At 34.1% G+C, this 57671-nt stretch carries 63 protein-coding genes and 1 pseudogene (1 of these 64 running past the window's edge); 20 read left to right on the top strand and 44 right to left on the bottom strand.

Going from position 1 to position 57671, the window contains the following annotated elements:
• The 16 genes from ES677_RS00005 to pckA all read right to left on the bottom strand — a co-directional run.
• A partial coding sequence (locus ES677_RS00005) for an ISAon1 family transposase N-terminal region protein (RefSeq protein WP_148380069.1) occupies positions 1–242 on the bottom strand: 242 nt, incomplete at its 3' end.
• A gap of 227 nt (positions 243–469) precedes the next feature.
• Positions 470–1636 (bottom strand): efflux RND transporter periplasmic adaptor subunit, encoded by a 1167-nt coding sequence (locus ES677_RS00015; RefSeq protein WP_148380070.1) that lies wholly within the window; start codon positions 1634–1636, stop codon positions 470–472.
• A gap of 2 nt (positions 1637–1638) precedes the next feature.
• Positions 1639–5973 carry a CusA/CzcA family heavy metal efflux RND transporter gene (locus tag ES677_RS00020; RefSeq protein WP_148380071.1) on the bottom strand — a complete coding sequence of 1445 codons (4335 nt, stop codon included), beginning with the start codon at positions 5971–5973 and terminating at the stop codon, positions 1639–1641.
• A gap of 323 nt (positions 5974–6296) precedes the next feature.
• Positions 6297–7748, bottom strand: coding sequence for a DUF3570 domain-containing protein (locus ES677_RS00025; protein WP_148380072.1), 1452 nt, complete (start codon positions 7746–7748; stop codon positions 6297–6299).
• Positions 7749–7757: 9 nt separating this feature from the next.
• Complete coding sequence (locus tag ES677_RS00030; RefSeq protein WP_148368804.1) at positions 7758–7970, bottom strand: DUF4266 domain-containing protein; 213 nt, start codon at positions 7968–7970, stop codon at positions 7758–7760.
• Positions 7963–8952 (bottom strand): FAD:protein FMN transferase, encoded by a 990-nt coding sequence (locus tag ES677_RS00035; protein ID WP_246124293.1) that lies wholly within the window; start codon positions 8950–8952, stop codon positions 7963–7965. Before ES677_RS00035 ends, ES677_RS00030 begins: the two co-directional genes overlap by 8 nt.
• Entirely contained in the window at positions 8942–9376 is a 435-nt protein-coding gene (locus tag ES677_RS00040) for a thioredoxin family protein (protein WP_148380073.1), read from the bottom strand. Before ES677_RS00040 ends, ES677_RS00035 begins: the two co-directional genes overlap by 11 nt.
• An 81-nt stretch (positions 9377–9457) precedes the next feature.
• The gene (locus ES677_RS00045; protein WP_148380074.1) at positions 9458–10831 is read right to left on the bottom strand and encodes a sensor histidine kinase; all 1374 of its coding nucleotides are present in this window, start codon (positions 10829–10831) and stop codon (positions 9458–9460) included.
• Positions 10828–11496: a response regulator transcription factor gene (locus ES677_RS00050; protein ID WP_148380075.1), complete on the bottom strand. Its 669-nt coding sequence runs from the start codon at positions 11494–11496 to the stop codon at positions 10828–10830. The genes ES677_RS00045 and ES677_RS00050 overlap by 4 nt, the downstream gene beginning before the upstream one ends.
• Before the next feature lie 603 nt (positions 11497–12099).
• The gene (locus ES677_RS00055; RefSeq protein WP_148380076.1) at positions 12100–12807 is read right to left on the bottom strand and encodes a VIT1/CCC1 transporter family protein; all 708 of its coding nucleotides are present in this window, start codon (positions 12805–12807) and stop codon (positions 12100–12102) included.
• A gap of 937 nt (positions 12808–13744) precedes the next feature.
• On the bottom strand, positions 13745–14992 hold the full coding sequence (gene fabF, locus ES677_RS00060) for a beta-ketoacyl-ACP synthase II (protein ID WP_148380077.1): 1248 nt from the start codon (positions 14990–14992) through the stop codon (positions 13745–13747).
• A gap of 24 nt (positions 14993–15016) precedes the next feature.
• Positions 15017–16258 carry an aminotransferase class I/II-fold pyridoxal phosphate-dependent enzyme gene (locus ES677_RS00065; protein WP_148380078.1) on the bottom strand — a complete coding sequence of 414 codons (1242 nt, stop codon included), beginning with the start codon at positions 16256–16258 and terminating at the stop codon, positions 15017–15019.
• A gap of 40 nt (positions 16259–16298) precedes the next feature.
• Entirely contained in the window at positions 16299–16559 is a 261-nt protein-coding gene (locus ES677_RS00070; protein WP_148380079.1) for a hypothetical protein, read from the bottom strand.
• Positions 16541–17137: a class I SAM-dependent methyltransferase gene (locus ES677_RS00075; protein WP_148380080.1), complete on the bottom strand. Its 597-nt coding sequence runs from the start codon at positions 17135–17137 to the stop codon at positions 16541–16543. Before ES677_RS00075 ends, ES677_RS00070 begins: the two co-directional genes overlap by 19 nt.
• Positions 17134–17508, bottom strand: a complete 375-nt coding sequence (locus tag ES677_RS00080; RefSeq protein ID WP_246124295.1) for a glycine cleavage system protein H — start codon at positions 17506–17508, stop codon at positions 17134–17136. Before ES677_RS00080 ends, ES677_RS00075 begins: the two co-directional genes overlap by 4 nt.
• A gap of 501 nt (positions 17509–18009) precedes the next feature.
• Positions 18010–19614, bottom strand: a complete 1605-nt coding sequence (pckA, locus tag ES677_RS00085; protein ID WP_148380081.1) for a phosphoenolpyruvate carboxykinase (ATP) — start codon at positions 19612–19614, stop codon at positions 18010–18012.
• A gap of 137 nt (positions 19615–19751) precedes the next feature.
• Here pckA and ES677_RS00090 point away from each other — a divergent pair, with 137 nt between their 5' ends.
• Both ES677_RS00090 and ES677_RS00095 read left to right on the top strand, forming a co-directional pair.
• Positions 19752–20432 (top strand): Crp/Fnr family transcriptional regulator, encoded by a 681-nt coding sequence (locus ES677_RS00090; RefSeq protein WP_148380082.1) that lies wholly within the window; start codon positions 19752–19754, stop codon positions 20430–20432.
• A gap of 665 nt (positions 20433–21097) precedes the next feature.
• The gene (locus ES677_RS00095; protein ID WP_148368792.1) at positions 21098–21526 is read left to right on the top strand and encodes an FKBP-type peptidyl-prolyl cis-trans isomerase; all 429 of its coding nucleotides are present in this window, start codon (positions 21098–21100) and stop codon (positions 21524–21526) included.
• Between the two features lie 69 nt (positions 21527–21595).
• On the opposite strand, the gene ES677_RS15225 is transcribed toward ES677_RS00095, so the two are convergent.
• Both ES677_RS15225 and ES677_RS00100 read right to left on the bottom strand, forming a co-directional pair.
• Complete coding sequence (locus ES677_RS15225; protein ID WP_170234422.1) at positions 21596–21748, bottom strand: hypothetical protein; 153 nt, start codon at positions 21746–21748, stop codon at positions 21596–21598.
• A gap of 20 nt (positions 21749–21768) precedes the next feature.
• Positions 21769–23133, bottom strand: a complete 1365-nt coding sequence (locus tag ES677_RS00100; protein WP_148380083.1) for an NAD-dependent succinate-semialdehyde dehydrogenase — start codon at positions 23131–23133, stop codon at positions 21769–21771.
• A gap of 200 nt (positions 23134–23333) precedes the next feature.
• On the opposite strand from ES677_RS00100, the gene ES677_RS00105 reads away from it, so the two are divergent.
• The 3 genes from ES677_RS00105 to ES677_RS00115 are packed head-to-tail and all read left to right on the top strand — an operon-like array spanning position 23334 to position 24222.
• On the top strand, positions 23334–23666 hold the full coding sequence (locus ES677_RS00105) for a YtxH domain-containing protein (RefSeq protein ID WP_148368790.1): 333 nt from the start codon (positions 23334–23336) through the stop codon (positions 23664–23666).
• 3 nt (positions 23667–23669) lie between these two features.
• Positions 23670–24017, top strand: a complete 348-nt coding sequence (locus ES677_RS00110; RefSeq protein ID WP_148368789.1) for a phage holin family protein — start codon at positions 23670–23672, stop codon at positions 24015–24017.
• 1 nt (position 24018) lies between these two features.
• Positions 24019–24222: a hypothetical protein gene (locus ES677_RS00115; RefSeq protein ID WP_148368788.1), complete on the top strand. Its 204-nt coding sequence runs from the start codon at positions 24019–24021 to the stop codon at positions 24220–24222.
• A gap of 76 nt (positions 24223–24298) precedes the next feature.
• Here ES677_RS00115 and ES677_RS00120 read toward each other — a convergent pair whose 3' ends face one another.
• Positions 24299–24715, bottom strand: coding sequence for an arsenate reductase family protein (locus ES677_RS00120; protein ID WP_148368787.1), 417 nt, complete (start codon positions 24713–24715; stop codon positions 24299–24301).
• Between the two features lie 193 nt (positions 24716–24908).
• Here ES677_RS00120 and trxB point away from each other — a divergent pair, with 193 nt between their 5' ends.
• The gene (gene trxB / locus ES677_RS00125; protein ID WP_148380084.1) at positions 24909–25889 is read left to right on the top strand and encodes a thioredoxin-disulfide reductase; all 981 of its coding nucleotides are present in this window, start codon (positions 24909–24911) and stop codon (positions 25887–25889) included.
• An 84-nt stretch (positions 25890–25973) separates the two neighbouring features.
• On the opposite strand, the gene ES677_RS00130 is transcribed toward trxB, so the two are convergent.
• The 4 genes from ES677_RS00130 to ES677_RS00145 all read right to left on the bottom strand — a co-directional run bounded on the left by ES677_RS00130 (position 25974) and on the right by ES677_RS00145 (position 29650).
• Positions 25974–26804 carry a GIN domain-containing protein gene (locus tag ES677_RS00130; protein WP_148368785.1) on the bottom strand — a complete coding sequence of 277 codons (831 nt, stop codon included), beginning with the start codon at positions 26802–26804 and terminating at the stop codon, positions 25974–25976.
• A 200-nt stretch (positions 26805–27004) separates the two neighbouring features.
• Complete coding sequence (locus tag ES677_RS00135) at positions 27005–28786, bottom strand: PspC domain-containing protein (RefSeq protein ID WP_148380085.1); 1782 nt, start codon at positions 28784–28786, stop codon at positions 27005–27007.
• Complete coding sequence (locus ES677_RS00140; RefSeq protein WP_148368783.1) at positions 28779–29123, bottom strand: PadR family transcriptional regulator; 345 nt, start codon at positions 29121–29123, stop codon at positions 28779–28781. Before ES677_RS00140 ends, ES677_RS00135 begins: the two co-directional genes overlap by 8 nt.
• A gap of 68 nt (positions 29124–29191) precedes the next feature.
• Positions 29192–29650, bottom strand: a complete 459-nt coding sequence (locus tag ES677_RS00145) for a DUF4870 domain-containing protein (protein ID WP_246124297.1) — start codon at positions 29648–29650, stop codon at positions 29192–29194.
• A gap of 132 nt (positions 29651–29782) precedes the next feature.
• Here ES677_RS00145 and ES677_RS00150 point away from each other — a divergent pair, with 132 nt between their 5' ends.
• From ES677_RS00150 to ES677_RS15470, 6 genes and pseudogenes are all read left to right on the top strand, one after another.
• Complete coding sequence (locus tag ES677_RS00150; RefSeq protein WP_148368782.1) at positions 29783–30238, top strand: DUF4442 domain-containing protein; 456 nt, start codon at positions 29783–29785, stop codon at positions 30236–30238.
• A 67-nt stretch (positions 30239–30305) separates the two neighbouring features.
• Positions 30306–31102: pseudogene (locus ES677_RS00155) on the top strand (TIGR00266 family protein).
• Between the two features lie 141 nt (positions 31103–31243).
• Positions 31244–31441: a hypothetical protein gene (locus tag ES677_RS15570; RefSeq protein WP_148380086.1), complete on the top strand. Its 198-nt coding sequence runs from the start codon at positions 31244–31246 to the stop codon at positions 31439–31441.
• Positions 31442–31581: 140 nt separating this feature from the next.
• Positions 31582–31839 (top strand): hypothetical protein, encoded by a 258-nt coding sequence (locus tag ES677_RS00165; protein WP_148380087.1) that lies wholly within the window; start codon positions 31582–31584, stop codon positions 31837–31839.
• 448 nt (positions 31840–32287) lie between these two features.
• Positions 32288–32779, top strand: a complete 492-nt coding sequence (locus tag ES677_RS15465) for a hypothetical protein (protein ID WP_211357849.1) — start codon at positions 32288–32290, stop codon at positions 32777–32779.
• 38 nt (positions 32780–32817) lie between these two features.
• Complete coding sequence (locus ES677_RS15470) at positions 32818–33294, top strand: hypothetical protein (RefSeq protein ID WP_211357850.1); 477 nt, start codon at positions 32818–32820, stop codon at positions 33292–33294.
• Positions 33295–33345: 51 nt separating this feature from the next.
• Here ES677_RS15470 and ES677_RS00175 read toward each other — a convergent pair whose 3' ends face one another.
• Complete coding sequence (locus ES677_RS00175; RefSeq protein ID WP_148368779.1) at positions 33346–34284, bottom strand: LysR family transcriptional regulator; 939 nt, start codon at positions 34282–34284, stop codon at positions 33346–33348.
• 117 nt (positions 34285–34401) lie between these two features.
• Between ES677_RS00175 and ES677_RS00180 the strand changes: the two genes are divergently transcribed.
• On the top strand, positions 34402–34881 hold the full coding sequence (locus ES677_RS00180) for a Dps family protein (RefSeq protein WP_148368778.1): 480 nt from the start codon (positions 34402–34404) through the stop codon (positions 34879–34881).
• Between the two features lie 55 nt (positions 34882–34936).
• Here ES677_RS00180 and ES677_RS00185 read toward each other — a convergent pair whose 3' ends face one another.
• The 8 genes from ES677_RS00185 to ES677_RS00220 form a co-directional block, all read right to left on the bottom strand.
• On the bottom strand, positions 34937–35356 hold the full coding sequence (locus tag ES677_RS00185) for a DUF2141 domain-containing protein (protein ID WP_148380088.1): 420 nt from the start codon (positions 35354–35356) through the stop codon (positions 34937–34939).
• Between the two features lie 103 nt (positions 35357–35459).
• The gene (locus ES677_RS00190; RefSeq protein WP_148380089.1) at positions 35460–36794 is read right to left on the bottom strand and encodes an OmpA family protein; all 1335 of its coding nucleotides are present in this window, start codon (positions 36792–36794) and stop codon (positions 35460–35462) included.
• 118 nt (positions 36795–36912) lie between these two features.
• Positions 36913–38244, bottom strand: coding sequence for a DUF58 domain-containing protein (locus tag ES677_RS00195; RefSeq protein ID WP_148380090.1), 1332 nt, complete (start codon positions 38242–38244; stop codon positions 36913–36915).
• 32 nt (positions 38245–38276) lie between these two features.
• Positions 38277–39260, bottom strand: a complete 984-nt coding sequence (locus tag ES677_RS00200; protein ID WP_148368774.1) for an AAA family ATPase — start codon at positions 39258–39260, stop codon at positions 38277–38279.
• Complete coding sequence (locus tag ES677_RS00205; RefSeq protein ID WP_148380091.1) at positions 39242–40474, bottom strand: DUF4350 domain-containing protein; 1233 nt, start codon at positions 40472–40474, stop codon at positions 39242–39244. The genes ES677_RS00200 and ES677_RS00205 overlap by 19 nt, the downstream gene beginning before the upstream one ends.
• Positions 40467–41207: a DUF4129 domain-containing protein gene (locus ES677_RS00210; RefSeq protein WP_246124299.1), complete on the bottom strand. Its 741-nt coding sequence runs from the start codon at positions 41205–41207 to the stop codon at positions 40467–40469. Before ES677_RS00210 ends, ES677_RS00205 begins: the two co-directional genes overlap by 8 nt.
• Before the next feature lie 3 nt (positions 41208–41210).
• Positions 41211–42092 (bottom strand): hypothetical protein, encoded by an 882-nt coding sequence (locus ES677_RS00215; RefSeq protein WP_148368772.1) that lies wholly within the window; start codon positions 42090–42092, stop codon positions 41211–41213.
• Between the two features lie 2 nt (positions 42093–42094).
• A complete protein-coding gene (locus ES677_RS00220; protein WP_148380092.1) occupies positions 42095–43084 on the bottom strand; it encodes a stage II sporulation protein M in 990 nt (329 codons plus the stop codon).
• Between the two features lie 34 nt (positions 43085–43118).
• On the opposite strand from ES677_RS00220, the gene ES677_RS00225 reads away from it, so the two are divergent.
• Positions 43119–43835, top strand: coding sequence for an RDD family protein (locus ES677_RS00225; protein ID WP_148368770.1), 717 nt, complete (start codon positions 43119–43121; stop codon positions 43833–43835).
• A complete protein-coding gene (locus tag ES677_RS00230; RefSeq protein ID WP_148368769.1) occupies positions 43835–44440 on the top strand; it encodes a trimeric intracellular cation channel family protein in 606 nt (201 codons plus the stop codon). Before ES677_RS00225 ends, ES677_RS00230 begins: the two co-directional genes overlap by 1 nt.
• Positions 44441–44604: 164 nt before the next feature.
• Here ES677_RS00230 and ES677_RS00235 read toward each other — a convergent pair whose 3' ends face one another.
• Together ES677_RS00235 and ES677_RS00240 are read right to left on the bottom strand one after the other, a co-directional pair.
• On the bottom strand, positions 44605–46767 hold the full coding sequence (locus ES677_RS00235; protein ID WP_148380093.1) for a M3 family metallopeptidase: 2163 nt from the start codon (positions 46765–46767) through the stop codon (positions 44605–44607).
• Between the two features lie 56 nt (positions 46768–46823).
• Complete coding sequence (locus ES677_RS00240) at positions 46824–47534, bottom strand: peptidylprolyl isomerase (RefSeq protein WP_148380094.1); 711 nt, start codon at positions 47532–47534, stop codon at positions 46824–46826.
• 46 nt (positions 47535–47580) lie between these two features.
• On the opposite strand from ES677_RS00240, the gene ES677_RS00245 reads away from it, so the two are divergent.
• Positions 47581–48222, top strand: a complete 642-nt coding sequence (locus tag ES677_RS00245) for an NUDIX hydrolase (RefSeq protein ID WP_148368766.1) — start codon at positions 47581–47583, stop codon at positions 48220–48222.
• A 46-nt stretch (positions 48223–48268) separates the two neighbouring features.
• Entirely contained in the window at positions 48269–49075 is an 807-nt protein-coding gene (locus tag ES677_RS00250; protein ID WP_148368765.1) for a lysophospholipid acyltransferase family protein, read from the top strand.
• A 121-nt stretch (positions 49076–49196) separates the two neighbouring features.
• Here ES677_RS00250 and ES677_RS00255 read toward each other — a convergent pair whose 3' ends face one another.
• Both ES677_RS00255 and ES677_RS00260 read right to left on the bottom strand, forming a co-directional pair.
• Positions 49197–49829, bottom strand: a complete 633-nt coding sequence (locus ES677_RS00255) for a hypothetical protein (protein ID WP_148380095.1) — start codon at positions 49827–49829, stop codon at positions 49197–49199.
• A 3-nt stretch (positions 49830–49832) separates the two neighbouring features.
• A complete protein-coding gene (locus ES677_RS00260; protein WP_148368763.1) occupies positions 49833–50327 on the bottom strand; it encodes an RNA polymerase sigma factor in 495 nt (164 codons plus the stop codon).
• 131 nt (positions 50328–50458) lie between these two features.
• On the opposite strand from ES677_RS00260, the gene ES677_RS00265 reads away from it, so the two are divergent.
• Positions 50459–51733 carry an NAD(P)/FAD-dependent oxidoreductase gene (locus ES677_RS00265; RefSeq protein ID WP_148380096.1) on the top strand — a complete coding sequence of 425 codons (1275 nt, stop codon included), beginning with the start codon at positions 50459–50461 and terminating at the stop codon, positions 51731–51733.
• A 5-nt stretch (positions 51734–51738) separates the two neighbouring features.
• Here ES677_RS00265 and ES677_RS00270 read toward each other — a convergent pair whose 3' ends face one another.
• The 8 genes from ES677_RS00270 to ES677_RS00300 all read right to left on the bottom strand — a co-directional run bounded on the left by ES677_RS00270 (position 51739) and on the right by ES677_RS00300 (position 55971).
• Positions 51739–52407, bottom strand: a complete 669-nt coding sequence (locus ES677_RS00270) for a lysoplasmalogenase (protein WP_148380097.1) — start codon at positions 52405–52407, stop codon at positions 51739–51741.
• A gap of 38 nt (positions 52408–52445) precedes the next feature.
• Positions 52446–52763, bottom strand: a complete 318-nt coding sequence (locus ES677_RS15825; RefSeq protein ID WP_317130597.1) for a MarC family protein — start codon at positions 52761–52763, stop codon at positions 52446–52448.
• The gene (locus ES677_RS15830) at positions 52757–52867 is read right to left on the bottom strand and encodes a MarC family protein (protein WP_317130594.1); all 111 of its coding nucleotides are present in this window, start codon (positions 52865–52867) and stop codon (positions 52757–52759) included. The genes ES677_RS15825 and ES677_RS15830 overlap by 7 nt, the downstream gene beginning before the upstream one ends.
• Before the next feature lie 367 nt (positions 52868–53234).
• On the bottom strand, positions 53235–53711 hold the full coding sequence (locus ES677_RS00280; protein WP_148368760.1) for a hypothetical protein: 477 nt from the start codon (positions 53709–53711) through the stop codon (positions 53235–53237).
• 106 nt (positions 53712–53817) lie between these two features.
• Positions 53818–54195, bottom strand: a complete 378-nt coding sequence (locus ES677_RS00285) for a hypothetical protein (RefSeq protein ID WP_148368759.1) — start codon at positions 54193–54195, stop codon at positions 53818–53820.
• A 186-nt stretch (positions 54196–54381) separates the two neighbouring features.
• Positions 54382–54888, bottom strand: a complete 507-nt coding sequence (locus tag ES677_RS00290) for a DUF3124 domain-containing protein (protein WP_148368758.1) — start codon at positions 54886–54888, stop codon at positions 54382–54384.
• Between the two features lie 202 nt (positions 54889–55090).
• Positions 55091–55522 carry a hypothetical protein gene (locus ES677_RS00295; protein WP_148368757.1) on the bottom strand — a complete coding sequence of 144 codons (432 nt, stop codon included), beginning with the start codon at positions 55520–55522 and terminating at the stop codon, positions 55091–55093.
• A gap of 11 nt (positions 55523–55533) precedes the next feature.
• Complete coding sequence (locus ES677_RS00300) at positions 55534–55971, bottom strand: hypothetical protein (protein ID WP_148368756.1); 438 nt, start codon at positions 55969–55971, stop codon at positions 55534–55536.
• A gap of 119 nt (positions 55972–56090) precedes the next feature.
• Here ES677_RS00300 and ES677_RS15230 point away from each other — a divergent pair, with 119 nt between their 5' ends.
• Both ES677_RS15230 and ES677_RS00305 read left to right on the top strand, forming a co-directional pair.
• The gene (locus tag ES677_RS15230) at positions 56091–56255 is read left to right on the top strand and encodes a hypothetical protein (protein WP_170234421.1); all 165 of its coding nucleotides are present in this window, start codon (positions 56091–56093) and stop codon (positions 56253–56255) included.
• Between the two features lie 96 nt (positions 56256–56351).
• Positions 56352–57671 carry the 5' portion of a 2TM domain-containing protein gene (locus tag ES677_RS00305; RefSeq protein WP_148380279.1) on the top strand. It continues 18 nt past the right edge of the window, so 1320 of the gene's 1338 nt are visible here — the first part of the coding sequence; the start codon lies at positions 56352–56354; its stop codon lies beyond the right edge, outside the window.

Consider the following 57671-nt stretch of genomic DNA (forward strand, 5'->3'; position numbering starts at 1 on the left):
AGAGTCCATCGTCTACGCTTTATATGGAGCAGTACCGATTTGCCTCTTAAAGGGAAATCTTCAACGGTTATCTCAGGCAAGAAGCCTTTGGATTGCGCTAATTCTGATTGGTACTCCTTGGGCAGCACGTTCTTTTCTTCTAGGTAAAAATGAACCTTACCTTCTGATGATTTATGGTCTACAATTTCAAAATAATCCATAACGCCTTCCGGTAACAAATACTGTGCTAATTTTATATCCAAGATTTAATCTGTTTTTGTCAAAGATAAAGTTTCTCCCCAAGTTTTACGTTTGATCCGGAATTCTGGGATCATTCCTAAATGTTGTGTTTAAACAAAAATAGTAGTCAATCTAAAAAGGAAAAATTCTATATTTTTGACACCTCTAAATTGTGTTCTGAAGGCTTTAATTTTTGCGTTAAAAGATGGATCATTCTTAAATGTAGTGTTTAAGCAAAATATAAGTTTATTTATTCTGTTATTAAGTTAAATGCTCCGTTTGTTAAAAACTCCGTATTTGGTTTAAAATCGGAAGCATTAAGTATTTGGGTGAACCCGTTATTTGTTGCCCCTATTTTGACCAACACTCTTTTATAATTTGTGTTTCCTTTTTTTACAAGAACAAAAAAGTCGTTATCAATATTGGCTACTGCTTCAGAAGGTAAAGCAGCATATTCTGCTGATGTGGTCAGAATTTCGGCTTCAATATACATTCCAGGGGCAAATAGCTTTACTTCTTCTTTATTGACTAAATCGCCATGCACGTCTACCGTTCTATTTTTAGCATTTATAGACTTGTTAACTAGATGCACAATACCCTTATATGTACTGACTAGATCGTTTTGCAATCTCACATTAATTTGCTGACCTTTTTTAACCAAAGGCAGGTCTTTTTCAAAAATCTTCAAATTTATGTGAAGGTCGTCTGTATTGGTAACCGTTACCGCAATATCCGATGGGTTTAGATACATTCCTTTACTTGCGTTTACAGTTGTTGCATAGCCCGATAATGGCGATCTTACGGTAATTAACGCCCTAATATTATCGCCTGTAAGGGTGTTAGCATTAATATTCATAAGGCTCAACATCTTTTTAAGAGATTGGTATTGTGCCAAAGTGACCGTGTATTCTGATTCCGCTTTTAAAAAATTCTTTTTTGAAGTCACATTATCGGCCAATAACTCTTTTTGGCGCTCATAATCAGATTTCAAATAGCTTAAACGTCCTTTAGCTTCCAAGAAGTCTTGCTGTGCCTGGACATATTCTGGATTTTCAATGGTAAACAGTACTTGGCCTTTTTTAACGATTTGTCCGGGAAGTAGTTTAATATCATTAACGTAGCCTGCAAAATGTGCGCTAACGTCTGCTTGATTCTGTGGAGGCACGGCAAACACACCGTTGGCCCTAACGACGGTATTAAAGGTTTGCATCGCTATTTTACCCAGTTCCATTTCGCCAGATTTAAATTGAGTTTCGGTAATGGTAATGACTTCTTTATTTTTATTCTCTATCGCTATATCGGCCGTGCCTTTTTCTTGTTTTTCTTCTGAATTGCAGGAAGTCAGCGTTAGTGTTAGCAGCAAAAGGAGACCTATTGAACTTATAAGATAGGTGAAAATGTGGATTATGTTTTTCATTGTTAATTGGTTAAATAGTTTAATTCTAGAACGGTCGCGTTATAGTCATTAAGATTCTGTAAATAAGTAATTTGAATGTTTTTAGCGCTTTCTAAAAGCTGTACATACTGCAAAAAATCTATCTCGCCGTTTTGAAAAGATTTCGATGCACTTTTAGTTAATTCTATAGCAAGTTTGCCTCCTGTTATGTCGTAATAATCTACCGCTTCTTGAAATTTATTTAAATCGGATAACAGGCCCTGATATTTCGATTCTAGCTGTATTTTGTAATTTTCAGATTCATCCGCCATTATCATAGTCTCTATTTTCGCTGCGTTTATTTTCGCCTTATTCGCCCCGAACCATAGCGGAATCGACACACCCGCTTGAAACCCATTATATCGCTTTGCATTCTCACCATTATTGGTACCCTGAAAGACTGAGATATGTAAATCGGGAAGCAATCGTTGCCTTTCCAAAGAGAGAGAATACTTACTTAGTTTTTCAGCGGAATCGTAATAAAGTATTCCAGGATGGTTTTTTAAATTTGTTTGTTGTAATTCTAGTTTAGGTAATTTTTTCTGTTCTACGGTAACCAATGAATCTGTTTGCAGCCATTGATGGAGCAGCGTAAATGCTTTAGTTACACCTTCTTTTTTTTGTGCTAAGGAAACGGATATTTCTTTTTGTTTTGCCTCTGCCGTAAGTTTTTCTAATAAATTAGTTTCGCCCACATCATATCGTTTATTGGCGGCTCTAGAAAACTGGCCGTAAAGACTGTCTAAAAAAGTGTATTGCTCGACAACGCTGTTATAGTAAACCACATTGTAATAGGCTTTATATACTTCTTTGGTCAAGGCCCTTTTATTTAAATGGTGCTGTTGCATGGATAAATCAACTCTTTGTCTTTCTACTTTACGTTGCGCACTATAAATTGTTGGAAATTGTAAGGACTGGCTAATCCCGATAACGTTTAATGGAAGCCCGTTTTCCGCAATATTATTGTCGTCAGTACTATAATATACTTGGGTTTTATCTATGTTTAAAGCACTTCCTACTAAATGTTCTGATTGCTCTATTCTTTTAGCCGAAGCCTTAAAGGCATTATTGTTCTCAATAGCAATCTGCACGGCTTGTTCCGCATTTATTGGGTTTTCTTGGGCACTTCCTAAAATTGGTAATAACAGTATCGTAATAATACTTAATGCCATTAGGTTTACTTTGGTCTTCACTTTAGGATGGTCTCCTTTTCTATCGAACATAGCATATAAAATAGGCAATACTAATAGAGTAAGTACCGTAGCGCTAATTAATCCGCCCACAACAACGGTGGCTAAAGGTCTTTGTACTTCTGCGCCAGCAGAATTTGAAATAGCCATTGGTAAAAATCCTAAAGCGGCCGCCGATGCGGTTAACAGCACAGGTCGTAATCTGTTTTTTGTACCCCTTATAATTCGCTCATTAATGTTGCTTATACCTTTGGATTTGAGTTCTTTAAATTCTTCAATAAGAACAATACCGTTTAATACGGCAATTCCAAAAAGAGCAATAAAGCCAACACCCGCCGAAATACTAAAAGGTAAATCGCGCATATAGAGTAAAAGCACACCACCGATTGCAGATAGAGGAATGGCACTATAAATCATTAAGGCTTCCTTTATGGAATCGAAAGCAAAGTAAAGTAGTATAAAAATAAGAATTAATGCAATAGGAACTGCTATTTTTAATCTTGCCGTTGCTGTACGCAGATTTTCAAATTGGCCGCCATAGCTTATAGAATATCCACTTGGTAGCTTAACATCCCTTTCAATAATGGTTTGCACATCTTTTACTACCGATTCCAAATCTCGGTTACGAACGTTTACACCAACCACTATTCGTCGTTTTGTATCGTCGCGCGAAATTTTTGCGGGGCCTTTCGTATAACTTATTTTAGCGAATTCGCTTAGTGGCAACTTAGATCCATTAGGAAGAGACACCGATGCTGTTTCTAAATTTTCAATATCCCTTCTATGGGCTGCATCGTAACGAATAACTAAATCAAATTGTTTTTCTCCTTCGAAAACTGTTCCGGCCGTCATTCCTGCAAAACCCATAGTGACGACCTTGTTTAAGTCTGAAATGTTTAACCCGTATTTGGCAATTTTTCTTCGGTCATATTTTACAGACATTTGGGGCAACCCAGCTGTTTTTTCAACTGAAATATCGGCAGCACCTTCTACGTTTTGGATTGCTGTTTCTATTTCTAAGGCTTTAGTGTAGAGTATGTCTAAATTTTCGCCAAAAACTTTAATAGCTAAATCGGCACGTACACCCGTAATTAACTCGTTGAAGCGCATTTCGATAGGCTGCGTAAATTCGAAATCTACGCCTGCAATTTCCGATAAGGCTTCTTTAAATTTATCGGCTAATTCGTCTTTCGTTTCGGCAGATTCCCATTCGCTTTTTGGCTTCAATTTGATGATAACATCACTTTCTTCCATAGACATTGGATCGGTAGGTACTTCAGCAGCACCAATCCTACTAACCACTTGTTCAACCTCTGGAAATTTTTTCAATATTTTCTCCATACGAGTTGTGGCTTCAATAGTTTTGCTCAACGATGTTCCGGTCTTTAAAACGGGTTGAATAACAAAGTCTCCCTCGTCTAAAGTTGGTACGAATTCGCCTCCCATTCGCGTAAATAGAAATCCGGTAAACACCAAAAGGGCTATTGCCATACCCAAAACCAATCTCTTTTTACGTAATGCCCATGAAATGGTAGGCTCGTATTTTCGTTCTAGAAAACCCATTAATCTGGCAGAAATGGTTCTTTTCTCGGTATTGGTTGGTTTAATAAATAGAGAGGCCATTACGGGTATGTAAGTAAAACAGAGTACCATAGCACCAATAAGGGCAAAACAGAAAACTAAAGCCATTGGGCGGAACATTTTACCTTCTACGTTTACCAAAGAAAGAATAGGGATAAAAACGATAATAATGATTAATTGTCCGAATACGGCAGAGTTCATCATTTTAGTCGCCCCTTGATAGGTGATTTTATCAATTAAATCTTGTCTTTCATTTTTTGGAAGTGCCAATAAAGTACTTCGTTGACTTGTGATTTTGAAGGCTATAAATTCCACAATAATCACCGCTCCGTCGATAATTATACCAAAATCGATAGCTCCAAGACTCATCAAATTAGCGTCTACACCAAAGATGTACATTAGGGAAAGAGCAAATAGCAAACATAAGGGAATAACGGAGGCCACTACCAATCCAGACCGTAGATTACCCAAAAGTAGTACTACTACAAAGATGACAATTAAACAGCCTAAAATTAGGTTTTCGACTATGGTAAAAGTGGTTTTGGCGATAAGCTCACTTCGCTCTAAAAAAGGATTGATAGAAACTCCGGGAGGCAATGAGGATTGTATTTCGGCGACGCGTTGCTTTACAGCTTCAATAACCGCATTAGAGTTGGCATCTTTAAGCATCATAACCTGCCCCAATACTTTTTCTCCTTCGCCATTTCCTGTTATCGCACCAAACCGGTTGGCGTGTCCAAAGCCTACTGAAGCAATATCTCTAACATAGACTGGAACGATTCCTTTAGTGGTTACTACAATATCTTCAATGTCTTGAATAGAACTGATAAGACCTTCACCTCTTATAAAATAGCTTTCATTTGCTTTTTCTATATAGCCACCTCCAGCAACGCTATTATTTTTTTCCAAAGCGCTAAATACTTCAAATATGGAAACGTCGATAGCGCGAAGTTGTTCTGGATTAATTGCAACTTCATAGGTTTTTAAGTGGCCTCCCCAAGTATTAACTTCTACCACTCCCGGAATACCAGAAAGTTGGCGTTTTACCACCCAATCTTGAATGGTACGCACATCAGATAGCGAATATTGTGTTTTGTGTTCTGCATCAACATCGATTATATATTGATAAATTTCACCCAAACCGGTGGAGACAGGGCCCATAAAGGGCTTACCAAAACCTGCTGGGATTTTTTCCTCTGCACTTTTAATTTTCTCGGCGATAAGTTGGCGCGGTAGGTAGGTACCCATATCATCATCGAAAACTACGGTAACTACGGAGAGTCCGAACTTTGATATCGAACGAATTTCTTTAACGCCCGGTAAATTCGCCATCTCTAATTCTACTGGATATGTTAAAAATTTCTCAACATCTTCAGTGGCTAAATTTCTAGAAGTAGTAATGACCTGTACCTGGTTATTTGTGACATCTGGAACTGCACCAATAGGGATATTTAAGAGAGAATATAAGCCAAATCCAATGATACCTGCGGTAAATAAAAGTACAATAAGTTTGTGATGGATACTATACTGGATAATACGTTCTAACATTTTTCTGTTGGTTTATGGAATAGAATATAACAAAAATATTTAAAGTATCTAAGAGGCTTCTAAACGGTTTCTTAAGATTCGCTTAAAATAGATTGTTCTTTGAGTAGCCGAAATAAAATTTAAATTTCTATAAAATTATGTCGAAAAAGTAAGGTGTCCATTTAAAAAAAATGTAAAATCTTATTTTGCAATTCGGTATTCTAAACCTTTTGAGCAATTACTAAAGATAGTTTTAAGATAGGTATTAATAGCGTAAAGCCACTTTAAGTTAAAAAACATAATATCTTTAAACAAGTCTGTTGGTCCTTAAAATGAGCCCTGAGTTATTTTAATATAAATTTCATTCCAAAAGAGATAATATTGGCTTTTAAACCCGTATTTCGTTTATAATTGGCATATTTTAAGTCTATATTTTTTAATCCAAATCTTGAAATATGCAGTTTTGTAAAAATATCGGTATAGCTTATTCCAAAGCCATATTGAATAGCGCTGAATTTCGATAAATCATAATCTGAAGTATAATACGTACTCGTCGATACATTCTGCTCAAAGGGTGCAAAATAATCTGCTTGTGTCTGATTGTAATACCGTAAAGAAGGGTAAAGTGTAAATTTATCATATAATTTAATGGGTACTTCCAAATTTGCAGTATGAGCAGTTATGCCCCAATCATCAAAATAATAGCGGTAATAAGTTCGTAAGGCAATGTTTTCATTGATAAAATAGTTAAAACGTACTCCCATAGGAATTTTAAATCTGCTATCGGGAAGTCTTTCAATATCATCTGCTAATTGAAACACGTCCTTATTATTTGGTGAGGAGTAATTGGGTATGCTTGCAGAGTTACCAATATAGTAATTAGGTACATCGCCAAAATAGACGCGCTGTAAAGGATTGGCTAACCAACCTTGTTGTTTAACCATGTCTATAAATAGGGATAGTTGCGCATTTTTGCTTACTATTTGTGAAAAACTGAAGGATGCAGAATAGGAGTTTCGAGATTTATCTTTAATCAAACCAAAGCCGTCTATGGGGTGCCAGTTGCTACTAGCAATTCCATTTTGGTCTAAAATAGTAACGCCCTTAAAAAAGCCATCGTTCAAATTACCGTTGGTATCAGTAAAGGCTTTTAATTCGGTAGGATAAATAGGTCGCCAAGCATCTAAATACACTTTTGCACTTACGCCCACCGATGTGTTTTTTTCATTAAACAGTTGGGTTACACCACCACCAAAGCCTATGGATGAATAATCGTATTCGGTGGCAAAAGATGCATCCACGTTCCAAATGGTGTTTCTGTTATCAGAGCTATGCGAATAATCTATACTTACACTTCCCCAAGTATCTTGGCTTGAAGCACCTGAAGATGCAACCCAAGGGCTTCCAATGACATCTTTGGGTACGATTGCCATTTTATCATCATCATCATCATCATCATCATCATCATTAGCTGAAGCACCAGTAACATCAAACGGATTTCCATTACTGGAGGATGCAGAAGTATACGTAGAAATTCCGGCATCTATGGTTAAAACATCGTCGGCATTCAAAGGAATACTCACAACAATAGTGGGGGTGAAGTCGGTTAAATATTCCTTACCGATACCGCCCGTTACAGAAGCATTATTACCATCTTGAACATAATAACTGGTTAAAAAATCTATTTCGGTGGTTTCTAAGACCCGTTTTTTATAGACTTTTGTCGAATCTTGTTGCGCCGTTATTTTTCCGAAGATTAAGAGAACAGTAATGAGGATTATTTTTTTCAATTTCATTTTTATTATTTAATTACACCCACATCCACCACCAGATTTTCCGCCATTGGCGCCAGACGCACCTTCTCTATAAACGTGAAAGTTGGTTTCAAACCTGTCTATTTTTCTTTGTGATAAAATCATATCTGGATCATTGATATTTATTTTTTCGTATTCTTTAACTACAACACAAGACGTTAAAGTGGTTACAATACCGATTAACATTATTGTTTTTTTAATCATTTTTAACGGGGTTTAATTCTATGTTTTTCGAGGTGATAATTTGGCTGTTATTATCAACGATGATACATTCTACACCATTTAATTGGTTAATAAAATCCAATCCGGTATCGACACCCATTACAAAAATGGAAGTTGCTAAAGCATCCGCAAGTTCTGCGGTTTTAGCGAAAAGTGTTACACTTAAAATTCCTGTCGCTGGAAATCCGGTTCGAGGATCAATAATATGTGTGTATAATGTATTATTTAGTCTTACATATTTTTCGTAGTTACCAGAAGTTACTACCGCGCTATTTAAAACAGGCAGCCAAGAAAAAACTTTTTCTTTATTTAAGGGGTTTATAATGGCGACCATCCAATCTTTTCCATTAGGTTGTTTTCCCCACGTATTTAAGTCGCCGGAAGCATTAATAATACCCGATTTCACTCCTATACTTTGTAATAATATTTTAGCTTTATCTGCTGCATAGCCTTTACCAATAGCTCCGAAACCAATTTTCATACCTTCGAGTTTTAAAAATACTGAATGTGTAACGTCATCTAGGATTATATTTTGATAGCCTACTTTTTCTACAGACTTTTTTATGTCCTCTTCAGAAGGCAATTCTTTCATGCGACCATCAAAAAACCAAATTTTATCCATAGAAGCATAACTAATGTCAAAGGCGCCATTAGTTAGTAATGAGATTTTTAATGCTCTTTTTATAAGTTCAAATAATTCACCGTCAACAACCACAGGTTTTATTCCTGCATTTCTATTAATTTTGGATGTTTGGGAGTTTTTATCCCAAGAAGAAATTAGTTTTTCAATTCTAGAAATTTCGTTTACTGCTATATCGATATATTCATAACATTGTATTGAATCTTTAGCTACAACAGTGAGGTCAAAACGACTTCCCATAAGCGTAACCGGTTTAACAACGACTTCTTGACCAATAGCTAGGGACGTTATTACAAGGACGATTATAAAGAGACTATTTTTCAAAAGTTTGCAGTTTTTTAAAATACAATTCTGGAGTTGTTATTTCGTAACCTAAATCTCCTAGAATTGTACCTTTCGAGTTGAGAACAACCACGTATGGAAAGTATCCCTTTTGGTTATATTTTTCAGCTAAATTATTGTTTTGAATTTGTTGATCTTTGGCTAATGCATTTTTACTTTTACGAGGAAAGTCCGCTTTAAGCATTACAAAATAATCTTTTGAAAGTTCTTGGAATTTACTAGTGCTCCATATCTCTTTATCTAATTTAATACAAGGAGCACACCAATCGGAACCCGAAAACACCAAAATTATGTTTTGATTGTTTTTTTCTGCTTTAGCCGAAGCACTTTCCCAATTAGTTTCCCAATTCTGGGCACAGACAATGGACGACAGCATCAAAGTGTAGATAATGATTATGTTTTTCATAGTAGTTTAATTTATAGCTATTAACTTTGTAAAAGTAATTTTAACCTTTAAGAGTTGTCTAAAGAAATTCTTAAGATTCGCTTAAAACGCAATTGAAAAAGTGGTTCCAACGTTGCGTTCACTTTCTACATAAATTTCTGCCTGTATAGCATCGGCAGCCTTTTTGGCTATAGAAAGTCCTAAACCGTTACCAGAAATACTTTTATGGGTTAGTGCATCAGATCTAAAAAAACGATGAAACAAATTATTTAAATCCTCTTTTTTGATACCTATGCCTTCATCTTGAATTTTACAAACAACTTTTGAGTTTAGCAGTTGGATGTCTATCTTTATTATAGTCGCGTTATTTGAATATTTTATAGCATTGCCAATGATGTTCTCCAAAATTAAATTAGAATAATATTGGGGCACAACAGCTTCTAAAGTAACGCCATTATTAAAGTGTATTGCAAGTTTTTTTTCTGCTATACGTTTTTTATGCCTTGAAAGAATATCGTCTATTATGGTAGATAAAGGTACTAGTGATTGGTCTGTTGTTTTTGCATTGGTATCTAACCTAGCCAGCACTAAAAGTTGTTCTATAGTCGCAGTAATTCTATCTATTTCGGTAAGGCTAAATTTAATTTTATCCTCATATTCTGAGAGGTCTCTTGGTTTTCTAATTAACACCTCTAAAGTGCCTTTTAAGGTAGCCAAAGGTGTGCGTAATTCATGAGACGCATCAGAGGTAAATTGTCGTTCTCGCTCAATGGCGTTTTCAATACGTTGTAATAATTGGTTAATACCCGAAGATAATTCGTAGAGTTCGTCTTTGTTTTGGGGTAAAACCACCCTTTCATTCAAATTATTTTTTGTAATTCTTTTTGTTGTTTCGGTTATAATTTTGACTGGTATAATACCCCGACCTGCTAGATATCTAGAAATAAAATAGAATCCCATTAAAAGAAATAAGTACGAAATAACCAAAACGTTTCTTAAGTTAAGTAATACCATTTTTGAGGATTCTAATGACATTGCAGCCATTATAAATCCCTTAACTTTTCCGTTTTCTTTAATGGGTAGCTGTACTTGTCTAATAGCTCTACTATTTAGTGTTTCATTGAAATGGCCACCATAACTTTGTTGTGGGTTAAATATGAGAACATCTTTTTTAAGATTTGGAGATTTGTCCATAAACAATCCGTCTTTATTGAGTATTTGAATAAAAACAGGGTTAACCTGCACTTCGCGATGTTCTCTTTCTTCCCACTCTTTTTTATTTTTTATTTGTACGCTATCTCCAACAATTTTAATTTCTCCGGTGTGTTTTTTAGCTTCATAAGATAGGTCGGTATCTAAGTTTTGATATACTGTTCCCTGAACGACAAAATAAACAACTATAAATGCCAGAGCCATAATTATGGCAGTGGCTAACATATAATGTAATGCAATTCTATTTCTAAAAGTTAAACTCATATTTCTTTGGCGACATAGCCTATTCCGCGAACGGTTTGTATATAGTTTTCATTTTCTCCTAATTTTAATTTTTTACGAAGCGCATTAATATATACATCAATAACCCCTGTGTTATATTCAAAGTGAATGTCCCAAACGCTTTCTATGATTCGGGTTCTTCGGCAAACGATACCCTTGTTACGTATTAGGTATTCTAACAGTGCAAATTCTTTTTGCGTGAGGCTAATTTCTTCTTCCGATTTAAAAACTTGATGTGTTGCGGTATTTAGTATTATGTCTCCAAGCTTAAAAACGGAATGTTCTCCAGATTTTGGGCGTAATTGCACTTTAATGCGTTCTAACAGTTCTTCAAAATTAAAAGGTTTTTTAATATAATCGTTTGCGCCAGATTGAAGTCCGAATACGGTTTCATCAACGGTGTCTTTTGCGGTTAAAAAAATGATAGGGGTGTCTTTAAACTCTTTTCTAAACTGACGACATATTTCGATACCGCTCATACCGGGTAACATCCAATCCAAAAGCAATAAATCGTAATCGCCAGAAAGTGCTAATTGAAGACCTTTTTTACCATCTTCGGCAATATCCACCGCATAGGACTCTTCCTCCAGACCTTGTTTAAGGAAGTTAAATATACCGGGTTCATCTTCTACTATTAAGATCCTCATTGTGCAAATATTACAATTTTTAATTAAGTTAAGATTTGTGTTTTCTTAAGATTGGCTTAAAATTAGTCCAACCTTGCCTCAGTGTGTTTTCGCCATAAAGTGATTCATTCTTTATGTTTCATTTTTCAATTATACCCTGAGAAATCAGTCTTTCGTTCTAGGAAAGTGTAATTCTTTAAAATAATGATTAACTATAGATTTTGTCAAAGGAAAAACGTCTACCAAATAGCCAATAAAAAGGCGTTTCATGCCGTTAATAAGTACAACGATTGGGATGATTCTAAGCTTAATAAAATAAGTTAAAGCTATTATATTAGCCCAGTATTCTATAAGTTTAAATGTCTATACTTATTTCCATCCACTCACTATTCTAGAAATGACTTCTTTTGAATTTGTTAATTCTGCGGTCCATACAACAACGTCTTAGAGTACAATAAATGCAATTAAATTATAGCAGAAATGAAACCGCTATTGTGTAATGAGTCATTCGATATATTTACAATACTTTTTTTCCATACTAGTCACTTTTAGCGTGTTTGTTTTATACGAGCCTATTGAGTTCGCTAATAAAGCACCTTCTTTAACACTCTATATGGTGGTCTTCTAGGTTAAACTAACGCCAAATGCATAGCCGGCCAATGCTGTTAATCCCATTGCCACAGTTCCCCAGAAAGTGATTCTAATAACTGCTTTTAAAATATTAGAGCCTCCTGTTTTAGCAGCTAAGCTCCCTAAAATAATTAAGAATAAAAGGGCAGAACTGTAGAGGTAATATTCCATAGTATCCAATGGTAAAAACAGGGTTACCAATAGTGGTAGCAGCCCTCCAACGGTAAAGGCTGCCCCAGAAGCAAACGCGGCTTGAATTGGCTTGGCTTGACTCATTTCGTTAATTCCTAACTCATCTCTAATGTGCGCCGCTAAAGCATCTTTTTCTGTTAATTCTTTAGCAACTGTTAATGCTGTTTCTTTTTTTAGGCCTCTCTTTTCATAGATTTCCGCCAACCGTAGTAATTCAATTTCGGGCATTTCTTCTAGTTCCTTCTTTTCTCTCTCGATGTCTGCTTGTTCTATATCTGTTTGAGAACTCACAGAAACATATTCTCCTGCTGCCATTGATAAAGCTCCCGCAACCAATCCTGCTACCGTAGCCAATATTACAGGCGCTCTAAAATCGCTTGCGGCGGCAACACCAATAGCCAAACTAGCTGTTGATAGAATGCCGTCATTTGCTCCAAGTACCGCCGCTCTTAACCAATTACTTCTGTGTATATAGTGATTGTCTAAATAATTATTTTCAAATTCTGACATTTTTTAATTCCTTGTTTCTTATCGCTAATATACGATAGATGTTAGTGTTAAAATGTGACTAATGTCACATATAGTAGCTCGGACTATTAATTTTCTGTGGTCAAGGCCAAATTCTTAACAAAAAACTTACAGCATCAATTCTCTTATAGTATCGCATATGTTAAAACCCTAAATTATCGAATACTAGTTAAAAAATTGGCTTTAGCTATACAACTTACTTAAAAGTCTTTAAAGGCTTAAGAAAATTTTGATAATGCTAATTTTTAACTAAATTTATCTGTTGAAAAAAGATGGATGTGGAGCAAAATATTATAATAAGGTTCTTGACAGGTTATCACTAAAAGCTTTAACTTTAGCCTTGAAAAATTCTGCCTATACACGTGCGCTGAATCAATCCTTAATATGTAGATAAACCACCTTTTGTTGTTAATATGTAAACAAAATTTGTTGTACTAGACCGCTCTATAGGCTCTTGTTAAGTCTGTAATTAAGTATTTAACAAGATACAACGAAATGGAAATTTCAGGAGTCTGAGTTTTATGAAACAATAACGTGATCTAAAAAAGAAGGTGTTTTAGATAAAAAAAGTAAATTAATATTTAAATAGATACTATTATGGCAAAAAGTAAAGACTCAAGGAAAAACGTAAAAAAAGAATCTGCTAAAACTCCAAAAGAAAAAAAGGCAGAAAAAAAAGAAAAAAAATCTAAGAGAGATTAAAGGATCCGCAACTAAAATCGTGCGCTCTAATTGCAGCAGGATTGAAAATTAGAACCGGTAGCGTATTAACATACAATTGAGAAGCAACACATTACAACACAGAAAAGAGGTGTAAATATGGCGAGAACTAATTGTATCCGTAGTTGTGTTCTTGGTCTAAAAGAAAGAAATTTAAAAAGGAGGAGGGCTATGAAATCTAAAGCCTTCCTCCATTTAATTATCCCTTATATTTTTTGAATAATACAGCGGCACAATGGCCTCCAAACCCAAAAGTATTACTTAGTGCGTAATCAACAGTTTTAGATGTTTTTTTACCGAGTGTTATATCCAAATCTGAAGAAATTGCTTTATCAATTACTGTCGTGTTAATTGTTGGTGGAATCCAATTTGTGTGTACCGATAGACAGGTCGCTATCGCTTCAATCGCTCCAGTACCACCCAAAAGATGTCCGGTCATAGATTTTGTACCACTAATACTAATGTTTTTTAAATTGTCATTAAATAGTCTTTTAATGGCTTTGGATTCTGATACATCTCCAGGGCCCGTAGAGGTCGCATGTGCATTAATATAATTAACTTGGTTTGGCATAATGATACCTTCCCTTAAGGCTTCTTTCATGGCGAGATAAGCCCCTTTTCCTTCAGGGTGAGTATTAGTAATATGGTAGGCATCGGCCGTTTCACCACCACCACTAATTTCGGCATATATTTTAGCATTCCGTTTTAGTGCACTTTCCAAGCTCTCCACCACTAAGGCACCAGCACCTTCACCAAGCACAAAACCGTCTCGGGAATTATCAAAGGGTTTGGATGCCGTTTTATAATTCTCATTGTTAGTCGATAGGGCTTTCATAGCGTTGAATCCACCCACTGATGACTGATTAATTGGCGCTTCAGAACCACCAGAAATAATGATATCTGCTTTTCCCCATTTAATATAATTAAACGCTTGAATTAAACCTGTTGTAGAAGAGGAGCAGGCAGTAACAGGGCAGGTGTTTACCCCTCGTAAGCCGTGTTTAATAGATAAATAACCGGCCACATTATTAGCAATTATCTTGGTAATAAAAAAGGGATTGAACCTTGGGTTATTTTGATTCTTACTAAATTCGATGATGTCCTTTTCCATAGTTTCAAAACCGCCTATACCGCTTGAAAATATAACCCCGATTCTGTCTGTATCTAAGGTGTCAAAATTTAAATTTGCGTCTTTAATCGCTTCATCGCCAGCGATAAGACCATATTGAGTAAATCTGTCCAGTTTCCGACTTTCCTTTCTGTCAAAATAATTTAAGGCATCATAATTTTTTATCTCGCAGGCAAAGTCTGTTTTAAATTGTGTAGTATCAAAGCGCGAAATTTTATCAGCTCCCGATACGCCGTCAAGCAAATTATTCCAATAGTCTTTTGTGTTATTTCCTATAGGAGTTATAGCACCTAACCCTGTTATTACTACTCTTCTCATCTTCCTTCTATTTTAATAATTTATTTAAACTGTTGTCTCAACTTCTTCTTTATAATGGCCATCTATAAGTTTTAGTTGTATTTCACTAAAAACGGTAATTGTTCTATCCACATCTTCCAAGGTGTGATCTGCCGTTGGAATTAATCTTAAAATAATCATTCCTTTAGGTACCACAGGATACACAACCATAGAACAAAAAATATGATGATTTTCTCGCAAATCACGGACCAATGCTGTTGCTTCGTCGATGGTTCCATTTAAATAGACCGGAGTAACAGGTGAGTTTGTATCGCCTATATCGAACCCTGCATTAATTAATCCATTTTGTAAGGCGTCTGTGATTTGCCATAATTTCTCTCTTAATTCTGGTTGTGTTTGCATTAACTCAAGTCGCTTTAAAGCTCCAAAAACCATTGGCATAGGTAGTGATTTAGCGAATATTTGAGACCGCATATTGTATTTGAAAAACATAATAGCTTCTTTGGTACTTGCAATGAATGCGCCTATCCCAGCAAATGCTTTTGCAAAGGTGCCAAAGTAAAAATCAATGCCATCTTGAATTCCTTGCTCTTCTCCTGTACCGGCACCTGTTTTACCCATACAGCCTATACCGTGCGCATCATCTACCAATAACGAAAAACTATAATTTTCTTTTAAAGCAACAATTTCTTTAAGCTTGCCTTGGTCGCCTCGCATTCCAAACACTCCTTCAGTAATTAATAAGATTGCACCTTTTGTTTTTTTGGTTATTTTTTGGGCACGTTGTAATTGTTTTTCACAATCTTCGATATCATTATGTTTAAAAACGAAACGCTGTCCCATATGTAATCGTGCCCCATCGAGAATACACGCGTGCGACTCGGCATCGTATACAATAATATCATTTCTGTCCACCAAGCAATCAATTATGGAGACCATACCTTGATAACCATAGTTTAATAGAAACGCATCTTCTTTACCAACATAATCGGCAATTTCGGATTCAAATTTTTCGTGAAGTTTGGTATTACCGCTCATCATTCGGGCGCCCATAGGATAGGCCAAGCCATAACGTCCTGTTCCTTCGTTATCAGCTTCTCTAACTTCAGGATGGTTTGCCAATCCGAGGTAGTTATTTATACTCCAGACTAATTTTTCTTTTCCATTAAAAGTCATTTTATTGCTAATTTCTCCTTCAAGTCTTGGGTAAGCGTAATATCCATGAGCATAGTGTGCGTGCTCACCTAATGGGCCTAGGCGTGTTTGTAGTTTATCGAGTATATTCATAGATTATCTTTAAAAATTAATTATAATGGTGTTAACTTTTTTAAATTTCAAGTCGTTTGGTAATCAGTGTTTTTAGTTCTTTTATTGCAATAATTTCATCTTCGTTTTTAGAATTAGATATCTTATTTAGAAAACTTAAAAAATATAAAAGATAAATTTCATCGGTCAAAATAGTAGGTATAGTAACATTGGTAAAACCAATAATTTTGAGTTTTTCAACACCTCGTAATACGAGTGATTCTTTTTGTGTTTTAATAACGTCTAAATTTTTATTCATAGCCATTAAAATTTCTTTTCCCAAAAATTTAGTTTTCCATTATAGCCTGTAAATTCTAAATCAAAACCCAGTGGAATTTCTTCCCAAGTACTCCAATACGTAACTAAGCGAGTGCCTATTGGTGTTTTTTTTAATTGATTTTGTACATAGTCTGAATATTTGATATATAATTTTTTGCTCGTAGCGATTTTACTATCTATTAAATGAGAATTATCTATGTTTTCATAAAATGGATTATAAAAATAGAAGGCATCGTAATCAGAAAAGGAAATCTGTGTAATATTAGAGTGAATGAATGCTGTAGTATTAATCTTATTTTTTTCTGCTATTCTTCGGGATAACTTTACAAGTCCCTCTCGTTGCTCAACGCCATAAAAAAGACCTTTTGTTGAAGCAGCTCCTATTAAACAAAACTTTCCTGCCCCAGAACCAATATCTAGAACTTTGCAGTTTGGTTTATCGACTAAATATTCGGCAGCCAATTTGGCGACTTCAACAGAGGTCCAATGGCGGTCGGAGAGCTTTTTAACTCGCAAAGGATACAGTGTGTTAAAAAGAGGGTCATCGACGTCAATATGTGATTTTAGATTTTTAAAAATCATTGAGTTAATTGAGTATAATCCTGAAACGTCAATAAGGAAACAGTATCTGTTTTAGTCGTTAAAATTGCAAACCAGTATTTGTAGGGTCCTGTATTTACATAGGATGTATGCTTATGAATGTCTCTGTTTTTCTCTGTAATTTTGCAATCAAATGGCGCAATTAAATTTAAAGTGTCATTGGTTCCATAAACGATGCCCCAAACGGATCCTTTTTTTAGTTGGCTTCCTTTATTAGTGCTTAGTTCAATCAAATCAATTTCACCAATTTCTTTTTGTCCAAAATCGGTTATTCCAACATAAAAATCATACAGACCTATTTGTTGCAACCATAAATGCTGTTTTGTGTAATAGATGTTTTTTGGAATCTGCATAATATGGTTTGTTTTTATTTGAATAGTTGTTTAAGAACCAGTTAATAGTGCATAAGTAACCGTTTATTAAAAATCTAATAAATCTGTAGTGGTTTCTATTTTTAATTTAATTATCCAGCTTTCACTGTAAGGTGCTTACTTAACTAATTCCAGACTAGGTTTTAATTTTATCTATCATTCTTGAACATCGGCGTATTTACAGTCTTAACGGTCGTCACGATATTGTTTGCAATTCCCTTTTTTACCGGTGATTTTAATGGTGACCTAAATAAGGTCTCTTAATTCGCTTTACGGAAAATTAAAATAGGACTGTTTTTTGTATATAAAATCTCTATAGTTAAAATATGTACAACCACAACCACAACGACTATTGGTACGTCTAAAAAAGTAGTCTAAAAAATCGAGCACCATTATTGTGCTTACCTACCTGTGGTTTTTTTTGTGATTAAAACCACAAATAGGGGAGCTCATTACAGCACTGATATTAATTGCTATTAAGCACTATGCTTTTTCAAGTTTTGGATTGGTTTTAGGGCCGCCAGAGCGGATTTCATCATTTGCAAAAGAGTGATAGATTTTAAAGTTTTCATTAAATTGTGCCGCAAGTTTGTCAGCAGTTTCATTATACTTTTGTGCGTTGTCCCATGTGTTTTTTGGATTTAATATATGGGAAGGAACACCTTCACATTCTGAAGGCATTTGCAAGCCAAAAACAGCGTGTTTTAAATAGTCTACTTTGTCTAATTTCCCATCGAGAGCAGCAGTAATCATCGCTCTAGTATAGCGTAATTTAATACGTTCTCCAACACCATAGGCACCACCAGACCATCCTGTATTTATAAGCCAAACATTTATAGTGTCTCCTTTTAATTTTTGTCCTAATAATTCGGCATATTTTGTAGGGTGTAGCGGTAAAAAAGGTTCCCCAAAGCAGGCAGAAAAAGTGGTTTGAGGCTCTGTAATTCCTGCTTCAGTTCCCGCCACTTTTGCCGTATACCCAGAAATGAAATGATACATAGCTTGTCCAACAGTTAATTTTGAAATAGGAGGCAATACCCCAAAGGCATCGCAGGTTAAAAAGAATATATTTTTTGGCGCACCACCTATTGATGGGGTTATGGCGTTATCTATGAAATGAGTAGGATAAGCAGCTCTAGTGTTTTCTGTGAGGTCTACATTGTCATAATCAACGATATCAGAACCTTCAAAGAAACGCACATTTTCCAATAGTGTGCCAAAACGTACTGCTGAAAATATTTGGGGTTCTTTTTCGTAGCTTAAATTAACACATTTTGCATAACAGCCTCCTTCAAAATTAAACACGTTTTCCGAATCCCAACCATGTTCGTCATCACCTATAAGTGCTCTTGACGGATCGGCAGACAACGTCGTTTTTCCTGTTCCAGATAATCCAAAAAAGACAGCTGTATTTCCGTCTTCACCAATGTTAGCGGAACAATGCATTGATAATACATTTTTGTCGTGGGGTAAAATGTAATTTAGAATGGTAAAAATTCCTTTTTTAATTTCGCCCGTGTAGGCGCTACCTCCAATAAGGATTACCTTTTTCTTGAAATTAATAATTGTAAAATTCTGTTGTCTGGTGTTATCTATTTCTGGGTCTGCCTTAAACTCAGGAGCGGCCAGTATAAGCCATTCGTGTTCAAAAGTTTCTAGTTCTTTTTCTGAAGGTCTTAAAAAAAGGTTATTTGCAAACAAACTTTGCCAAGGCGTTTCTGTAATAACACGAACATTTAATTGATACTCTTTTTTACTACCGGCCTGTACGTCTTTAATATAAATTTCTCTTTGAGATAGAAATGTGGTAACGCGCTTATATAACCTATCAAAATCCTCAGATGAAAACGGATGATTTACATCCCCCCACCAAACGGAGTTTTCAGTAATGTTATCTTTTACAATATATTTATCCTTTGGCGATCGTCCTGTAAATTCGCCAGTGTTGCAAGCTAAAGCACCTGTGCTTGTTAATACACCTTGCTTCTTTTGGAGTGTCTGTGCTACTAGTTTAGAAACTGGTAAATTCCAGAAATAGTCCTTAGTAGGATAAATTCCTAGTGCATTTAATTGTTCAATTTTTTTCATAGAAATGATAGTTGAATTGTTGCTGCAAATCTACAATGCCAAAAGACAATAGCAATTGATTGGAATATTGATAAAACTTGATTTAAATCAAATTTTAGATTAAAAATTAAATAAAGTGTAGCTTTGTAATCGCAATTATGATAAAGAAATTCACATTCAATAGCCAAAATATATTAAACGAATTGCCGTCGTGTGATAGGGAATTTCTTGAAAATATTATGGTTGATAAAAAGTATCGTAAAAACCAACCTATATTTACGGAAAGCACCTTGCCTTCTGGTATATTTTATATGCAAAGTGGCAAAGTGAAAAAGTATAAAATGGATAATGATGGGAGAGAACAAATAATATATATCTATAATGCAGGAGAGTTTTTTGGTTATTCATCGGTTTTAAGTGAAAGCAGCTATGGAGACACAACAGTCGCGATAGAAAACTCTGTAATCTCATTTATAACCATAAAGGATTTTAATGAGATACTTAAAGCTTCTTCATCCTTTTCGCGGTTGCTTTTAAAAAGTTTAAGCCACGAATTTAGTGTTTTGGCAAATCTTATGGCAGTATTGTCTCAACGTACGGTAAGGGAGCGGGTAGCGCTTAATTTATTAATTTTACATGATAAGTATAAAGTTGATGATAAGGCAAATACTTATATTATGCTTTCTCGCTCTGATTTGGCAAATATGGCAGGTACAGTAGTTGAAACTTTGGCGCGGGTACTTCATGATTTTAAACACGATAAACTTATTTCTACAGATGGTCGCAAAATTGAATTACTTAAGATTGAACGTCTCATTCAAGTAGCGAATTTTTATTAATAAAAATGATTTAATTTCTGAACTCTTTAATATTATCCAGTGAAAAAGGGAGTATTTAATTCTATGTAAACCAAAATCCACCTATTCTAGGCTTATTCCTTTTTTGTGAGTCGTAGGGATACGTTGTGTAACGCTATTGCAGTAAATGGTATGAGCGGGCTAATAGGGTTATCGTATAATTGAAACTGAATTATTTTAGTCAGTTATACTGGCAAAAGCCGTTTCCCATTGTATATCGTATGCGTCAGTTACATCTCAGGTTAATTATAGAAGTAGAAATTAAGGAATGCGTAATCAATCTTTATCATAAAAGAGCACCGTGGCTTATTTTTACAAGCATATTAAAGACACTATTTTTAATAGTTAAATAAAAATGTAGTACACGTTTTAGTGCGTCCCATTTTAAAGTATAACTTAGTTTAAAGGGATGATAAATGGTTTCTGATTAAAGTAGAGAGCATAAATAGGGGTGAAACTAGAACCCAATCTGTATCGATAAAGGAGGTTTTAACTGATTATTAGCGAATTCCATTCCATATTTTAACTTAATATTTTAAATAAAGTTAAGTTTTTCTTAATTTACAACGAAAAGTCGCATATTATACTGATGTTCAATATATAAATAATAGATTTGTACTCTATTTATTAAATTTTAAAAACATTTTATGAGTCAAGTAAAAGAAAAAGATACGGTAAAAATACATTACACAGGGAAATTAAATGACGGTCAAGTTTTCGACAGTTCTTTAGAACGCGAACCTTTAGAGTTTACTTTAGGGGAAGGTATGTTAATTCCTGGTTTTGAAAATGCTGTTATCGATATGAAAGTGAACGATAAAAAAACAGTAGAAATTCCAGTAAATGAAGCTTACGGAGATGTTCAAGAAGAATTATTTCACAAAGTTGAAAAAGCACAATTACCACAAGATATGGAACCACAAGTTGGTTTAGGATTAGTATCTAAAAGTGAAGATGGTAAAGAGCACCAATTTAGAATTGCTGAGGTTAATGAAGATCACATCGTAGTAGATGGAAATCACCCATTAGCAGGTCAAGATTTAGTGTTCGATTTAGAATTAGTAGAGATTAAATAATTCTGAATTATATCGCATAAAAAAAGCCGTTTATTTCAAAATAAACGGCTTTTTTATGGGGTTACGTTTCTAAAACCATTTAAAAACGAATCCTGAAATTACTACGGCAACGATTAATAAAATTAGCACAATAAATATAAAAGCTACGGTCGCTTTCGTCTTATTATCTTTTTTTAGAATATAATTTCTTCTTTTATTATTTCCTTTTTTGATTAGGCTCATAGTTTAGGTTTTTAGTTTTTTTACTTATTAATGTAAACAGTTTTAGTATTTATAAATTCGCGAATTCCTTCTTGCGAAAGTTCCCTGCCATATCCAGAAGTTTTTGTACCTCCAAATGGTAATCGCGGATCCGATTTTACTAACTCGTTTATAAAAAACGCACCGTCGTTGATATCTATAACTTTTTTACTCGCGGTTTCAATATCTTCACTAAACAGCATTGTTCCCAATCCAAATTTAGAATTTCCTGCAAGTTCTAAAGCTTCATCCAAATTTCTAACTTTAAAAATGGGCGCTACTGGACCAAAAGTTTCTTCCTTAAAAACCGCCATTTCTTGATTAGCATTGGTTAACAAGGTTGCTTCAAAATACGATTTATTTCTGGTATTTCCAATTATCACTTCAGCTCCTTTACTAATGGCATCGTCTACTTGCCTTTGTAAATCGTCTGCTAAATCCTCTCGAGCTAGTGTAGCAATGGTGGTGGCTTCATTTATTGGGTTGTCATAGTGCAATGCTTCAATTTTAGATTTAAAGCGCTTAACGAAGTCGTTATGTATACCTTCGGTGACAATGAATCGCTTTGCGGCAATGCAACTTTGCCCCGTGTTTTGCATTCTCGCATTTACAATGGTATCCATATATTTGTCTAAGTCGGCGTCGTCTAGAATTATGCACGCATTATTGCCTCCTAATTCTAAAACACATTTTTTTAGGTATTTTCCGGCTGTTTGCGCAATACTTTTTCCTGCCTTTTCACTTCCTGTTAAAGACACGGCTTTTACACTTTCATGCGCAATAACCGATTCAATAGTCTCGTGGTTTACTAAAAGCGTCTGAAAACAGCCTTTTGGGTAACCTGCTTTTTCAAATAATTCTTGTATGGCTATGGCGCAGCCTGTAACATTAGAGGCGTGTTTTAAAAGCGCTGTGTTACCTGCTGTTATTGTGGGGATTGCAAAACGCAACACCTGCCAAAATGGATAGTTCCAGGGCATCACTGCTAAAATTGTTCCTAAAGGATCGTAGCTTATAAAGCTTTCTTCGGCTTCCGTTTCTATCATTTCGTCTGCTAAAAACTCTTCGGCATTAGCCTCATAAAAATCGCATAGGGAAATACATTTTTCAATTTCGGCTCTACTTTGAGTAATTGGTTTCCCCATTTCTAAGGTCATTAAACGGCTATATTTTTCTTTGTTTTCGTTTAATATATCTCCTAACGTGTTTAATAATAAGGTACGTTTGGAAATAGCGGTGTGTTTCCAGGTATTAAAACAGTTAGTCGCTATTTCCAAGCAATTCGCAACTTCTTTTTCAGAATGCAAATTATATTCTTCTAAAACTTTATTATTATAGGGGTTTGTAGTTTGTATCTTGTTTTTCATAAATTATTATTTAATTCTATATAAATCTTGTAAAATTTAATGAATTAATGTGTTTTAATAGTTGATTTAACAAATGTTTAGTAATTCATTTAAGTTAATTTTAAGAGACTTTTACCTTATAAACTGTACCTTTGATTAGAACGTAATTACGATTATAAGTTATTACAAAAACCAAGTTTAACAATAAAAACCAACACATTATGAATAATAACGGAAGTACTGCATTAGGTCTAATTTTAGGCGCTGCTATAGGCGCAACTTTAGGTGTTTTATATGCACCGGATAAAGGAATTAAAACTAGAGAACGTTTAGCTGATGAAGCATTAAGCGCTAAAGAAAGATTAGCACACAGTGCTATGGATATTAAAAATCAAGTAGCGAGCACTTTACAAACGTCAAAAGTAGATTTAGAAAGTCAATTAGAATACGTTGTAAAAAATGCTAGCTATAAGGCAGACGATGTCATTACTACTTTAGAAGCGAAATTACAGGAATTGAAAGCGCAAAATAAGAAATTACAGAAAACTTCGTAATTTATGTCTGTGTTTGATTCCATAAATGAAACATCAAATAACGCTATAGGTGCTGGTGAGAAGTACTTAAAGTCTTCTCACGAGTATTATAAACTAAAGATTTTCCAACAGCTTTCAATATCTATAAGTTTAGTATTTAAAGCTGTAATTATAGCGGGCTTATGTATTGTAGGCTTAACGTTCTTGGCTATAGCCCTTGCTTTTTTTATAGGTGCGATGTTAGAAGATTACGCGTTAGGGTTTGTAATAGTAGGGTTGCTATTTTTTATAGGAGCATTAATTTGTTACTTATATAGAAAACATATTAGTAATCTAGTTGTTCGCAACTTGTCAGATAAATTCTTTGAGTAATATGAAAACATACAAAACATTAGATGATATAGAATTTGATTTAAAGAGACTTACGCTTGAACGCAACATTGCACTAGAGGAAATTAAAGTGTCAAAAGGCGAATTTGTAGAAAGTTTGCAACCAGCAGAATGGATGCGCACTGGATTTAAATTAATAGGTAAAGTGGGCGTAATGATGTTTGTAAAAAAGATTTTCAGAAGATAACAAGTTTTAAAATTATTTAAATGGGCTGATATTTAAAAGTGTCAGCCCATTTTTTATGCTATTTTTTAAAAATAAATTAAAGTGCTTCAGGATTTTGGCCATCGATACCAGCACTATCAGATTCAATATGTTTTAAAAAATCTGATGGTGACTTCAATAAAGAATAAGTTTTGTCCACTATAATTATAGGGCATTTTAAGGTGTCAGGATTATTATTTAATACTTTTATCCAATCCTCACTGTCAAAACTCGAAGTTTTGTCGTAGTTTTTTGTGAAATCAGGGTGATCATTATTAATTAAGTCACCAATAGATAGATTTAGATTATCTGCAATAGTCGCCCATTGTGTGCCCGTAACTTTAGTCTTAGAAATATCTATGGCGTGTACTTTTTTGTCTGCCGCGGTTACATACGGTAAGGTTTGTTTACCTAAAGCTGTTTGAGAATTGTAAAATAAAGTAATCATATTTTTATTGGTTGAAATTGTTCCCATAGGATAATTAAATTTGTTTAACCTTTTCTTAAATGAATTTTAGAATTTAAGACGTTAATTTGCCTTGTTTTTAAAGATTTGTAAATATACAGATAAATAATAAACCTTTATATAAATATAGTTACTGTTGATAACTAAGAAGCTAATTTTCTACTAAAAAAGCCTACTTTTGTGCTTTATAAAATATGATAATATGTCTGATACAATTGAAAAAGTAAAATGTCTAATTATAGGATCTGGACCTGCAGGGTATACCGCAGCCATCTACGCAGCCAGAGCAAATATGGCTCCAGTTTTATACCAAGGAACACAGCCTGGAGGGCAATTAACAACAACTAACGAAGTTGAAAATTTCCCAGGATATCCTGACGGTATTACAGGGCCAGCTATGATGATTGAGCTACAGAAACAAGCAGAGCGTTTTGAGACTGATGTTAGAGATGGTTGGATTACTAAAGTCGATTTTTCTGAAAAACCACATAAAGTTTGGGTAAACAGCACTAAAGAAATTCATTGCGATACTGTAATTATTTCTACAGGAGCCACAGCTAAATATTTAGGATTAGAGTCTGAACAAAAATATTTAAAGTTAGGTGGCGGTGTTTCAGCTTGTGCTGTTTGTGATGGGTTTTTCTACAGAAATCACGAAGTAGTTATTGTTGGCGCAGGAGATAGTGCCTGTGAAGAAGCACATTACCTTTCTAAATTGTGCAAAAAAGTAACTATGCTAGTAAGAAAAGACGAATTTAGAGCGTCTAAAATTATGGCACAGCGTGTTAAAAACACAGAAAATATAGAGATCTTATTTAATACAGAAACCGAAGAGGTTTTAGGTGACGGGCAAGTAGTTACGGGCGTAAGAGTGATTAATAATAAAACATACGAAAAAACAGAAATTCCGGTAACGGGATTTTTTGTAGCTATTGGTCATAAGCCAAATACAGATATTTTTAACGGCTTTTTAAAGTTAGATGAAACAGGTTATATCATTAACGAACCAGGAACGGCAAAAACAAATATAGAAGGCGTGTTTGTAAGTGGTGATGCAGCCGATCACGTATACCGTCAAGCAGTTACTGCAGCAGGTACAGGTTGTATGGCAGCTTTAGACGCAGAGCGTTGGTTAGCAGCTCAAGATTCTACTTTCGAAGTTAGTACGTCTAACTACAACTAGTAAGAAGTATCTTTTAACATAAAAAAAAGCCGAAGTATCAATGATACTTCGGCTTTTTTATTCGTTATGAATTTGAGCTCACTTTTACTTTTTTAATAGAGCCGCTCGGTCTTCAAATTTTATAATTTCTATTTTCGGACTTCCAAAAAGATATGTTTCACTATCCCCAGACGCTTCAATAGATAAGGTGCTTTTAGTCTCTATAGACACTTTAGCTCTTCCTTCGGTAATTAAGGTTGTGTTTTTGGCCGTTAGTTTTTCTCCTTTAAAAGTTGTCGAATTGTCGGCTCTTACCAATAATTTATCAGTATCTCCATCAATTCTTGCCGTTGCTCTTTGGTATAAATCCACGTTGATTTCCGAAGCGTTTATAAGTGCTTCAATGTCACTATTATCATTAAGTTCTAAACTTGCTTTATTGGCCGTGACATTTAATTCAATGTCACTTTTATTACTGTTTACCAATCTAAATAAATCTGCTTTTAACGTAAGGTAAGCTTTAGACGATTCTTTGGTGACTAAAGTAATGTTGTTTAAGTGTAAAGGAGCCATCGACGATAATTCGGCCTCTCCTTTAAGTTCGATAGAGTTTAGAGAGTCCTTGAAAATAACCGTAATATCCAGTTGTTTGTGAGATCTGATTCTTTTTGTCGTATCGAATTTTAAACTTCCACCTTGAACCTCAAATTCTATAACTTGATGTAAATTATCGTCGGCGTCAATTTGTACTGCATTATTAGGGCCTTGCATTAATTTTATTTTAAAATCATCGCCAATAACCAAACGTTCAAAAGGATCAATTTCGGTAATAATAGAAGTGACATTACGGCTCCCTCTTATTTTTTCTTTTTTCTGGGAATAGCTCGTAAATACTGTGAATAGAGCAAGTAGTGTAACAGGAATATAAGGATTCATTTTTTATGTTTAAATTAAGTTATAAAGATAATCAAAAACCATCCCAAACTTTTAGTAAAGTAAGAAATGGTTTCTATCTTGACGTCAATTTTAGCTGATTTATGTAAATTTTACTAAAATAATGACGACGATTAATTTGCCTAATACTATCATATTAATGATATTTTGATTGATATACAACCGTTAAACACTCTTAAATATTATTGATTAGAACTCTCTGAATTGATGTTTATACCACTTTCATCGATAGTAACATTGACGGTTTCGCTTTTTGCTTTTATACCGTCGTCATTTATTTCAAGTGCAGCATTCTGATTTTTAGCTTCTAAACTTTTATCGTTAATTTTAAGTTTCCCATCTTTAGTGTTAATATCTATGTTTACTTCAAAATCGTCGTCTGTACCGTCATTGTCCGCTGGGCAATTTAAACATCGTAAGGTGTTGTTCTCAACTTTTAAATAATAATTTTCCATACCGTTATCTAAAATATCGTTATGTCTACTATCATTTTTGTGGTAGCGGTACGTGTTTTCGTTAGCCAATAAGGTGCTTCCTAGTGGTAAATAGACGGTGATCTCAACTCTCTGATCTCTTTTTTGATGGTTGTTGGGAATAAGCAAATGGTTGTCTAAAATTAATTCGTTATTAGTTATAGTGTAATTATAACTAATGGATTTTGCGCGTTCTTTTGCCACCTGGTAAGTTGCGCCGCGTGCCGTTTTTAAAACTTTAATTTTCGCAACGCTATCTCGTGTAGATTTAATAATTAGTCTAACATCTTGGGAGTACGTCACTTCATCACCATTTTTATTATAACCATAATCAAACGACGTGCTTCTATAAAAATTATCGGCAAAATGGTCATTCGCTTTCATAGAAATTACGAGGGTGTCTTTTGCGGTTACGGTTTCTAATTTTTTAATAATTACAACTGGCGCTTTCTCACTATACGATAAACCTTGTCTTGCTCCAATTACCGATAACCCGATAAGAGATAAAATCCATAATCCTAAAAGAGTAAACTTTGCGACATTACCAATAGATTTTAGATTATTCACTAAAATTTTTAAGCCTAAATAAAAGAGCATGAAAAAGGGGATGGCGAATGCGAAAAATAGAAATACTGCAAGTAACCAAAATGGTGCACCGCTGGCATTAGATAAATCCATAATAGTACTATTAAAAAACTTAGAATGGTCTAAAACACTTACAGAAATTAAACCTACAATTAAAGCAATCACGGCGGCAGCACCTGCAAATAGTAATATTACACCAATAAATTTGGCAAATAACTTCAAGAAAAACATAATGACTTCTGCAATCGTATCGAAAAATGATTTTGAACTTGATTTGATACGGCTGCCGTGTTTTTGTAAATCGACATTTTTTACGCTTTCTGATACATTTTCAAACCCGTCACGAATTTTTTTTTCAATGTTACTAATGGTGACGCGTTCTCCAGTCATTATAATTTTATCTGACGTTGTTTTAGCTTCAGGAATTAAAATCCATAATATAATGTATAAGAAAATTCCTGTACCAAAACCAAACACTAAAAGAATCCAAGCCAAACGAATCCAAATGGCGTTAAGGCCAAAATAATGACCTAATCCGGCAGAAACACCACTAATATAAGAGTTGTCTGTGTCTCTAAAGAGTTTTTTGGAATCTGTTTTTTGATGGCGACTCTGTTTAGGTTCGTCTTCAAAAATTTCATCATCGACCAGATAATCTTCAGGTTGACCCATAATAGAAATAATGGCGTCTACTTCTTTAATTCCAATAACGTGTTTGTCGTGCTTAACGCGCTCTGTAAACAGTTCGGCAATACGCGCTTCAATGTCTGCGATAATTTCAGAACGGCCTTGCGAATCGGTGAATGCCCGTTTTATAGCCTCAAGATAGCGCTGCAATTTTAAATACGCATCTTCATCTATATGATAAAAAATACCTGCTAAATTTATATTGACTGTTTTATTCATTTTTAGTGTTTTTTGAGCTTGTTACTATATTTACAGCGTTTTGCAATTCGTTCCAAGTGGTGGTTAATTCAGTAAGAAATAGTTTTCCGGTTTCTGTTAAACCGTAATATTTTCTGGGTGGGCCAGAGGTCGATTCTTCCCAACGGTAATTAAGAAGTCCTGCGTTTTTTAAGCGCGTAAGTAGCGGATAAATGGTACCTTCTACAACAAGTAGTTTGGCGTCTTTTAAAGTCTTTAAAATCTCTGCCACGTACGCGTCGTCGTCCTTAAGTACCGATAGTATGCAGTACTCTAAAACGCCCTTACGCATTTGTGCTTTTGTATTCTCTATCTTCATTCTCTAAAGCATTTTGTTAAAATTAAACTGTTCATTTTTTGATTTAATTTGATTGTATTGATGAAATATTATTTTAAAAAATTAATGGTTAAAGGATAATGGTATATGTTGCCGTCTCTGGCTTTTAAACTCGCTGTAATAATAAATAAGAGTTCTAATAAAAAGCCAATAAAAGCGAGTATACCTATAGAGCCCCCTATGTATAATAATGACGACGGCTTAGTGATGTTAAATTGAATCGTGTCGAATAGGTTAAAATCTAAGAAGTGTACATTTTCTAATAAACTAAAAGCAAAAAACGGTATAGTAACCATACCAATAATAATAGCGTATAATAGAATGCTTATCTGAAAATTAATAGCTTGCTTACCGTGCGCATCTATAAATTCCGATTTGTCTTTATTGGCTGCACAAAGAATAATTGGACCTATAAAGTTACCGAAAGGAATAAAAAATCTAGAAAATGTAGATAAATGTATAAATGTGGCTATTGTATTGTGGTTATTCTGTTCCATATCGAAAAGCATATAATAGTTGCTTATGCAAATATATGTCTTTAAGAAGGTATTATGCAATACAAAGTACTGTAAATTAACAAAAGATTAACATAGTGATGGTGTCGCTTTTTTTTGATAGTTTTGATCTCAAACTTTTAAGTAATGAAATTAACACCATTAAAAATAAACCTGTTTAACCTCGTTAAGCTTCCTGCGGTATTCTTTACAGGGGTTAGGGTGAAAGAGATTTCAGAGCGTCATTGTAAAGTTTCTGTGCGACACAGATGGATTAACCAAAACCCGTTTAAATCAATGTTTTGGGCGGTGCAAGGTATGGCTGCCGAGCTAACTACTGGAGCCTTAGTTTTGATGAAAATTAATAAAAGTGGTCGTAAAATATCTATGTTAGTTTCTAATAATAAGGCCACTTTTACAAAAAAGGCTACTGGAAAAATTACTTTTGTTTGTAATGAGGGTGATAAAATTGAAACCGCTCTTAAAGAAACAATAAAGACTGGTTTAGGACACACCTTTTGGATGACTTCTATAGGTACCAATAGCGACGGTGTCGTTGTCTCTACCTTTGATTTTGAGTGGTCTGTAAAAGTGAAGAATTAATTAAACTTTCTATAGACTGTAACAAAAATGTGAATACGATAACCTATAACCATTAAACTATATTATTATGACATCACACGAAATCGATTACAAAATTTTTGGAGAAGAAATGCAATATGTTGAAATAGAACTGGATCCGGAAGAAGGTGTTATTGCCGAATCGGGAAGTTTTATGATGATGGATGATGGTATTGCAATGGAAACTATTTTTGGAGACGGTTCTAAAAACGATTCTGGATTTTTAGGAAAAATTTTAGGGGCAGGAAAACGTATTCTTACTGGCGAAAGTTTATTTATGACAGCTTTTTATAATACAGTTGTTGGTAAAAAGAAAGTGTCCTTCGCCGCTCCTTACCCAGGAAAAATAATACCAATAGACTTAACCGAGTATAAGGGCAAGTTCATCTGTCAAAAAGATGCTTTTCTCTGCGCAGCCAAAGGGGTTAGTGTAGGTATTGAGTTCAGCAAAAAACTAGGCCGAGGCTTATTCGGCGGTGAAGGTTTTATTATGCAAAAACTGGAAGGAGATGGTATGGCTTTCGTACACGCTGGAGGCACAATGTCTAGAAAAGTACTTCAGCCTGGAGAGATTTTAAGAGTGGATACCGGGTGTATTATTGGTTTTACACAAACCATAGATTACGATATTGAGTTTATTGGAGGAATTAAAAATTCTGTTTTTGGAGGAGAGGGCTTATTCTTTGCGAAATTAAAAGGTCCTGGAGTTGTTTATATACAATCTTTGCCATTTAGCCGCTTGGCTAATCGTGTTCTTGCGAGTTTGCCAAAAGGAGGAAGCAGTAAAGGTGAAGGTAGTATTTTAGGTGGTCTAGGAATTTAATAGATGGAGATAATAGATTTTAAAAGCAAATTTTAAGTTTTTCTTAACTGTTAAAGTTTAATGGTACTGTTTTTATGATGCCTTTTTTCACTACATTTAAACGGACTAATAAACCATTTGCCTATATTACAAATCTACTTTTTAAACTAAAATATTTATAAATTATGTCTAGAGCAATGTTTGAGTACACTAAAATTGTACTTAATAAAGTGAGCTTTGATGCAAACCTATTTTGCAAAGAAGTACAAAAGGCCCTTCAGAGGTTATTACCTTACGAAGTTGAAGAATTAAAGATTTTTATTAGATCTATCATATCTCAAAACCCAGACTTAAATGCGTGTTTAATATATTTAAAAACATAAAAAAAGAGCGACTTAAATAAGTCGCTCTTTTTTTATGCTTTGAAAGTGGTGAATGTACTACTTAAGAGTATCTTTCCAAAAAGAAATAAATAAGATTCTGAAAAAAAATATTTTGCATATTACTTTTTTTAGCTTTCGCTTTGAGGCCCATATATCATATTGGTTATGTGGTTTATTTTGAGTGGAATATAGACTATATCATAGAAACCTATTGTGCAAATAAAACACCACTAGAACTAGAGTGTAATGGTAAATGTCATTTGGCAAAACATTTAACTTCTGCTAGCGACACCGAAACAGGCGACGATGGAATTATATCCCTCGCCGAATCTTTCTTTCCTGTGTATTACAGTATGTATCCTGCAATAGAATTTAAAATGCCTAACTATTTTTTATAAAAAAGAATTAGTTTTATCACAGACACAAAATTCTAACTATAACGTTGTGTACACTCACTCTAAACCTCCAATGGTATAAGCTTCACTTCCGCTTAAATAGCTTACATCTTAAAGTATTGTAAAAGAAAAGGGTCTAATTATCATTCGTACCCACGTGGTGATCATAATAGGTATGGTCTTCGTTCTCGAAGAGTAGTTATTTGGTATACCTCTTAAAAAAATAGGCACGATAACTAACGTATTTGTATACGTTATAAGTTTAGCCTTACAGTCAATTCGCATTAAATAACATTAGATAATAATGCGGTTTTACAACAACTTTTCTATTCGTTTAAACGATTTAAATTCAACCTTAAAAAACTTCAATATCGTAACGCATATTTCAGCACACATTAATACCTCAGATAAATAAAATTAGAATGGAAAATTATATTATAGTCGATTTTTTATGGCTACTAGCTTATTAAGCGCTCAAAAAAACACGTTAGAAACAAGCACCGGAAAATGGAAAGGCAGCAGACCTGATGGACACGCTACAATTTCTATTATGGCCGACCATACGCACAGTAAGGGAGAAATGATGTTCTCTTATAGATTTATGGCGATGGCAATGGAAGATATAAACAGCGGGCGGCATACATATTCGCCTTCACGTTTATTGATGTCAAATGGTGGTAATTATATGGTAGCGCCCGTAAAAATGCCAATGAATATGCATATGTTAGGAGCAATGTATGCCCCTACTAATCGTATTACTTTATCTGTAATGGCAAATTATATGGCTATGGAAATGGATCATATAACGGCTACAGGAGAAACGTTTACTACAGAATCGGCTGACTTTGGTGATACCAAATTAGCAGCGTTGTACAAGTTGTTTAATGCGAATAAAAAGCAATTACACGGTAAAGTTGGGTTTCTTTACCGACAGGAACGATAGATAATAAAGATGTTACTCCGGCGTCGGGAGGTCAGGAAATGGTATTGCCTTATGCTATGCAAATGGGTAGTGGTACGTTTGATGCTGAATTAGGCCTAACATTTTTAATTCAAAACGATATGGTATCGTTTGGTTCTCAGCTTAACACGGTAATTAGAATGGCAGATAATAGCAATAACTACACCTTAGGAAATAGATATAGCCTTAATAATTGGTTTGCTGTGAATGCGACAAATTGGTTAAGTTTTTCAGCAAGAGTGGAAGGTATGTTGGTTGAGCAAATTAAAGGCTCAAATTCAGATTTAAACCCAATGATGATTATTACTGCCGATACTTATAACTCTGGGGGTACTTTTATCAATTCAGGTTTAGGCTTTAATTTATTAGTGCCTTCAGGAACGTTTAAAGATTTTCGTTTAGGTTTTGAATATGCTATTCCAGTCCTTCAAAATGTAAATGGTATACAATTACAAACTAATGAAACTATTACTTTAGGTTTGCAGTATGCGCTTTAGGATATTCTAGTTTTTAATATGAAAAAAGCGACTCTAGGGTCGCTTTTTAATTTATTTAGGTAACGGACTAATTATTTTTACATTCTGAAAGGCTATTGCTCCCCTAATAATGCCGGAAATAACCTCCTGTAAAGCGTCAATAATTTGCATTTTTAATTCACTTTTATGATAAATTAAGCTCACTTCTCTGGCTGGTGAAGGATCGTTAAATAGGTGTAAGTTTTGTTTGCCTACTTCACTTAAATCTAAAGTGTGTAAATAGGGTAGTAGGGTCATTCCTAAACCTTCATCAGAAAGTTTAATTAATGTTTCTATACTTCCGCTTTCTAGTTGAAAGCTAGAGTCGTTCTGTGTTTTTAGCGCTTTACACAAGTTAATAACACCATCTCTAAAACAATGTCCATCTTCTAATAAAAGCATATCGTCTATATCTAAATCTAAAGTGTCAATCTTTTTCTTTATACTTAAACGATGGTTATTTGGTATGTAGGCTATAAAAGGTTCATAATATAAAACGCGCTCTTTTATAGTATCATTTTCTAAAGGAGTTGCAGCAATAGCTGCATCTAAATGCCCTTCGTTAATACGTGTTATAATATCTTCGGTTGTGAGTTCTTCAATTATTAATTTTACTTTTGAATGCTTTTTTAAAAACGTTTTTAAAAACATTGGAAGCAATGTAGGCATCACTGTTGGAATGATACCTAATCGAAATTCTCCACCGATAAAACCCTTCTGTTGATCTACAATATCTTGTATTCTAAAAGATTCATTAACAATATTTCTAGCTTGATGTACAATCTTTTTTCCAACCTCAGTTAATTCAATAGGTTTTTTTCCTCTATCAAAAATTAAAATATCTAGCTCGTCTTCTAGTTTTTGAATTTGCATACTTAAAGTAGGCTGGGTGACGTAACATTTTTTTGCTGCTTTAGTGAAATTTTGTTCTTCTGCAACAGCCAAGACGTAAGAGAGTTGAGTGATTGTCATTATTAGTATAGTTTTATTCTATAAAAATATAAAAACTATCGATAAATCTTATTATAATTAACAGTTATTTAATCACTAAGTTTACAATAGTAATAATAATCATAAAAATAAAACATAATGGCATTAAACAGTTTAGGATTAGACAGCAAGAAAACGAAAGATTTAGCTGAAGATTTGAATAAATTATTAGCGAATTTCCAATTATATTATCAAAATTTAAGAGGTATACACTGGAATATTAAAGGGAAAAACTTCTTTGATTTACACGTTAAATTTGAAGAGTTATATACTGATGCCAATCTTAAAGTAGACGAAATAGCAGAACGTATTTTAACTTTAGGAGAAACACCCTTACATACATTTGATGATTATACAAAAGCGGCAAAGGTTCCAGTAGGAAAAAATATATCTAAAGATGATAAAGCGGTCGAATTAATTGTAAATTCTTTGACTGAATTATTGAAAATAGAACGTTCAATTTTAGAGAAATCTGACGATGCGAACGATGAGGGAACAAACTCTATGATGAGTGACTTTATTACAGAACAAGAAAAAACACTTTGGATGATGAATGCTTGGTTAAACCATAGTAGTTAAGTCTAATTAAATACACAATGAAAGAGCGATTATAAAAGAATCGCTCTTTTATTGTTTACAACAAGATATTGAGAGTAATATCTTCAGTCGTCACTTCAAATTTTGCGTCGCTAAATTGTGGTGGCCCAAAACTCATTGCATTGTTCGAAAGGCCATAGTCTTCCTTAGGCATTCCGTTAGGGGTAAAATCCATTTTTCCGTTATTATTTTCATCGTGTAAAGCTAGAATGGCATATTCTCCCGCGGTTACATTATTAAAAGTAACCTTAATTTTCCCCTCTATAATTTCAACAGCGCTCCTTTGAAGCGCTTCAGTTTTCATAAAGGTGTTTTCTGTATGTAAGCCTAAAAGTATTTTACCAGTATCGTTTTTAATGTTGTTAATGGTAATCGTAATTGTATTAGTGTTGTCACTTTGCGCCCAACCACTTATTGAAAGACTTAGACAGATAATAAAGAGTACAATTGATTTCATGATTTTTGATTTTAATTAATAGTTCAATCAAAGATTAGAAATAACAAGCTGTTCACACAATTAATAATACTGAACTGTGGCTTTTTATTACTGAACAGTACCGCTAATTAATAACAAATATCTCTACACGTCTGTTTTGTAAACGCCCCTCGGCTGTAGTGTTGTCGGCCACAGGGTTCTCTTGACCATAACCTTGAGAAGTAATTCTACTATCCTCAATACCTTTAAATAATAAGTAATCTCTTACTGACTGTGCACGTTGATTTGACACTGAAAGGTTTGTTTCTTTATTACCGGTATTGTCTGTATGTCCTGCAATGTGAAATCGCATAAATTTCTGAATCGCCATTATTTTTACTACTTCATCTAAGGCTACAGTAGCATTCGTGGTTAACGTAACCTTTGCATTATCGAAAGAAATTAGTTTTGCTAATTTATTTAATTCTGAAGTTACGGCTTGCTTAATATCATTATCTCTAGATTGTTGTTGCTGTAATTTTGTCGCGGCTTGTTCTCGAGCTTCCTGTTCTAGATCTGGGCACCCTCCATTCTCTCTAAGGCCAGGGACTTCTGGACATTTATCAAATCTATCGTCTATGCCATCATTATCGCTGTCACGTCGAGGACAACCATCGTCATCAATAGCGCCTTGTTCGTCGGGGCATAAATCGTATTTATCTGGCGTACCGTCGCCATCTCTATCTGGACAACCACTTAAATGAGGAGGTCCAAAATCGTTAGGACATAAGTCTTCAGAGTCTATTACCCCATCACCATCTTGATCTGGACACCCCGCAGTTTCAATCCTTCCAAATAATTTTGGACACTTATCTTTATCGTCGTTTATGCCATCGTTGTCAGTGTCTTTTAAACCAAATCGATAACTTATGCCCGCCGAATGCTGGAAATGTTTTAAACCATATTCTTCAAAGGCGTGTTTATATTGCGTTTGTAGTGTAAACCCGAAACTTGACGTTAACCAAATATTTAGGCCGACACCTCCATTTACAGTTGGGGAGCCTACGGTGTTTAAACTGAGGTTATTAGTGTCTAACCACGTGTATCCACCTCCAATAGTAACATAAGGATCTAAAGTATATAGACCGCGGGTTAGGTGGTATTTAAACATACCATCTATAGAAGCATAAGGGTACTCTTCTTCTAAGTTTTTATAATTTTCTGATATTGAATTTATAGACGCGACACCTTCAAAATAAAATCTATTTGTTATGAGGCGTCCTACCGATAAACGAAATCCGCCTGCGTTCCAGTTCCACGTTTTAAACCGGCCTTCTTCGCCAGTTATATCGCGAACAGGATTGTTTATAATATTGGTCCCAAAACTAGCTGTCCAAGGATTGTTTTGTGTTTGAGCATTGACATTATGAGCACCGAAAGTGAATAATATGGCGATAAGTAGATAACCAAAAGGCTTCATTTTGTTGTGGGTTAAATTAATAGCCTTAACAAGATATGCTAAAAAAAAGAATATCTAAAAATAAAAGAGTGATTTGTGGTTTAACTGCTAATAATGAGGGTAAACGTTCAATTATCGCTTATAATAAGCCTCTTGCTTTAATTTCTAAATACTTATTAATGGTATTTATAGTTAATTTTTCGGGTGCAGTTAAAACGCTTTGTATGCCGTATTTTTTTAGCTCTTTAACCATTAATTTTTTTTCGTAAGAAAATTTTTCGGCTATCGTTTTATGGTAAATTGCCTGAAGATCTTCTGCGTGTTCAGAAATAATAGTGTCGAGTTCTGTGTTTTCAAACAAAACAACAACTAAGAGATGCTTTTTAGAGATGGCTTGTAAATAAGGAAGCTGACGTTTTAAGGCACTAATATGTTCGAAATTTGTATATAAAATAACTAAACTTCTATGCGTCACTTTGCGTTTTAATTGTGCATATAATAATCCGTAATCGCTATCATAATACTGTGTATTTATATTGTATAAGCGCTGTAAAATAACATTTAAATACGTTGGTTTTTGAGAGGCTGGCAAAAACGATTCTATGGTTTTCGAAAAAGTAAGCATCCCTACTTTATCGTGCTTTTTTAAGGCCACATTACTAAATGCAAGAGTTGAATTAATAGCGTAATCTAAAAGCTTTAGTCCGTTAAATGGCATTTTCATAACCCGACCGGTATCGATAATAGAGTAAATAGGTTGCGATTTTTCGTCTTGGTATTGATTCACCATTAATTGTCCGCGTTTTGCTGTCGCTTTCCAATTTACCGTTCTAAAATCATCGCCCTGAACGTAATCTTTAATTTGCTCAAATTCTGAAGTATTACCAATACGGCGTATTTTTTTTAGTCCAAATTCGGTAAGCTGATTGCTAATTGCTAAAAAATCGTATTTCTGCATTTGTACAAATGAGGGGTATACCGCAACCATCTGTTCATTTTGAAACTGATATTTGCGCTTTACTATTTTTAAACGTGAAGATACATACACGTTTAAATGGCCAAAATAGTATTCGCCACGTTCTACCGGGCGCACATCGTAATTAAAGTCTAAAGTCTGATTGGAATAAACCGATGCTTTATATGAGAAGTCTCTTTTTTGAAACTGTACAGGCAATTCGTCGATAACATCCAATTCTGTAGTAAACGGGTAACTGCTTGTTATTGTAATAGGGACTAAATTGATGTCGCTATTAGAAAACTTATCGGGTAACAATCGCGCTGCTTTTATGGCGTTGGTATAGCGGTAAAGAATAAACAAATCAACAGTAAATAAAATAGAGATAGTTAATACCAAAATCCAAGCAATAGGGTATAGAAAAGGAATCCAAAATGATAATAAAAAGCCTGCCGAAGCACTTGCCATATAGACAAAAAAGGCTTTGTGCAAGTATAATGATTTTATAAATTTCATTCGTTTTGTGGCTTCAGCTTTACAGCGCTTTATTATCTTGGGACTTCAACAGATTGCTCTATCATATCAATTACATTTTCTGTAATCATTCCTTCCATTTCGCGCTCTGGAGTTAAAATAATTCGGTGATTAAGTACTGGTTTTAGTGCTTTTTTTACATCTTCAGGAATTACAAAATCTCTTCCGTTAATGGCCGCAAATGCTTTTGCTGTATTTAAAATCGCCAGCGATGCTCGTGGTGAACCACCCAAATATAAATGCGGATGATTTCTCGTTTTATACACTAATTGAGCAATGTATTTTATAATTTTTTCTTCAACTAAAACAGCTTGAGTTTTCTGTTTGTATTCTTTTAAATGTGTTGTATCTAAAATAGCATTTATAAGCGTTTGTGGTTTTGTACCTTTGCGATCGTGATGCGTTTGTATAATTATAATTTCATCTTCTAACGACGGATAGTCCACTTTTATTTTAAACAAAAAACGGTCTAACTGAGCTTCAGGTAAAGCGTATGTCCCTTCTTGCTCGATTGGATTCTGAGTGGCTAATACCATAAAGGGTTCTTCAAAAAGATAAGTGGTGCCGTCGACAGTTGCTTGGCGTTCTTCCATCGTTTCAAATAAGGCTGCTTGCGTTTTTGCTGGCGCACGATTTATTTCATCTATTAAAACAATATTCGAGAAAATAGGGCCTTTTTTGAATTCGAATTCTGATGATTTCATATTTAAAATCGAAGTTCCTAAAACATCACTCGGCATTAAATCTGGCGTAAATTGTATCCTACTAAAATCTGTTTTTAAAACTTTAGCAAATAGCTTAGCGGTTACCGTTTTAGCAATTCCGGGTACGCCTTCAATTAGCACGTGGCCATCGGCAAGTAGGGCTACAATTAATAATTCTACAAAGGTATCTTGACCTACAATTACCTTTCTTAACTCGTCTTTTATATCGTCTACAGCACTTTTTAGTGTGTCTAATTGAAGTCTATCATTAAACTCTAAGTCTTGATTTTCCATTCGTTGTTGGATTTAAATAGTTCTATTGAAGTGTTTAATTTTTGTAACAGTTCAACGCTTGTTTTTTCTTGGTTGGCAATTGTTTCAATAGTATTAAAAAGCGCTTGCGTATCTTGTATTGTATTGTTGCTTCTTGCTGCCAAGTTAGTAATAAAAGTCTCGTTTATTGTGTTGGTGTCTAAATGTAAATGGGTACGAATGTACTCTAATAAGTGCTGGATTTTGTGCGTTGCAATATCATGGTTTTTACCATTTTCGTAATACATATTTGCAATGGTTCGCGTAAAATCTACAGTCTGATTACGTAACGGTTCTACCACAGGAATAGCACGTTGTTTACGTTTTCCTTCGAAAATAACATAAAATAGAACACCAATAAGCATAAGGTAATACGCCCATTTTAAGTGGTCGTTATTTAAGAATACATGCATGGGCGAGGTATTTACTTTTTTACCAGATTTATAATAATTGTCGTAATACAAAGGTTCTGTTGTATCCAAATAAGACATAATACCCGCGGTAAAATATTGATTAGGAGACTTTAAAATGAAATAATTTGTAAAGGCCTGCGGAAACAAACTTAATATAATTGTACCCTCTCCAAAGGACTGTTTAATGGTATTTGGATACTTTGGGTTATTAATAGTGGGGTTATCATTTGCATTATTTACAGAGGCAATAACTTGGGTTTGTAGGCAGTCAATTTTACTGAAATAATGTATAAAATTTGCTTTATCAAATATAAAGGCATCTGTGTTTTTATACAGTTTTTTATTGTTGAGGTACAACTGAAATGTATTCTCTATATTTTTAAAATTACTAATTACGTTTTGGTCTAAACCTAAGGTGTCTAAAATGTTTTCTCCAAATTGAGAAGACGCCACTACCAAGGTGTTTCCTTTCGCCGTCCATTCTAAAAGACTATGTAATTCGGCTTCATCAAAATTAATGGCACTGTTAGAAAAGAAGTAGGTGCCTTTAATTGTGTTGTTTTTAAGATATTCGTAAGGAGGGCGATCGACTTCTTTAAGGTTTTCGTTACCAATTATGCGCTCCAATTGATCGTGAAAGACATAGGTGCCAAACGGTATTTTATGATGCTTTGTATACGAAGGGAACCAATTTATTTCTTCCGGTTTTGAATACTCTGCACCCACTAGTAAAATAATAACTAGCGCTGTTAACCCAACATATATTTTGCCTTTTTTATCCAATGTGATGAATTGTTAGTTTACTTAATTGGCTAAAAGGTAATTTTAGACTTTCAAATTTTAAAGCATCAATAGTAAACGAGCCATACCACACATAATCGTAAATTTTAGTAATATGCTTAAAGTTTAGTTGGATCGTTTCATCTTCAATTTCATCGATATAATCGGCATTGGTTTTATCTTGCTCCCAAATAATAATCTTATGTTCAGAGAGTTCTTTTAGTGCTAAGAGGTAATTGTATCGAATCGCTAAGCGATAGTTTTTTTGATTGATAGCGTCGTTTATTAGCGCGTTGATATCTTCGTTTTTTATGATGTGCTCTTCATCTGCAAACGCAAATTCTGGCGCTTTTTGTTTTCCTTGAATAATTGATGTCGCATTTACCTTTAAGAAAAACTTTATGAGAAGAAATATAAGAATACCAAGAATAATATACGGAACAACATTAAATATAAATTTAACAATCCCAGAAGCCGCCGTGTTACCAAAAAGGGCATCCATAATTTGAAAAAGAGCGTTTCTTAACCATCGTTTTAATTTAACAAACCAATTATCGGCAGCTTTAAGTTCTGTATAATTGAAACTTTTATTCCCTTTATAGTCTTCAAGATCGGTTTCTGTAATCTGCTGTTTTTGAAAATAGGGCGTCTCTTTGTCGTAGACAGGATTATCTTGTCTTGCCAAAACGACCAAACTAAAAAGCAGGAATAGAAAAAGAAACTTTAAATGGGGCATTGGTTATTCAGTTTTTCCTAAGGAATCTATACGATCGAACGTTCCTGAAAAGTTTTTCTTTTCATTAATATTAAAGTAAATAAAAACTCCTGCAATAATTGAGATAAAATTCAGAAAGTATTTAAGCGCATACGATAATACGTTTAATATAATGTATACCGGATCTTGGAACATTGTTATTTGCGCTGCAGGGTCGCTCTCACCAGAGAATATTCCCATTTTTAATAAACTGTAAATTGCTGCCGGTACGCTAAAAATTGAACCGATAACACCAACGATAATCGCCACAACAACAATAGTTAAAAAGGAGATCCACCATTCGTTTTTAATAAAACTAAAACTGTTACTAAACGCATCAGTTACACTTTGGCTTTTAAATACCATTAATGAAAATGATAAACTTAAAGGGACCAGCATATAAACGCCTGGAATAACACAGAGAGCAAACCCAAAGCCGAGAACTATCCCGACTAAAACCCCTAATCCTACGAAATTCCAGAAACTGTTTTTTACGTCGTCTTTTACCTGACTAGTATTTACTACACCGCCATTTTCTACATACGATTTAATGTAGTATAACGCAGTAGAATGTGCTAAAACATAAGCAATAACACCTGTAATTATTAAAATAAGAACGGTGGAAAACATAGCGATTAAGGTTGGTGTTTCACCTGAAAAAAGCGTATCGTTAGTTATTAAATTTGACAAATCACCTACGGTGTAAAAGTAAAAGGCTAAAGCCGCAAACATTACCAATAAGTAAGGTAAAACTACTTGAAGAATTAATCCAAAGAAAGGCTTAAACTCGTTTCTAATAAAATTAAAAGTATCAGTTATTATTTGTCCTAAATCGCGTTGAGCTTTAAATTCAATGTATGGTTTCATAATTAAATAGGGGTGTGGTTAGTTTGGTTTAATTGTAGTGTTTCTTTTTTATATAATTGAATAGGGTAAATAACGTAGTAAAAAATAATAAGACCTAACGATGCGCTAATTATTAATAGCGCGAGCCAATCGGGCATTTCGGTATGTCGGGTAACAAAACCTTCTAAAAAGCCTGCAATAATAAAAAAGGGTATCGTACTCATTAATATTTTTAGTCCGTTTTTAATACCGCGTTTAAACGATTCTAAGCGGGTGTACGTTCCGGGAAAAAGCATTCCGTTTCCAACGACCAGCCCAGAGCATCCGGCCACAATAATAACCGATATCTCTATCGTACCATGAATCCATATTGTGCGTGCCGACTCCCAAAGCAACCCTTGCTCGAAAAAAAAGTATTGGAAACTACCCAGCATAATACCGTTTTGCATCATAATATACAGCGATCCAATACCTAAAAGAATACCGTAAGCAAAGGCAAAAAGGGCTACTTTTATATTGTTAAGCGTAATACCTAAAAACATATTAAATTCTCCTTGTTCTTTGTAAACGCCCATAGGGTCGCCTTTTTCTATGTTGTCTAACGTCATATTTACATAACCATCACCCAGAAAAGCACGTACAAAATCACCTTCGTTAGCCGCCGAAAAGGCACCAACAATTACAAATAAAGAAAACACTAAAAAAGCAATAAGCAGTTCGCGATGGTGTTGCTTAAAGAGTTGAGGACATTCTCTAGTGAAAAAAGTAATCAGTCTGTTTTTTGGTTCTTTTTTGGTTTTATAAATTTTTTGATGCGCTTTCGAAGCCAAATCATTTAGGTATAAAACAGTATTGCTATTGGGGTAAAATGTTTTAGCATAACTAAGATGGTCGGTAACTTCGATATACAAATTAGAAAGATGGTCTGGTTGAATAGTGATATTATTTGAAAGAACACTTTCAAATGTTAACCATTTATCCTTATTTTGCTTTACGAAAGCTGCTTCGCGCATTAATTGAAGTATTAGCTAACAAAGAAAAGAAAATATGAAGGAATTTCAAATAGAAACCGCTCAAAATGTAGCCATTCATCAAAATGCAGCCCCCCTGCTCGATCGTATGCTCGGTTATATCATAGATAGCTGCGTCATATTTTTTTACGGTTTTTCTGCAATACTACTTTTAAGGGCACTAGATTTCGATTTTAGAGATGCTTGGGCTATTTATTTATTAGTCACTTTACCTGCGTTTTTATATTATGTCCTGCTTGAAACGTTTTGGGATGGACTTACCATAGGTAAATTTGTAGTAAAAACGCGAGTGGTTAAATTAGACGGGTCGAAAGCGGGTTTCGGGAATTATTTTGTACGATGGATTTTAAGATTTGTAGATATCGTTTTAACTAGTGGCGCTTTGGCGGTAGTTACGATTTTAGTAAAAGGTAACGGACAACGATTGGGTGATATTGCTGCGGGAACGACGGTTGTTTCTGAAAAACGAAAAGTAAGCATTAACGATACTGTTTTAAAAGATATTGCACCCGATTATAGACCTAAATATGCGCAAGTGACGTTGTTTTCAGATTCAGAAATGCAAACCATTAAAAATTTGTACGAGCAAGCGATTAGGCAAAGGCAGCACAACGTTATTAATAAATTGTACGACCGGATTGTTACAGTGATGCAAATTGTACCTAGCGAAACACCAATAAATTTTATAAATACAGTAATTAAAGATTATAATTACTACACTCAAAACATGTAATGTTCTACATCATCGATATTTTAGGTACTATAGCTTTTTCAATCTCTGGAGTTTTAGTTGCATTAAATAAAAAAATGGATCCGTTCGGGATTTTCATTATTGCTTTCGTTACTGCCGTTGGTGGTGGTACTTTAAGAGATATTCTTTTAAATGAAACGCCTGTATTCTGGATGAAAGATATGACGTTTATTTATGTTGTAGCTTTTACGGCAAGTATAACGATTATCATTAAAAATAAAATTGATTATCTACGTACCTCATTATTTCTCTTCGATACTATTGGTATTGGATTGTACACCGTTGTAGGGGTAGAAAAAGGAATTAACGCCGGTTTACACCCTGTTATCTGTATTGCTTTAGGTACTATGTCGGCGTGTTTTGGAGGTGTTATTCGTGATATTTTGTGTAATGAAATCCCTATTATTTTTAGAAAAGAAATTTATGCTACGGCTTGTATTTTAGGAGGTATAGCTTACTTTTTATTATCTGAGTTGCCTATTAATGGCGATTTTGTCTTTGTTATTGCCGGTTGTGTTGTTATTTTTGTACGGCTTTTAGCGGTGAAATTTAAAATTAGTTTACCTAATATATACGGTGAGAAATAGTGAAGCGAGTTCTTTTCTGCGGAAGGCCTATAGGTATATTACATAGAATAGTAAACTATGTTACTTAATTTTAAATTGTTGCAGTATTAATTTTTGATATAAAAAAGACTTGCACTATCATCGATAATGCAAGTCTTTTTAGTTTATAATAAAAGAGATTGTTATTACTCTTCCTTTGAAACAGGGAAACCGCGATCTCTCATTAGTGCTTCAATTTTAGCATCTCTTCCTCTAAATTTTCTATACGCTTCAGCAGGATCCATTGCATTTCTAGGCGCAAATAAATACTTCACTAATTTATCAGAAAGTGCTTTGTCGTAAAAACCACCCGGCGCATTTTTAAACGCTTCTGCAGCATCGCTTGTTAGCACATCAGCCCACATATAACCGTAATAAGCAGTGGCATAGCCTTCACCAGAGAATACGTGTCCAAAATGCGGTGTTCTGTGACGCATTGGTAATTGCTTTGGCATATTTAATTCGGCTAAGGTTTGGCGTTCAAAATTATCAATATCAATAGTTTCAGGATCTGCTAAGTGTAATTTCATATCCATTAAAGCGGATGCTAAATACTCAGTAGTATCAAAACCTTGATTAAAGGTAGAGGCTTTCTTTATTTTTTCAACTAACGCTTCAGGAATAGATTCTCCTGTTTCATTGTGAACTAAGAAGGTGTTTATTACTTCGTCTGTAGATAACCAACGTTCTAATAATTGCGATTGAAATTCTGTATAATCTCTAACGCCACCATTTAATGTTGGATAGGCTACATTAGAAGAGAAAAAGTGTAGCGCGTGACCAAATTCGTGGAAAAACGTTTCGGCATCGTCCCAAGAAACAAGAACAGCTTCTCCCGGAGCAGGCTTTACAAAGTTAGAGTTGTTAGACGCGAGCACCGTTTCTTGTCCGTCGAAAGTAGTATGACTTCTATAAGTGGTCGCCCAAGCACCAGAGCGCTTTCCTTGTCTTGCAAACGGGTCTAAATACCAAAGGCCGACGTGTTTTCCTGTCGTTTTATCGGTAACTTCCCAGACATTTACGTCTTCGTGAAATACAGGAACGGTGCCTTCTTCAACCGGCTTAAAATCGTAATTAAATAAACGACCAGCAACATAAAATAAAGCGTCAGTAAGTTTATTTAGTTGTAAGTATTGTTTTACTTCCTCACTATCTAAATTATATTTTTCTTGACGCACTTTTTCAGCATAATAACGATAATCCCAAGGTTCTATAATAACAGCATCATTATTTTTCTTAGCAATCGCTTGCATATCGATAACCTCCTCGGCAACACGCGCAATAGCAGAAGGCCAAACGGCCATCATTAATTCCATAGCATTTTCAGGGTTTTTAGCCATACGGTCTTGTAAGCGCCATTGTGCGTAATTGTCGTAACCTAATAATTCAACACGCTCTCTTCGCAGTCTTAAAATCTGAGCAATCATCGTATTATTATCGAAAGCATCACCATTATCTCCACGAGAATAATAATTATCCCACACTTTTTCTCTTAAGTTTCTTTCGGTAGAGTAGGTAAGAAAAGGATCGACAGAGGATCGCGTATTGGTAATGGCATATTTTTTAGCCTTACCATTATCTTTAGCTATTTTCGCGGCAGATTTAACAAAGCCCTCAGACAAACCACCTAACTGATCTTTTTCTAAATAGGTAATATAATTTTCTTCATCGTTCAATACGTTGTTTGAAAAATCGGTGTAGAGTGTCGATAATTCTTTATTAATATCAGCATAACGTTTCTTTTTAGCGTCGTTTAATTCTGCACCATCCATTTCAAAACGTTTGTATATTAAATCTAATACACGTTGTTTTTCAGATTCTAAAGGTGTTTTTTCAGCCGCTTTATAAACTGTTTTTATACGTTGAAATAAAGCGTTGTTTTGATTGATTTTAGAGGTGTACTCAGATAATTTAGGAGCTAGCTCACCTTGAACCTCTCTAAATTCTGGAGAACTCATATTACTACTAAAAATACCGTAATAAGAAAAGACGCGATCTAATTCTTTGCCTGCGCGTTCTAAAGCTGCAATCGTGTTTTCGAAGGTAGGTGCTTCAGGATTATTTGCAATCGTCTCAATGTCTTTTAAACCCAAAGCCATACCAGTTTCCATAGCTTCTTTAACATCGCTTACTTTCATTTTATCGAATGCAGGGACACCATCGTAGGGGCCGGTCCATTCTTGTAATAATATGTTGTTACTCATTGCGTCACTTTTTATAACTAGTTTTTCAATATTTTCGGAGTCTTTCTTACAACTCGTTGCCGAGACTAAAAGACTAAGAACTACGGCTTTTACGTATGGTTTCATAGTGTGTTTTATAAGTTTTATTTTGGGGATAATATAAGAATTCTGCACTTTGAAACCTATTTTAAAATCACTACTTTTTTAATGTAAACATTGCGTATTGGCCAATCTCCACCATCGGTTTCTACAGCTGCAATTTTATCTACAACATCCATTCCGTCGGTTACTTTTCCAAATACGGTGTATTTTCCGTCCAAATGATGTTGGTTGCTTTGTGTAATAAAAAACTCGTAAGGTGAAGCTAATTTGTAAGCATTTTCAATTTCGCTACTAGGAATCGAAATCACGCCACGATAGTGTTTATGGCCGTGTCGCGTGTCTGGGGGTAACAAATAGCGACCAATACGGCCTCTTTTTTTTAGTACCTCTCTACTATCTGAGCTTCCGCCTTGAATGACAAAATCTTTTACAACACGATGAAATTGAGTACCGTCGAACACTTTGTTTTTTGTTAGAAAGATAAAATTAGCCCGATGGTATTGCGTGTTTTCGAATAACTGAATATCAATTGTTCCAAAATCGGTAACTATTCTTACTTTATTTTCTGGGTTTTCTATTTCGTATTCCGCAAAAAAGGCCATTGCATTATCGTCATTTAATGGCAAGAATGTTTCTTCTAAAGTTAACACGCTGTCTTGTTTTACTTTAGGCGTTTTAGTTATAACACTATCGTTTTTTGTTATGGAGTTGCTAATTTTTTTTCGTTTAGTTTTTTTATCTTCACAATTAAAGAAGACTAAAAAAGAAACGAGAAGCAATAAATATCTCATAGGTTGAGGTTTTTTGTAATTAATTGCCAAAAAAGGCTTGTGTGTTATGGATTTTAATGAGTTTTTAAAACTAAGTGCAAAAATAGAAAATTTACCAGTTCCAGCCGAACCATCGCAGTTTAAAATGTCTCCGCCGTATCGCGGGCATTTAGTGAAAACGCAAAAAGAGCTTATTAAAAATGCTAGAAAGTCGGCAGTAATGGCACTTTTTTATCCTAATGCTAATAATGAAACAGAATTTGTTTTAATCTTACGGAAAACGTATAAAGGGGTGCATTCGGCGCAAATAGGTTTCCCTGGTGGTAAACTAGAAGCCAATGAAACCGATGCGCAAGCCGCTTTACGAGAAACAGAAGAAGAAATTGGAGTAGCGCAACACCATATTGAAATCGTAAAAGAAATGACGTCATTATATATACCTCCTAGTAACTTTTTTGTACAACCGTTTATAGGGCTATTAAAAACAACGCCCAATTTTATAAAAGAAGATCGTGAAGTAGAGGCTATTTTGAAGGTTAAATTAATAGATTTTTTTAATGAAGATAATGTAGTAACTAAAAACGTGTCAACTGCTTACGATGCCATAGTGGCTGTTCCGGCTTATAAATTAAACAACTTTTTTGTTTGGGGCGCTACAGCAATGATGCTAAGTGAGGTAAAAGACTTGTTAAAGACTGCTATTAAATAGCCGTGATTTTTTATCTTTGTCTCTTATATAACAACTAAAAATAACTATGGGTTTATTAGATAAAAATCCTTTTGGCCACAACTTATTCGTTAAAAAATGGTTGATTAGAATTCTTGGAGTGCTTTCTCATAGGCGCTTTAGAGGGTATAACGAATTACAGATTGAAGGCTCTGAAATTATAAAAAACTTACCAGAAACTAACGTGTTATTTATATCAAATCACCAAACGTATTTTGCAGATGTGGTTTCTATGTTTCACGTGTTTAATGCGAGTTTAAGTGGTAGAGACGATTCTATAAAAAATGTAGGCTACCTATGGGAGCCTAAATTGAATATGTATTACGTCGCTGCCAAAGAAACGATGAGTTCTGGATTATTGCCTAAAATTATGGCGTACGTAGGATCGATTAGTATTGAGCGTACGTGGAGAAGTGAAGGTAAAAATATTAACAGACAGGTTAAAATGAGTGATATTTCGGCGATAAGAAAAGCGCTTGACGATGGCTGGGTAATAACATTTCCGCAAGGAACCACCACTCCTTTTAAACCGATAAGAAAAGGAACGGCACACATTATAAAACGCTACAAACCCATTGTTGTGCCAATTGTAATTGATGGTTTTAGACGCTCGTTTGATAAAAAAGGACTGCGTATTAAGAAGAAAAACGTTTATCAAACTTTCGAAATTAAAAAACCTTTGGATATTGATTATGAAAATGAAAGTATTGATTCCATCGTTGAAAAAATAGAATATGCCATAGAGCAGCATCCTTCATTTTTAAAGGTTATTCCCCAAAAGGAGTTATTAGCCCAAGAAGAGCTTAATAAACAACGCGAATGGTTGGATACTTAAGTGTGTAATTTTTAAATAACTGACTATCATTTAGATATAAAAAACTCCTGATTTCAATATGATGACATCAGGAGTTTTTTATTTTAAGTCGTTTAAAGGTGGTGAAAAATAAATTATATAGTTACATCTCTAATTTCTTAAGTTCTAAGTAATTTTTATTTAATCTTTTAAGTAAGATACCATAAATGAGTTTATAGAATAACCAGAAAATGAGAACGCATATTCCCGTTAATACAAACGTGATGAGGTAAAATACAATAGTTTGAGACGTGGTAAAATGAATAATTTTATCATGGAGTTCAGAATCGTTTTGAGACGTAAAATACAAACTTATTGGTACGCTTAAAAATATCATGGAGAGGTTGTAAATTACATAGTACTTAACAATTTTTTGAGTCTTTAAAATGCTCGCCATTAATTGTTTCGTATTGTCTGTAATAGATATATTTTTATAAGCTTTATATAGTAAGTAAACAAAAACAATAACTACACTAAAAGTGACTACAGAAAGCAAAACTATAGCCAAGTTATTGCCATAAATTTGATCTAATTCTTTTAAGTAGCTTGAAGAAAGCATTGGTAGGAAATTAATTAAGATCCAAAACACAAGCTCTGCAATACTGATATAAAAAAGTGTTTTCACTATAGAAGACGACTTTTTTAATAACATCGGATATAACTGCTTCGCCGATAATTTCTGATCGCTATCGGTAGTTGTTTTCCAGTGTTTTTTTAATAATTCTAGCTCATCCATACGTTACGGATTTAAAATAGTTTTTAATTTGGTTTTTACTCGGTTCATTTTCACTCTGGCATTCACCTCGCTAATTCCTAAAGTGTCACTTATTTCTTTATAATTCTTATCTTCTAAATATAAAAACACTAGCGCCTTATTAATGTCATCAAGCTGGTATACGGCTTCGTAGAGTAATTTTAATTGTTGTTCTTCGGTATTGTCGTAATCCTCTGCTTTAATTTTAAATTGTACGGCATCAAATTCTTGCGTTTTTACGCGGCGTTTAGATTTCCGGTATAACGTAATTGCTGTATTTAAACCCACGCGATACATCCAAGTACTAAATTTGGAATCCCCACGAAATTTGGGGTATGCTTTCCAAAGTTGTATGGTGATTTCCTGGAATAAATCGTTATGGGCATCGTAATTATTCGTGTACAAGCGGCAAACTTTATGCACAATATTCTGATGCTCCTCCAGCAATTCTATAAAACTATGTTCAAGTTCTTTATTCAATGTGTTTCGTTAGGTATTGTATAAGTAGTGTAAAGGTATGAATTGTTACAAAACATAAATTAATATTAAATAAAAAGTATAAACAATTGCGCTTCTGTATCTTTGCGCAAAAATAGAAGTCAATATATATTATGAATATTCCAGAAACAAGCTTACCTAGAATTGTTATTGTTGGTGGAGGTTTTGCCGGTATTAGTATCGCAAAATCACTGGCAAATAAAAATGTTCAAGTTGTTATGTTCGACAAGAATAACTACCATACATTTCAGCCACTGCTATATCAAGTGTCTTCGGCAAGTTTGGAGCCTGACGCTATTGCCTATCCGCTTCGGAAAATCATAAAAAAAAATGACAAAGCTTTTTTTAGGTTAGCCGATGTAGCACAAATTCATCCTGAAAAAAAAGAGATTGAAACGAGCATAGGTAATTTAAAATACGATTATTTAATTTTGGCGACAGGAACACGCACTAACTATTTTGGGAATAAAGAGGTTGAAAAACACAGTATGCCAATGAAGCAGGTGCCACAAGCTTTAAACATAAGGAGTTTAATTCTTCAGAATTTTGAAAAAGCGGCCATTACCACATCTAAACAAGAGCGTTTGGCACTTTTAAATTTTGTAATTGTTGGTGGTGGACCAACGGGTGTGGAACTAGCAGGAGCTATTGCAGAATTAAAAAATCATATTTTACCTCGCGATTATAAGGATTTAGATGCTAGTGCAATGGAAATTCACCTGCTGGAAGGCGCAGACCGCGTATTGCCACCTATGAGTGAGCACGCGTCTGAAAAAGCTGAATACTTCTTAAAAAAATTAGGGGTAAATGTGCATTGTAATACAATTGTTAGTAATTATGACGGTAAAACCGTAACAACCAATTCAGATCTGTTTTTAGAATCGGAAACCTTAATTTGGGCAGCGGGAGTTACCGGTAAACCCGTAGAAGGTCTTAGAGCCGATGCTTTAATAGAGCGCGCTAACCGCTATAAAGTAGACGAATACAATCAAGTTATTGGTTACGATTCTATTTTTGCTTTAGGTGATATTGCGTCTATGGCAACAGAAGCTTTTCCTAAAGGACACCCGCAATTAGCACAACCTGCTATGCAGCAAGGGAAATTGCTGGGTGAAAATATTATAAAATTAATTGACGGTAAACCCTTAAAGAAATTTGTTTATAAAGACAGAGGTTCGATGGCAACAGTGGGTAGAAATAAAGCGGTTGTAGATTTGAAACATTATAAGTTTGCCGGATTTTTCGCCTGGTTTGTATGGATGTTTGTGCACTTAATGTCTCTAGTAGGTTTTAGAAATAAAGTGATAGTGTTTTTTAATTGGACCTATAATTATATTAATTTCGATAAAGCTTCGCGACTTATTATTCGTCCATATACTAAAAAATAAAATGCTTAAAATCGCTTTTTTAAGCCCAAAACAATTAGTAATTGAGCTAAAGCGTAAGTAAACATGATACTAAAATTGAAATAAGGGACGGGCAAATAAAATTTGTTAATTGCCAAAATACTATCTGAAATTATAAAAAATAGTGCGCCTAAAAACACGAGTTTAAAGCTAGTGTTGGGCGAATTTCCTTTTCTTAAATACGCGGTAATGCCCATTAATAGAATCACCGACATATAAACAAGTACAGGAATTAGTAGCTCTCCCAATCCTGGTTTTAAGAGAACAAACAATCCAATAGCATACACAACAAATAGAGCTATAATACGATAAGGCTTTAATGCCTTATTACGATGTTTTAAAAATACGATACAGTACAAAGTGTGTGTTATTAAAAAAGCGAGCAAACCGCCCATAAAGAAAAACTCCGACTTAAATACAAAGAGTAATAAAACATCGCCTAATAAAGAAAAAGCTAAGGCTAATAGCGTTAATCGTCTCCACGCAACCTTTTGCTGTTTTGTTGTATTTAAGAAGTACAGAATAAGTACACTTACAATAAGTGGTTTCGATATAAAATGCAAAGTACTAAGACCATCACTGTTTGCTATTAGTGTTTCAAAAATTACAAGACTCGCAAAAACAAATAGAAAAGAGGCTGTTTTTATAGGCTTCATAAATTATACTATATATCTTTTTACTTTAAAGATACGTCTTAATGCAAAACCACAACGAAATCTTTTATTCCCACAAGAATGCTTTGTATAGCGTAAGCCGAAAGAATTAAACCCATAACTTTACTAATAACGGTAATTCCGTATTCACCAATTTTTTGTGGAACGCTATTCGCGGCTAATAATAAAAATAGTGTTATAACAATTACAACGGGTACTAATACAGCAGTTGTAGCTTGTTGCTGCACAGAGTATAAATGATTGTCGGTTAAAAGCACAATGACTATTATTGCTGTTGGCGACGCTATTGATGGTATGGCAACGGAGAAAATAGTAATCTGTTTATAATCGTTTATGATTTGTTTTTAGCGCCTAGTTTTCCATCCTCAAATATCATTGTTAAGGCAAATAGAAATAAAATGACACCACCAGAAATTTGAAAAGCATCTAGCGACACTTCCATCCCCTACAAAATTAGTTGTCCGATAATGATAAAAAAGAGCAAGATAAAGAAAGCTACAATAGAGACCCTAATAGCTGTTTTAGTTTTGTGTTTTTAATCGAATTGCGTGTTAGCTTCCAAACATACAGTTACCGAGCTCAACGGATCTATAACAGCAATTAAAAAAGAGATAGTAGTATGTATGTATGTATGTATGTATGTATGTATGTATGTATGTATGTATGTATGTATGTATGTATGTATGTATGTATGTATGTATGTATGTATGTATGTATGTATGTATGTATGTATGTATGTATGTCCTTGGTTAATAGAATAAATTAAGCCCTAATACAAAATATTAGGGCTTAAAAGGTGGGGGAAATAATTATTTTATGGATAAAGAAATTAAATCTTTCCATTTTTTAGTTAAATCAACTTCTCCGTTTAATTGATAGTTTTCTTTAGAGTTATAGATTTTTAACGTCTCTACCGTTCCATTTTTATCTATTGGATGCAGTACTAAGTTTAAGTTTTCTATGTCGCCTTGTTTGTTTCTAGTGTTATTTTGTCTTACCTCTAAAACTTCGCAATCTAAAAACTGACTTAAATTAACGTGTTTCGATATGTTTTCTAAAACCGTGTTTTTATAATAAAATAAGGTTTTAGTTGCTTGGTCTAAACCAATGGCAAAATCACTAGTTACGTCGTATTTTGTAAGTTTGCAATTTTGCTGATTAGATAAAGTTTTTAAAGACTTTAAAAGCAATTGCTCTTTGTTTCTCTTTTTTAATTGCATTAAAGTTAAGGGTACTATAATTAATAATAATAGTGTAGCAGATATAATAGTCATTCCTAATTCCATAATAAATTTTTTAATTATTTTGATAGCGTTATGCGCACTTTGTGAGTATTACAAAGTCCGTTTAAAAGTTTTGCCACTACAGGGCGCCGAAATAATTAAAAGGGGTTTACCAGAAGGAATGAAACGGGTAAATAATATCAATAGTTAAAAAATTAAGGTTTAAATTTTTTAAAAACTGAATGTATTTAGAATACGCTATTACAAATAAATGCTTGCTACTAGCGGCAATCGCCTTTCCAGTGTCAAGATGTTTTATAAATATTACAGGTGTATTGGTGGTAAGTTGTTCTACAATAATGCGATCAAATTCTTTGGTATGTACAGAAAAAGAAGCGGTAGTGATAGCACCTTTGTCAGATGCCGATTTTAAAGTTTTTGAAACCTCTTCGTTGTGTAAAGACACTATAGTTGCGCTCGCATTAACTGTTGGTAAACAGAATGCCAATAAAAATAAGAGGCTTAATATTTTGAATGTTATTTTCACATTTCAAAGTTAAAGCATTAATAGTATAGAATGGTAAATAATTAACATTTCGAAAACAAAAAATAATGTTAATTATTTTAATAGAAAAGAACGTTTATGGTTTACGTTGAAGCGAAAGAATTTTTAGAAATTATAATTTTTTAGAGACCGAAGTACAAATGAAGCACCAAAAGTAAACTGAAGTTTTTAAATTTTAAGGCCTTGTGTGGTAAATGAAATTCCTTGTTGACTAGAGGTTGAAATCATAACGGCTTCAAAAAACGGATCGTGTATTCCTTCAGAAATACTCCAATCGAAAACAAAATTAGCGCCCGAACCCCCTTCTTTATCGCGTTCGTCTATAATAATCTCTATAGTTTCTAAAGGTTTTATAAACACTGTTTTGCTAAAATAGGTTCTAATCAGTTCCCCGTGTGTGTTAAAGTATTCAGCTTTATTGATATAGATTGTGTCGTTAGGATTTATGTTTCTTATGCTTACGGTTGCAGTTAAACCCTGTGTGCGGTGCTCGGTTAAACCATAAATTTCAGAATAGACAGATAAATACGTTTTACCGGTAACCAGAGCATTGCTTTTTGGAAGTAAAATGGTTCTTTTATTCCAGTTAATAGGATTAATAGAACTGACTTCTGCTTTGCCATTACAAGCAACAAGTACAAAGCAAACACTTAATAACAGTAGAAAATTCTTCATTTTATTTTTTTTGTAAAATACAAAATTACGAGGTACTAAGAATAAGAAACTATCTTTAAAAGTACTCAATTGTTTTAAGAGCTCTTAAAGGGCTTCAATAGTGGGTTATATTTATAAAATGATTCAACTAACGACGTTCTATTGTATAGTAAGTTACAGCCACAATCAACCGGGCGCTAATTCGGCTTAAAAAGAGAAAAAATTAAACTGCTTTTCCTTCTTGTCTCCAAAACAGTAAGCCCACAACACTACCCAACGCCATAGAAATGGCATAGCGGTAAATGCCGTAATAGTGGTCTTCCATAAAATCTGTAACTAATTCGCCAATATTAAATACGATAATAATAAGTGCAAATGCCACCAAAATAATGGTACCAACGGTGGGGCTCACTAATTTTAATCGGCGAGTGGTAAAAAAAAGATTTGCAGCTATGGCGCCCCAAAAATAAGTAAGGACAAAAAAACCGTTATCGGTATTGTTTTTAATAATACTGCTTATGGTGTTATTGTCTATAGAATCGACAGCCAAATAAACATCTAAAGCAATTAAAAGAACAAACATTGCTATTAATACGTACTGTATTCGCTTAATAAGATGTGTGTTGTTTAAAAATTGTTTTAGGTGCTGTATCATAAATTCAGGTATTAAAACCAAGGTAAATCTACGTTTGGTAAGTGGCGTTGCGACCAAATAAAATGACCGTAAAGGATACCCGTAAGGAGTAAAATGAGTTGATAACGACGTTTTAAAATGTACTTAGGATTTAATCGTTTTCCTATTATAATCATAATAATAACGATTACAACGAGTAGTACAACGGGGAGCCACCAGTTATCTCCAAATAGTGGCAAGCGTGAACCTAGAAAGAAATGCCCTCCCAAAACACCCCAAAAAAAAGTGGTAAAAAAATACTTATTGTATGCCCAGTTTTTAAGAATAACATTTACAGTATCGTTTTTTGTGCGATTAAAATTTAAAACAATATTGAGTACGATTAAACAACCTATTATTCCTATTACAATATGTTCTACGGTTTTAACGGTGATCATGAAAATAGCGTTTACACGGTATAAGTTACTCATTTTTTTAAAATAGAATGTAAAAATGCAGTTGAGAAGTGAAAAATTACAGTTCGGTAAACCCTTTTTTAAAAATCGCGTAAGCTGAGTGATATTTGCTTCAACCTTTAACACCACATACTATGTTTAAAATCGGAGTACTCATCTCAATTTTTGCCGTGACCCAAGTGTCTACAGACAAAAATAAACCAATAGAAGTAAAAAAAGTAGAAATTAATAAAAAAGAAGCGCCTAAAATAGCACTTTTGTATTCGGTTAAAAATACGACTTTCTGTTTTGGAAAGTAACACGAAAATGATTAACAAATAAGTTAACTAATCTACCAAATTAGCTTTTGCTAACTTTAGAATTGAATGATGCTAAACAAATTAAAAAGAAAACCAATGAATAGCCACTTTAAAAATATAATAATCACATTCGCTATTGGCTGTTTAGTATTTATACTCGGTAACTTGTTTTTTGGCGATTTTAATTATAAAAGTTCAGACGCGTTTTTAATCAGTTTTGGGTTTTATCAACTGTACGCTTTTATTTTAGCCTTCTCGAATATGTTTTATTTCGCCTATTTAGAGCGGTTAGAGTGGCAGAAGAAAAACGGTGTAAAGCGCATTATAATTGGCACGTTAGGTTCTACGCTATTAACCTTAATAGGTTTGTTTTTATTGCGTTTCTTCACGTCGGTTATTTATGTAGGCAATAGTTTTTCTTATTTTATTAGTCACGAATCGATTATGGATTACCAATTTGGATTATGGATTACAATGAGTATTGTTATTGTCTTTCATTTCGTGTATTTCTACAACCGTAAGCAAAAGCAAAAAATTAAAGAACAAAAAGTAATTGCAGGTACGGCGAGTGCTAAGTTTAATGCTTTAAAAAATCAATTAGATCCGCATTTTCTGTTTAATAGCTTAAATGTTTTAGCAAGTTTAATCGATGAAAACCCCGAAAACGCACAGAAATTTACGACTAGTTTATCTAAAATATACAGGTATGTGCTCGAGCAGAAAAACAAAGATTTAGTGTTGGTAGACCAAGAGCTCAAGTTTGCAAAAACGTATATGTCGCTGTTAAAAATGCGATTTGAAGACAGTTTAGTGTTTTCTATGCCAGAGCACGCTAAGAATCCAGAAAGTAAGGTGGTGCCTTTATCGTTACAATTATTATTAGAAAATGCGGTGAAACACAACATTGTAACTAGTAACAAACCGTTGCATATTACTATTTACGAAGACAACGGTTTGTTGGTGGTCCAAAACAATTTGCAAATAAAACGAGTGGTAAAAAGTAACAGTAGCGGTGTTGGTTTAAGTAATATAAAACAACGTTACGCTTTATTAACAAACAAAAAAATAAGCATTACGGAAAGTGAAAACACGTTTAAAGTGGCCTTACCAATGCTTACAAAACAACTCTCTATTATGAAAACAAACTATAAAATAAACGAGCAAGACGCTTATTACCAAGCAAAAAAGCATGTTGACGAAATAAAAGGGTTTTACGGCAATCTTATAGCTTATTGTATTATTATTCCGGTAATCATTTTTATTAATTACAAAACCTCTTGGGAGCAGCACAAATGGTTTTTCTACCCAATGTTGGGTTGGGGAATGGGACTTATTTTTCACGGATTTGGGGTGTTTGGTTTTGGGAAAAATTGGGAAGAGAAAAAAATAAAAGAAATTTTGGACAAAGAACAACAT

The organism is Bizionia gelidisalsuginis (genome assembly GCF_008086185.1).
Lineage (GTDB): Bacteria > Bacteroidota > Bacteroidia > Flavobacteriales > Flavobacteriaceae > Bizionia > Bizionia saleffrena.

What these genes read in the sequence shown, in the direction of transcription:
- ES677_RS00120 (WP_148368787.1), bottom strand. Translation starts at nt 24,715, where the DNA reads ATGGGAACAATTTCAACCAATAAAAATATGATTACTTTATTTTACAAT.
- ES677_RS00115 (WP_148368788.1), top strand. Translation starts at nt 24,019, where the DNA reads ATGAAAACATACAAAACATTAGATGATATAGAATTTGATTTAAAGAGA.
- ES677_RS00150 (WP_148368782.1), top strand. Translation starts at nt 29,783, where the DNA reads ATGAAATTAACACCATTAAAAATAAACCTGTTTAACCTCGTTAAGCTT.
- ES677_RS15230 (WP_170234421.1), top strand. Translation starts at nt 56,091, where the DNA reads ATGTTTAAAATCGGAGTACTCATCTCAATTTTTGCCGTGACCCAAGTG.
- ES677_RS00075 (WP_148380080.1), bottom strand. Translation starts at nt 17,137, where the DNA reads ATGATTTTTAAAAATCTAAAATCACATATTGACGTCGATGACCCTCTT.
- ES677_RS00250 (WP_148368765.1), top strand. Translation starts at nt 48,269, where the DNA reads ATGGGTTTATTAGATAAAAATCCTTTTGGCCACAACTTATTCGTTAAA.
- ES677_RS00095 (WP_148368792.1), top strand. Translation starts at nt 21,098, where the DNA reads ATGAGTCAAGTAAAAGAAAAAGATACGGTAAAAATACATTACACAGGG.
- ES677_RS15830 (WP_317130594.1), bottom strand. Translation starts at nt 52,867, where the DNA reads ATGGAAGTGTCGCTAGATGCTTTTCAAATTTCTGGTGGTGTCATTTTA.
- ES677_RS00200 (WP_148368774.1), bottom strand. Translation starts at nt 39,260, where the DNA reads ATGGAAAATCAAGACTTAGAGTTTAATGATAGACTTCAATTAGACACA.
- ES677_RS00105 (WP_148368790.1), top strand. Translation starts at nt 23,334, where the DNA reads ATGAATAATAACGGAAGTACTGCATTAGGTCTAATTTTAGGCGCTGCT.
- ES677_RS00050 (WP_148380075.1), bottom strand. Translation starts at nt 11,496, where the DNA reads ATGAGGATCTTAATAGTAGAAGATGAACCCGGTATATTTAACTTCCTT.
- ES677_RS00235 (WP_148380093.1), bottom strand. Translation starts at nt 46,767, where the DNA reads ATGAAACCATACGTAAAAGCCGTAGTTCTTAGTCTTTTAGTCTCGGCA.
- ES677_RS00265 (WP_148380096.1), top strand. Translation starts at nt 50,459, where the DNA reads ATGAATATTCCAGAAACAAGCTTACCTAGAATTGTTATTGTTGGTGGA.
- ES677_RS00015 (WP_148380070.1), bottom strand. Translation starts at nt 1,636, where the DNA reads ATGAAAAACATAATCCACATTTTCACCTATCTTATAAGTTCAATAGGT.
- ES677_RS00280 (WP_148368760.1), bottom strand. Translation starts at nt 53,711, where the DNA reads ATGGAATTAGGAATGACTATTATATCTGCTACACTATTATTATTAATT.
- ES677_RS00255 (WP_148380095.1), bottom strand. Translation starts at nt 49,829, where the DNA reads ATGGATGAGCTAGAATTATTAAAAAAACACTGGAAAACAACTACCGAT.
- ES677_RS00195 (WP_148380090.1), bottom strand. Translation starts at nt 38,244, where the DNA reads ATGAAATTTATAAAATCATTATACTTGCACAAAGCCTTTTTTGTCTAT.
- ES677_RS00055 (WP_148380076.1), bottom strand. Translation starts at nt 12,807, where the DNA reads ATGTCAGAATTTGAAAATAATTATTTAGACAATCACTATATACACAGA.
- ES677_RS00030 (WP_148368804.1), bottom strand. Translation starts at nt 7,970, where the DNA reads ATGATTAAAAAAACAATAATGTTAATCGGTATTGTAACCACTTTAACG.
- ES677_RS00090 (WP_148380082.1), top strand. Translation starts at nt 19,752, where the DNA reads ATGATAAAGAAATTCACATTCAATAGCCAAAATATATTAAACGAATTG.
- trxB (WP_148380084.1), top strand. Translation starts at nt 24,909, where the DNA reads ATGTCTGATACAATTGAAAAAGTAAAATGTCTAATTATAGGATCTGGA.
- ES677_RS00175 (WP_148368779.1), bottom strand. Translation starts at nt 34,284, where the DNA reads ATGACAATCACTCAACTCTCTTACGTCTTGGCTGTTGCAGAAGAACAA.
- ES677_RS00215 (WP_148368772.1), bottom strand. Translation starts at nt 42,092, where the DNA reads ATGAAACCATACATTGAATTTAAAGCTCAACGCGATTTAGGACAAATA.
- ES677_RS00190 (WP_148380089.1), bottom strand. Translation starts at nt 36,794, where the DNA reads ATGAAGCCTTTTGGTTATCTACTTATCGCCATATTATTCACTTTCGGT.
- ES677_RS00100 (WP_148380083.1), bottom strand. Translation starts at nt 23,133, where the DNA reads ATGAAAAACAAGATACAAACTACAAACCCCTATAATAATAAAGTTTTA.
- ES677_RS00040 (WP_148380073.1), bottom strand. Translation starts at nt 9,376, where the DNA reads ATGAAAAACATAATCATTATCTACACTTTGATGCTGTCGTCCATTGTC.
- ES677_RS00295 (WP_148368757.1), bottom strand. Translation starts at nt 55,522, where the DNA reads ATGATACAGCACCTAAAACAATTTTTAAACAACACACATCTTATTAAG.
- ES677_RS00185 (WP_148380088.1), bottom strand. Translation starts at nt 35,356, where the DNA reads ATGAAATCAATTGTACTCTTTATTATCTGTCTAAGTCTTTCAATAAGT.
- ES677_RS00080 (WP_246124295.1), bottom strand. Translation starts at nt 17,508, where the DNA reads ATGCAGATTCCAAAAAACATCTATTACACAAAACAGCATTTATGGTTG.
- ES677_RS00110 (WP_148368789.1), top strand. Translation starts at nt 23,670, where the DNA reads ATGTCTGTGTTTGATTCCATAAATGAAACATCAAATAACGCTATAGGT.
- ES677_RS00240 (WP_148380094.1), bottom strand. Translation starts at nt 47,534, where the DNA reads ATGAGATATTTATTGCTTCTCGTTTCTTTTTTAGTCTTCTTTAATTGT.
- ES677_RS00300 (WP_148368756.1), bottom strand. Translation starts at nt 55,971, where the DNA reads ATGAGTAACTTATACCGTGTAAACGCTATTTTCATGATCACCGTTAAA.
- ES677_RS00140 (WP_148368783.1), bottom strand. Translation starts at nt 29,123, where the DNA reads ATGAAGATAGAGAATACAAAAGCACAAATGCGTAAGGGCGTTTTAGAG.
- ES677_RS00270 (WP_148380097.1), bottom strand. Translation starts at nt 52,407, where the DNA reads ATGAAGCCTATAAAAACAGCCTCTTTTCTATTTGTTTTTGCGAGTCTT.
- ES677_RS15465 (WP_211357849.1), top strand. Translation starts at nt 32,288, where the DNA reads ATGGCTACTAGCTTATTAAGCGCTCAAAAAAACACGTTAGAAACAAGC.
- ES677_RS00220 (WP_148380092.1), bottom strand. Translation starts at nt 43,084, where the DNA reads ATGCGCGAAGCAGCTTTCGTAAAGCAAAATAAGGATAAATGGTTAACA.
- pckA (WP_148380081.1), bottom strand. Translation starts at nt 19,614, where the DNA reads ATGAAAAAAATTGAACAATTAAATGCACTAGGAATTTATCCTACTAAG.
- fabF (WP_148380077.1), bottom strand. Translation starts at nt 14,992, where the DNA reads ATGAGAAGAGTAGTAATAACAGGGTTAGGTGCTATAACTCCTATAGGA.
- ES677_RS00130 (WP_148368785.1), bottom strand. Translation starts at nt 26,804, where the DNA reads ATGAATCCTTATATTCCTGTTACACTACTTGCTCTATTCACAGTATTT.
- ES677_RS00020 (WP_148380071.1), bottom strand. Translation starts at nt 5,973, where the DNA reads ATGTTAGAACGTATTATCCAGTATAGTATCCATCACAAACTTATTGTA.
- ES677_RS15225 (WP_170234422.1), bottom strand. Translation starts at nt 21,748, where the DNA reads ATGAGCCTAATCAAAAAAGGAAATAATAAAAGAAGAAATTATATTCTA.
- ES677_RS00210 (WP_246124299.1), bottom strand. Translation starts at nt 41,207, where the DNA reads ATGCCCCATTTAAAGTTTCTTTTTCTATTCCTGCTTTTTAGTTTGGTC.
- ES677_RS15570 (WP_148380086.1), top strand. Translation starts at nt 31,244, where the DNA reads ATGTCTAGAGCAATGTTTGAGTACACTAAAATTGTACTTAATAAAGTG.
- ES677_RS15470 (WP_211357850.1), top strand. Translation starts at nt 32,818, where the DNA reads ATGGTATTGCCTTATGCTATGCAAATGGGTAGTGGTACGTTTGATGCT.
- ES677_RS00245 (WP_148368766.1), top strand. Translation starts at nt 47,581, where the DNA reads ATGGATTTTAATGAGTTTTTAAAACTAAGTGCAAAAATAGAAAATTTA.
- ES677_RS00230 (WP_148368769.1), top strand. Translation starts at nt 43,835, where the DNA reads ATGTTCTACATCATCGATATTTTAGGTACTATAGCTTTTTCAATCTCT.
- ES677_RS00045 (WP_148380074.1), bottom strand. Translation starts at nt 10,831, where the DNA reads ATGAGTTTAACTTTTAGAAATAGAATTGCATTACATTATATGTTAGCC.
- ES677_RS00025 (WP_148380072.1), bottom strand. Translation starts at nt 7,748, where the DNA reads ATGAAATTGAAAAAAATAATCCTCATTACTGTTCTCTTAATCTTCGGA.
- ES677_RS00180 (WP_148368778.1), top strand. Translation starts at nt 34,402, where the DNA reads ATGGCATTAAACAGTTTAGGATTAGACAGCAAGAAAACGAAAGATTTA.
- ES677_RS00290 (WP_148368758.1), bottom strand. Translation starts at nt 54,888, where the DNA reads ATGAAGAATTTTCTACTGTTATTAAGTGTTTGCTTTGTACTTGTTGCT.
- ES677_RS00145 (WP_246124297.1), bottom strand. Translation starts at nt 29,650, where the DNA reads ATGCTTTTCGATATGGAACAGAATAACCACAATACAATAGCCACATTT.
- ES677_RS00135 (WP_148380085.1), bottom strand. Translation starts at nt 28,786, where the DNA reads ATGAATAAAACAGTCAATATAAATTTAGCAGGTATTTTTTATCATATA.
- ES677_RS00065 (WP_148380078.1), bottom strand. Translation starts at nt 16,258, where the DNA reads ATGAATATACTCGATAAACTACAAACACGCCTAGGCCCATTAGGTGAG.
- ES677_RS00225 (WP_148368770.1), top strand. Translation starts at nt 43,119, where the DNA reads ATGAAGGAATTTCAAATAGAAACCGCTCAAAATGTAGCCATTCATCAA.